General features: G+C 59.6%; 58 protein-coding genes (2 of these 58 running past the window's edge). 26 read left to right on the top strand and 32 right to left on the bottom strand.

What is annotated here, in order from left to right; all coding sequences use genetic code 11:
• From V0R60_RS12015 to V0R60_RS11995, 5 genes are all read left to right on the top strand, one after another.
• Window positions 1–955, top strand: the 3' portion of a protein-coding gene (locus tag V0R60_RS12015) for a phospholipase C/P1 nuclease family protein (protein ID WP_136477717.1). 362 nt of this gene lie to the left of the window's left edge; the window shows 955 of its 1,317 coding nt (coding positions 363–1,317); its start codon lies off the left edge, out of view; its stop codon occupies window positions 953–955.
• Window positions 956–1,005: 50 nt separating this feature from the next.
• Entirely contained in the window at window positions 1,006–2,961 is a 1,956-nt protein-coding gene (locus tag V0R60_RS12010; RefSeq protein WP_330079782.1) for a DUF1302 domain-containing protein, read from the top strand.
• Between the two features lie 50 nt (window positions 2,962–3,011).
• Entirely contained in the window at window positions 3,012–4,385 is a 1,374-nt protein-coding gene (locus tag V0R60_RS12005; protein ID WP_136477715.1) for a DUF1329 domain-containing protein, read from the top strand.
• A gap of 391 nt (window positions 4,386–4,776) precedes the next feature.
• Window positions 4,777–6,216, top strand: coding sequence for an alanine/glycine:cation symporter family protein (locus V0R60_RS12000; protein WP_136477714.1), 1,440 nt, complete (start codon window positions 4,777–4,779; stop codon window positions 6,214–6,216).
• Between the two features lie 28 nt (window positions 6,217–6,244).
• Window positions 6,245–7,141 (top strand): LysR substrate-binding domain-containing protein, encoded by an 897-nt coding sequence (locus tag V0R60_RS11995; RefSeq protein WP_330079781.1) that lies wholly within the window; start codon window positions 6,245–6,247, stop codon window positions 7,139–7,141.
• On the opposite strand, the gene V0R60_RS11990 is transcribed toward V0R60_RS11995, so the two are convergent.
• Entirely contained in the window at window positions 7,142–8,539 is a 1,398-nt protein-coding gene (locus V0R60_RS11990) for an amino acid permease (protein WP_330079780.1), read from the bottom strand.
• A 202-nt stretch (window positions 8,540–8,741) separates the two neighbouring features.
• Between V0R60_RS11990 and V0R60_RS11985 the strand changes: the two genes are divergently transcribed.
• Window positions 8,742–9,545, top strand: a complete 804-nt coding sequence (locus V0R60_RS11985; protein WP_136477711.1) for a phytanoyl-CoA dioxygenase family protein — start codon at window positions 8,742–8,744, stop codon at window positions 9,543–9,545.
• Window positions 9,546–9,611: 66 nt separating this feature from the next.
• Here the strand turns inward: V0R60_RS11985 and V0R60_RS11980 are convergent, their stop codons facing one another.
• On the bottom strand, window positions 9,612–9,839 hold the full coding sequence (locus tag V0R60_RS11980; RefSeq protein WP_136477710.1) for a YdcH family protein: 228 nt from the start codon (window positions 9,837–9,839) through the stop codon (window positions 9,612–9,614).
• Window positions 9,840–9,954: 115 nt separating this feature from the next.
• Here V0R60_RS11980 and V0R60_RS11975 point away from each other — a divergent pair, with 115 nt between their 5' ends.
• The 5 genes from V0R60_RS11975 to V0R60_RS11955 all read left to right on the top strand — a co-directional run bounded on the left by V0R60_RS11975 (window position 9,955) and on the right by V0R60_RS11955 (window position 14,645).
• Window positions 9,955–10,320, top strand: coding sequence for a 5-carboxymethyl-2-hydroxymuconate Delta-isomerase (locus V0R60_RS11975; protein ID WP_136477709.1), 366 nt, complete (start codon window positions 9,955–9,957; stop codon window positions 10,318–10,320).
• 172 nt (window positions 10,321–10,492) lie between these two features.
• Window positions 10,493–12,121 carry a phosphoethanolamine transferase gene (locus V0R60_RS11970; RefSeq protein WP_330079779.1) on the top strand — a complete coding sequence of 543 codons (1,629 nt, stop codon included), beginning with the start codon at window positions 10,493–10,495 and terminating at the stop codon, window positions 12,119–12,121.
• Between the two features lie 96 nt (window positions 12,122–12,217).
• Window positions 12,218–13,351: a ribonuclease D gene (gene rnd / locus V0R60_RS11965; protein ID WP_330079778.1), complete on the top strand. Its 1,134-nt coding sequence runs from the start codon at window positions 12,218–12,220 to the stop codon at window positions 13,349–13,351.
• Window positions 13,348–13,641, top strand: coding sequence for a YcgL domain-containing protein (locus V0R60_RS11960; RefSeq protein ID WP_136477706.1), 294 nt, complete (start codon window positions 13,348–13,350; stop codon window positions 13,639–13,641). Before rnd ends, V0R60_RS11960 begins: the two co-directional genes overlap by 4 nt.
• Before the next feature lie 71 nt (window positions 13,642–13,712).
• Window positions 13,713–14,645: a D-2-hydroxyacid dehydrogenase gene (locus V0R60_RS11955; protein WP_136477705.1), complete on the top strand. Its 933-nt coding sequence runs from the start codon at window positions 13,713–13,715 to the stop codon at window positions 14,643–14,645.
• Between the two features lie 75 nt (window positions 14,646–14,720).
• Here the strand turns inward: V0R60_RS11955 and V0R60_RS11950 are convergent, their stop codons facing one another.
• Window positions 14,721–15,314: a nitroreductase family protein gene (locus V0R60_RS11950; RefSeq protein WP_330079777.1), complete on the bottom strand. Its 594-nt coding sequence runs from the start codon at window positions 15,312–15,314 to the stop codon at window positions 14,721–14,723.
• Window positions 15,315–15,471: 157 nt separating this feature from the next.
• Here V0R60_RS11950 and V0R60_RS11945 point away from each other — a divergent pair, with 157 nt between their 5' ends.
• Together V0R60_RS11945 and V0R60_RS11940 are read left to right on the top strand one after the other, a co-directional pair.
• Window positions 15,472–15,921: a YcgN family cysteine cluster protein gene (locus V0R60_RS11945; RefSeq protein ID WP_136477703.1), complete on the top strand. Its 450-nt coding sequence runs from the start codon at window positions 15,472–15,474 to the stop codon at window positions 15,919–15,921.
• Window positions 15,922–15,976: 55 nt separating this feature from the next.
• Window positions 15,977–17,191: a hypothetical protein gene (locus tag V0R60_RS11940; RefSeq protein WP_203476429.1), complete on the top strand. Its 1,215-nt coding sequence runs from the start codon at window positions 15,977–15,979 to the stop codon at window positions 17,189–17,191.
• Here V0R60_RS11940 and V0R60_RS11935 read toward each other — a convergent pair.
• The 3 genes from V0R60_RS11935 to V0R60_RS11925 all read right to left on the bottom strand — a co-directional run bounded on the left by V0R60_RS11935 (window position 17,188) and on the right by V0R60_RS11925 (window position 18,521).
• Window positions 17,188–17,547 carry a YgaP family membrane protein gene (locus V0R60_RS11935; RefSeq protein WP_203475882.1) on the bottom strand — a complete coding sequence of 120 codons (360 nt, stop codon included), beginning with the start codon at window positions 17,545–17,547 and terminating at the stop codon, window positions 17,188–17,190. The two genes, V0R60_RS11940 and V0R60_RS11935, sit on opposite strands and share 4 nt — an antisense overlap.
• A gap of 66 nt (window positions 17,548–17,613) precedes the next feature.
• On the bottom strand, window positions 17,614–18,084 hold the full coding sequence (locus V0R60_RS11930) for an RNA methyltransferase (protein WP_136477701.1): 471 nt from the start codon (window positions 18,082–18,084) through the stop codon (window positions 17,614–17,616).
• A 65-nt stretch (window positions 18,085–18,149) separates the two neighbouring features.
• Entirely contained in the window at window positions 18,150–18,521 is a 372-nt protein-coding gene (locus tag V0R60_RS11925) for a YajD family HNH nuclease (RefSeq protein ID WP_136477700.1), read from the bottom strand.
• Between the two features lie 126 nt (window positions 18,522–18,647).
• Here V0R60_RS11925 and V0R60_RS11920 point away from each other — a divergent pair, with 126 nt between their 5' ends.
• The gene (locus tag V0R60_RS11920; protein ID WP_136477699.1) at window positions 18,648–18,926 is read left to right on the top strand and encodes a hypothetical protein; all 279 of its coding nucleotides are present in this window, start codon (window positions 18,648–18,650) and stop codon (window positions 18,924–18,926) included.
• 33 nt (window positions 18,927–18,959) lie between these two features.
• On the opposite strand, the gene V0R60_RS11915 is transcribed toward V0R60_RS11920, so the two are convergent.
• On the bottom strand, window positions 18,960–21,011 hold the full coding sequence (locus V0R60_RS11915; RefSeq protein ID WP_330079776.1) for a S9 family peptidase: 2,052 nt from the start codon (window positions 21,009–21,011) through the stop codon (window positions 18,960–18,962).
• A gap of 84 nt (window positions 21,012–21,095) precedes the next feature.
• Between V0R60_RS11915 and V0R60_RS11910 the strand changes: the two genes are divergently transcribed.
• From V0R60_RS11910 to V0R60_RS11900, 3 genes are read left to right on the top strand one after another with little or no spacing between them, the layout of a single operon-like run.
• Window positions 21,096–21,584: an MFS transporter gene (locus V0R60_RS11910; RefSeq protein ID WP_330079775.1), complete on the top strand. Its 489-nt coding sequence runs from the start codon at window positions 21,096–21,098 to the stop codon at window positions 21,582–21,584.
• 23 nt (window positions 21,585–21,607) lie between these two features.
• Window positions 21,608–22,381: a class II glutamine amidotransferase gene (locus V0R60_RS11905; RefSeq protein WP_136477696.1), complete on the top strand. Its 774-nt coding sequence runs from the start codon at window positions 21,608–21,610 to the stop codon at window positions 22,379–22,381.
• A gap of 10 nt (window positions 22,382–22,391) precedes the next feature.
• Window positions 22,392–22,913, top strand: coding sequence for a DUF2937 family protein (locus tag V0R60_RS11900; RefSeq protein ID WP_136477695.1), 522 nt, complete (start codon window positions 22,392–22,394; stop codon window positions 22,911–22,913).
• Here V0R60_RS11900 and V0R60_RS11895 read toward each other — a convergent pair.
• Window positions 22,910–23,821 (bottom strand): LysR family transcriptional regulator, encoded by a 912-nt coding sequence (locus tag V0R60_RS11895; protein ID WP_136477694.1) that lies wholly within the window; start codon window positions 23,819–23,821, stop codon window positions 22,910–22,912. The two genes, V0R60_RS11900 and V0R60_RS11895, sit on opposite strands and share 4 nt — an antisense overlap.
• Window positions 23,822–23,962: 141 nt before the next feature.
• On the opposite strand from V0R60_RS11895, the gene V0R60_RS11890 reads away from it, so the two are divergent.
• The 4 genes from V0R60_RS11890 to V0R60_RS11875 are packed head-to-tail and all read left to right on the top strand — an operon-like array spanning window position 23,963 to window position 27,642.
• Window positions 23,963–25,249, top strand: coding sequence for an MFS transporter (locus tag V0R60_RS11890; protein ID WP_330079774.1), 1,287 nt, complete (start codon window positions 23,963–23,965; stop codon window positions 25,247–25,249).
• Between the two features lie 25 nt (window positions 25,250–25,274).
• Window positions 25,275–26,027 (top strand): 5-oxoprolinase subunit PxpA, encoded by a 753-nt coding sequence (locus V0R60_RS11885; RefSeq protein WP_330079773.1) that lies wholly within the window; start codon window positions 25,275–25,277, stop codon window positions 26,025–26,027.
• Entirely contained in the window at window positions 26,024–26,728 is a 705-nt protein-coding gene (gene pxpB / locus V0R60_RS11880) for a 5-oxoprolinase subunit PxpB (RefSeq protein ID WP_330079772.1), read from the top strand. The genes V0R60_RS11885 and pxpB overlap by 4 nt, the downstream gene beginning before the upstream one ends.
• On the top strand, window positions 26,725–27,642 hold the full coding sequence (locus tag V0R60_RS11875; protein WP_330079771.1) for a 5-oxoprolinase subunit C family protein: 918 nt from the start codon (window positions 26,725–26,727) through the stop codon (window positions 27,640–27,642). Before pxpB ends, V0R60_RS11875 begins: the two co-directional genes overlap by 4 nt.
• A gap of 54 nt (window positions 27,643–27,696) precedes the next feature.
• Here V0R60_RS11875 and V0R60_RS11870 read toward each other — a convergent pair whose 3' ends face one another.
• The 3 genes from V0R60_RS11870 to V0R60_RS11860 form a co-directional block, all read right to left on the bottom strand.
• Window positions 27,697–28,875: a vWA domain-containing protein gene (locus V0R60_RS11870; protein ID WP_136477689.1), complete on the bottom strand. Its 1,179-nt coding sequence runs from the start codon at window positions 28,873–28,875 to the stop codon at window positions 27,697–27,699.
• Between the two features lie 17 nt (window positions 28,876–28,892).
• Entirely contained in the window at window positions 28,893–29,738 is an 846-nt protein-coding gene (locus V0R60_RS11865) for an AAA family ATPase (protein ID WP_136477688.1), read from the bottom strand.
• Window positions 29,739–29,863: 125 nt separating this feature from the next.
• Window positions 29,864–30,949 (bottom strand): AsmA family protein, encoded by a 1,086-nt coding sequence (locus tag V0R60_RS11860; RefSeq protein ID WP_330079770.1) that lies wholly within the window; start codon window positions 30,947–30,949, stop codon window positions 29,864–29,866.
• Between the two features lie 129 nt (window positions 30,950–31,078).
• On the opposite strand from V0R60_RS11860, the gene cysK reads away from it, so the two are divergent.
• The 4 genes from cysK to V0R60_RS11840 all read left to right on the top strand — a co-directional run bounded on the left by cysK (window position 31,079) and on the right by V0R60_RS11840 (window position 34,440).
• The gene (cysK, locus tag V0R60_RS11855) at window positions 31,079–32,053 is read left to right on the top strand and encodes a cysteine synthase A (protein WP_330079769.1); all 975 of its coding nucleotides are present in this window, start codon (window positions 31,079–31,081) and stop codon (window positions 32,051–32,053) included.
• Between the two features lie 161 nt (window positions 32,054–32,214).
• Window positions 32,215–33,150: an aspartyl/asparaginyl beta-hydroxylase domain-containing protein gene (locus V0R60_RS11850; protein WP_203475870.1), complete on the top strand. Its 936-nt coding sequence runs from the start codon at window positions 32,215–32,217 to the stop codon at window positions 33,148–33,150.
• Between the two features lie 132 nt (window positions 33,151–33,282).
• On the top strand, window positions 33,283–33,444 hold the full coding sequence (locus tag V0R60_RS11845) for a hypothetical protein (RefSeq protein WP_203475869.1): 162 nt from the start codon (window positions 33,283–33,285) through the stop codon (window positions 33,442–33,444).
• A 105-nt stretch (window positions 33,445–33,549) separates the two neighbouring features.
• Window positions 33,550–34,440 (top strand): DMT family transporter, encoded by an 891-nt coding sequence (locus V0R60_RS11840; RefSeq protein WP_330079768.1) that lies wholly within the window; start codon window positions 33,550–33,552, stop codon window positions 34,438–34,440.
• Between the two features lie 41 nt (window positions 34,441–34,481).
• Here the strand turns inward: V0R60_RS11840 and V0R60_RS11835 are convergent, their stop codons facing one another.
• From V0R60_RS11835 to V0R60_RS11735, 21 genes are all read right to left on the bottom strand, one after another.
• A complete protein-coding gene (locus V0R60_RS11835) occupies window positions 34,482–35,711 on the bottom strand; it encodes a hypothetical protein (protein ID WP_330079767.1) in 1,230 nt (409 codons plus the stop codon).
• A 469-nt stretch (window positions 35,712–36,180) separates the two neighbouring features.
• Window positions 36,181–37,140 (bottom strand): PDR/VanB family oxidoreductase, encoded by a 960-nt coding sequence (locus V0R60_RS11830; protein WP_136477682.1) that lies wholly within the window; start codon window positions 37,138–37,140, stop codon window positions 36,181–36,183.
• A 3-nt stretch (window positions 37,141–37,143) separates the two neighbouring features.
• Complete coding sequence (locus V0R60_RS11825) at window positions 37,144–37,581, bottom strand: Rid family hydrolase (protein ID WP_330079766.1); 438 nt, start codon at window positions 37,579–37,581, stop codon at window positions 37,144–37,146.
• On the bottom strand, window positions 37,578–38,612 hold the full coding sequence (locus tag V0R60_RS11820) for an aromatic ring-hydroxylating dioxygenase subunit alpha (RefSeq protein ID WP_330079765.1): 1,035 nt from the start codon (window positions 38,610–38,612) through the stop codon (window positions 37,578–37,580). The genes V0R60_RS11825 and V0R60_RS11820 overlap by 4 nt, the downstream gene beginning before the upstream one ends.
• A 21-nt stretch (window positions 38,613–38,633) precedes the next feature.
• A complete protein-coding gene (locus V0R60_RS11815; protein ID WP_136477679.1) occupies window positions 38,634–38,861 on the bottom strand; it encodes a recombinase-like helix-turn-helix domain-containing protein in 228 nt (75 codons plus the stop codon).
• 1 nt (window position 38,862) lies between these two features.
• On the bottom strand, window positions 38,863–39,180 hold the full coding sequence (locus V0R60_RS11810; RefSeq protein ID WP_136477678.1) for a hypothetical protein: 318 nt from the start codon (window positions 39,178–39,180) through the stop codon (window positions 38,863–38,865).
• A gap of 10 nt (window positions 39,181–39,190) precedes the next feature.
• Window positions 39,191–40,333, bottom strand: a complete 1,143-nt coding sequence (locus tag V0R60_RS11805; protein WP_330079764.1) for an FAD-dependent monooxygenase — start codon at window positions 40,331–40,333, stop codon at window positions 39,191–39,193.
• A 13-nt stretch (window positions 40,334–40,346) separates the two neighbouring features.
• Complete coding sequence (locus V0R60_RS11800; protein WP_330079763.1) at window positions 40,347–41,312, bottom strand: VOC family protein; 966 nt, start codon at window positions 41,310–41,312, stop codon at window positions 40,347–40,349.
• Complete coding sequence (locus tag V0R60_RS11795; RefSeq protein WP_330079762.1) at window positions 41,309–42,799, bottom strand: aldehyde dehydrogenase; 1,491 nt, start codon at window positions 42,797–42,799, stop codon at window positions 41,309–41,311. The genes V0R60_RS11800 and V0R60_RS11795 overlap by 4 nt, the downstream gene beginning before the upstream one ends.
• Window positions 42,800–42,809: 10 nt before the next feature.
• Window positions 42,810–43,613: an aspartate dehydrogenase gene (locus V0R60_RS11790; protein ID WP_330079761.1), complete on the bottom strand. Its 804-nt coding sequence runs from the start codon at window positions 43,611–43,613 to the stop codon at window positions 42,810–42,812.
• Between the two features lie 10 nt (window positions 43,614–43,623).
• Window positions 43,624–45,306 (bottom strand): thiamine pyrophosphate-binding protein, encoded by a 1,683-nt coding sequence (locus V0R60_RS11785; protein WP_136477673.1) that lies wholly within the window; start codon window positions 45,304–45,306, stop codon window positions 43,624–43,626.
• Window positions 45,299–46,099, bottom strand: a complete 801-nt coding sequence (locus V0R60_RS11780) for an SDR family oxidoreductase (protein ID WP_136477672.1) — start codon at window positions 46,097–46,099, stop codon at window positions 45,299–45,301. The genes V0R60_RS11785 and V0R60_RS11780 overlap by 8 nt, the downstream gene beginning before the upstream one ends.
• Before the next feature lies 1 nt (window position 46,100).
• The gene (locus V0R60_RS11775; RefSeq protein ID WP_330079760.1) at window positions 46,101–46,925 is read right to left on the bottom strand and encodes an IclR family transcriptional regulator; all 825 of its coding nucleotides are present in this window, start codon (window positions 46,923–46,925) and stop codon (window positions 46,101–46,103) included.
• Window positions 46,922–47,791: an alpha/beta fold hydrolase gene (locus V0R60_RS11770; RefSeq protein ID WP_330079759.1), complete on the bottom strand. Its 870-nt coding sequence runs from the start codon at window positions 47,789–47,791 to the stop codon at window positions 46,922–46,924. Before V0R60_RS11770 ends, V0R60_RS11775 begins: the two co-directional genes overlap by 4 nt.
• A gap of 4 nt (window positions 47,792–47,795) precedes the next feature.
• Window positions 47,796–48,335, bottom strand: a complete 540-nt coding sequence (locus V0R60_RS11765) for a cupin domain-containing protein (RefSeq protein ID WP_330079758.1) — start codon at window positions 48,333–48,335, stop codon at window positions 47,796–47,798.
• Window positions 48,336–48,349: 14 nt separating this feature from the next.
• Window positions 48,350–49,114, bottom strand: a complete 765-nt coding sequence (locus V0R60_RS11760; protein WP_136479006.1) for an SDR family oxidoreductase — start codon at window positions 49,112–49,114, stop codon at window positions 48,350–48,352.
• Entirely contained in the window at window positions 49,114–49,890 is a 777-nt protein-coding gene (locus tag V0R60_RS11755) for an ABC transporter permease (RefSeq protein WP_136477668.1), read from the bottom strand. Before V0R60_RS11755 ends, V0R60_RS11760 begins: the two co-directional genes overlap by 1 nt.
• Window positions 49,891–49,919: 29 nt before the next feature.
• Window positions 49,920–50,918 (bottom strand): ABC transporter substrate-binding protein, encoded by a 999-nt coding sequence (locus V0R60_RS11750; RefSeq protein WP_136477667.1) that lies wholly within the window; start codon window positions 50,916–50,918, stop codon window positions 49,920–49,922.
• 39 nt (window positions 50,919–50,957) lie between these two features.
• The gene (locus V0R60_RS11745) at window positions 50,958–51,794 is read right to left on the bottom strand and encodes an ABC transporter ATP-binding protein (RefSeq protein WP_256658393.1); all 837 of its coding nucleotides are present in this window, start codon (window positions 51,792–51,794) and stop codon (window positions 50,958–50,960) included.
• 325 nt (window positions 51,795–52,119) lie between these two features.
• Window positions 52,120–53,007 (bottom strand): DMT family transporter, encoded by an 888-nt coding sequence (locus tag V0R60_RS11740; protein WP_330079757.1) that lies wholly within the window; start codon window positions 53,005–53,007, stop codon window positions 52,120–52,122.
• 162 nt (window positions 53,008–53,169) lie between these two features.
• On the bottom strand, window positions 53,170–53,412 hold the full coding sequence (locus V0R60_RS11735; RefSeq protein ID WP_136479005.1) for a pyocin S6 family toxin immunity protein: 243 nt from the start codon (window positions 53,410–53,412) through the stop codon (window positions 53,170–53,172).
• 240 nt (window positions 53,413–53,652) lie between these two features.
• Here V0R60_RS11735 and aceK point away from each other — a divergent pair, with 240 nt between their 5' ends.
• Window positions 53,653–55,128, top strand: partial view of a bifunctional isocitrate dehydrogenase kinase/phosphatase gene (gene aceK / locus V0R60_RS11730; protein ID WP_136477664.1) — the 5' portion only. It continues 246 nt past the right edge of the window; only the first 1,476 of its 1,722 coding nucleotides appear in the window; the start codon lies at window positions 53,653–53,655; its stop codon lies beyond the right edge, outside the window.

Genomic DNA, 55,128 nt, shown 5'->3' with positions numbered 1-55,128 from the left:
CCAGCCCCAGCGTGCCCACCTCAAGGCCGAACAGGTGATGGTCGAGCAGACGCTGTCGCCATGGAACCAGCAGCGGTTCATGGTTGTGCAAGACGGTGAAAAAGTTTCGCCATTGGCGGTGCTTGCCACCGCTGCCGACGAGCCGGACTACGGTCACGACATCAACCTGTTCAGCGACAACAAGGGTGATGTCGCCGCCCTTTACGGCTTTGGCCCGCAGCCATTTGGCGATGAGCGCTTCCAGTACAGCTCGCAGGCTCCCTTTCACATGGGCTTCTTTCACGAGAATCCAGTGGTGTATGCCGCAGCCGGCTTTCTTGAGCGCAGTTGGCCCGATTGGCGCGCCTATCAATATCTGGGCCTGGCTCGGCTGGCTTTCGCTACCGGTCATCATTATTGGGGCTATCGCTTTCTTGGATGGGGTGTCCATCACGTCCAGGACCTGACTCAGCCTTATCACGCCAAGCCACTGCCCGGGGTGGGGCTGGCCAGTATGTTGCTGATGGAAGGCAAAGCCTTGGTTGGTTTTGATGGCGACAAGCATGCCTCTATCGAGCGCGTCGCTACACGTCACATGGAGGTGGAGAAGTATCAGGCCGCCTGGCTCTCCCAACTGCTGCGCAGCGCCCATCAAGTGCATCCGATGCTTCAGGCCTATGCCGATACCGCGCAAGACGCTGGATACCCTCCGTACTCGGTGGACTATTTGCGCCAGGTGGTCAGCGCGCAGTCCGCCGCCGCCGGGGCAGCGTTTGACCAGGTCATCGGCCAGTGGCTGGCCACGACGCCCGTTACCAGCAGCTTCAGTGCCGGCAACCACGTGACGCGCGAAGACTACGACCATCCGCAGCTCAATCAGCAACTGTTCCAGTTGCTCGGGAATTTTGGCGCACACAGTCGAATTTACGTTCGCGCCGGGCTGACGCCGCCAGCAGTAGCCAACACAGGGCAATAGCCGCTGTGCAGACACAAAAACAACAAGATCAACAAAGGGAGAAGCACACCATGGGGATGCGATTACGCCAGTCTGGCGCTGTGATGTCCGGGGTAGGGTTGGCAGGGCTGTTGCAACTGTTCGCGCTTGAGGGCGCACAGGCTGTCGAGTTCAAGGTGCTGGATAACCAGGTCACCGGCTCGCTCGACACGACCTTGTCGTATGGCCGCTTGTGGCGGGTGCAGGGGCGGGACAAGACCAACGATGACGTCAACACCAACGACGGCAATCGCAACTTCGATACCGGGCTGGTTTCCGAGGTCTACAAGATCACTTCGGAGCTTGAAGCCAACTATCAAAACTATGGTGTGTTCCTGCGCGGTAGCGCGTTCTATGACACCCAACTGATGGACAAACGCAACGACTATTACGGCAACAACAAACCGTCGCAACCAAGCCAGAACTACCCCAACGACGACCGCTTCACCGACGAAACTCGCGACATCGCCGGTAGCCACATTGAAATGCTCGACGCCTATGTCTATGGCAGTTGGGACGTGGCACAGATGCCAGTGACCGCCCGCCTGGGGCGCCAGGTGTTCAACTGGGGCGAGGGCATTTTCTACCGCGGCGGAATCAACACTACCAACCCGGTGGACGCGGCCAGGTTCCGCCTGCCGGGGGCTGAGGTCAAGGAAGTGCTGATTCCGGTGGAGGCGCTGAGTTTCAACATCGGCCTTACCGACAACCTGACCATGGAAAGTTTCTACCAGACCAACTGGAAAGAAACCCGCATCGACCCGGTCGGCACTTTCTACTCGCAGACCGACCTGTTCGCCGATGGCGGCAACACAGCCTACAACGACTTCACTGGCACAGCGCTGGATACACCTGTGCCAGGCTTTGGCAACGTGATCGGCATGTACGAGGCGCTGGGCAACAACCCGATGTTCAACCAGTTGCTGGGCAGCACCGGCCTGTACGCCAACGGCGTGACCCCGGCGTTTGGCAACACCTTGAAAGTCGCCAGCATCGGCAAGGACTTCAACGCCCGCAACGACGGTCAATTCGGTTTCGCCTTCCGCTACATTGCCGAGGAACTCAACAGCACTGAGTTTGGCCTGTACATGGTCAACTACCACGCCAAGGAACCCACCATTTCCGCTGACCTTGGTGGCTACCAGGGTATCGACATGGCCGCGCTGACCAACCTGCTGTCCGGACTGGCTGGCAGCCAGGCTGCGGCGCTGGCCCATGGCCTGGCCACCGCGGATGTGATGGGCAATATCCAGGCGCATCGGCGTTACGCCGAAGACATTCGCATGTATGGCTTCAGCTTCAACACCACCATTGGCCAGGCATCGGTGTTTGGTGAGTTGGCTTATCGGCCCAACCTGCCCATCGGTGTCGCGGCCACCAACGACTTGATCGGCGACTTGGCCAATGGCGCCGCGGCTGCTGCAGCGGGCCAGACCATCAACATTGGCGGGCAGATGGTTCAGCTCGACAGCCAGATCAACAACGCCGAGCGGGTCGAAGCCTTCAATACCTCGCTGGGCACTATCTACAACTTCGGCCCGGGTATGTCGTTCGACTCGGTTTTCGGCATCTTCGAGTTGTCCTCCGAGCACTTGCGCGGCAGTAGCCTGCACTACACCGCCTATGACGGCAGCAGCCGGTACTACGCCGGCTCCGGCAACTATTCGTATGTGTCCGGCGGTGATCGTGGCGATCAGGTCAACCGTAACTCCTACAGCTACACGGCGATGGTCAATGGCACCTGGAACGACGTGTACGCCGGGGTCAACCTCTCGCCTTACGTCGTCTACAAAGATGACTTCAAAGGCAACAGCTATCAGGCCGGCAACAACATTGAAGGTCGCAAGGCCTACACCCTGGGCATCAAGGCCACCTACCAGAACAAGCTGGAAGCCGAGTTGCAATACACCGAGTTCTACGGTGGTGGCCAGAACAACGGCATTCGTGACCGTGACAACGTTGGCTTCAACCTCAAGTACTTCCTGTGAGTGCCCAGACCCCAAGGCCTTCGGCCCGGTTTTTAATTCGGAGAACGTCCATGCTTCACACACCACGACTGCTCAAGACCACCCTGGCTTTGGTCCTGAGCCTGGCGGCCGGCGGGGCGCTGGCGGCAGTTTCGGCGCAGCAGGCCGAGCAACTTAAAACGACCCTGACGCCGCTTGGCGCAGAACGCGCAGGCAACGCTGCCGGCACCATTCCGGCCTGGGATGGCGGTATCACTCAGGCTCCCCAAGGTTATGTGCCAGGCAAGCATCACCTGGACCCGTTTGCCGCCGACAAGCCGCTGTTCACCATTACCAAGGCCAACCTGGAACAGTACAAGGATCAGTTGAGCGAGGGTCAGATTGCGCTGTTCAACAGCTACCCCGACACCTTCCAGATGCCGGTGTACACCAGCCGCCGTTCCGGCTCGGCGCCGCAATGGCTGTACGACAACACCTTCAAGAACGCCACCTCGGCGAAGTTGTTGGAGGGCGGCAATGGTTTTAGCGATGCTTATGGCGGCGTACCGTTCCCGATCCCCAAGGATGGTGTCGAGGCGCTGTGGAACCACATCACTCGCTACCGCGGCATCTACGTGGTGCGGCGCGCTTCCGAAGCGCCGGTGCAGCGTAATGGCAGCTTCGCGCTGGTCACTTCGCAACAGGAAGGGATGTTCAAGTACTACCGTCCGGGTGGGCAGTTCGCCGACCTCAACAACATCCTGTTCTATTACCTGACCTTCGTGAAAAGCCCCGCCCGTCTGGCAGGTGGCGCGACCCTGGTCCACGAGACCCTGGACCAGATCAAGGACCCGCGTCAGGCCTGGATCTACGACGCCGGGCAACGACGCGTGCGACGCGCACCGAGCCTGGCGTACGACACGCCGATTGCATCCTCCGACGGCCTGCGTACAGCGGACGACACGGACTTGTTCAACGGCTCGCCTGACCGTTACAACTGGAAGTTGGTGGGTAAGAAAGAGATCTACATCCCTTACAACAACTACAAAGTCTCAAGCCCGGATGTGAAGTACGCCGACCTGCTCAAGCAGGGGCATCTCAATCCGCAATACACCCGTTATGAGCTGCACCGGGTGTGGGTGGTGGAAGGCACGCTGAAATCGACCGCGCGGCACATTTATTCCAAGCGCGTGCTATTTCTCGACGAGGACAGCTGGGGCGCGGCGCTGGTGGATCAGTATGACGGTCGTGGGCAGCTGTGGCGGGTGTCGATGGGCTACCTGAAGAACTTCTACGACCTGCCCACCACCTGGAGTTCGCTGGACGTGTTCCACGATTTGCAAGCTCGTCGCTACTACGTGCAAAACCTGGATAACGAGGAAGCAGAGACTGTGGACTTCAATCAGCCGGTGCCTGAAGACGCCTACTTCATGCCGTCGGCATTGCGTCAGCGTGGAACCCGTTAACGCTTTGATCTGAACCGGGAAGACCGGACGCTGCACCGCCTGCGATGGATTCCTGACAGCGTGCGTTTGATCAAGACGCACCGGCGGTGAGTTCATCGCAGGTACCGCTGGCCACCACCTGGGGCAAGGTGATGGCAAAACCTGCTAATATGCCCCCTTTCAACAGCAAACCAGCCTATCGTCTTACGTAGGCTGGTCGCTTCGAAGTCAGACCTCCTACGCACTTCGTCGCCCCCTGCGGTGATGTCGAAGCGTCTCGCTGAAACCATGGGCATCCCCATCGTTACAGGCCATTCACATTGAAACTGGCACGGGTCGTTTTCCGGCGCCGGTCGCTTTACAGACAGAGCACGGTCCTTACGGGGCCCTGCGCTTTATTTGGGAACATACGATGACAGCCGTGATCAACACGCTCAATACCTTCTTCTGGGGGTATGTCCTGATCTATGGCCTGCTGGCCGCAGGTATCTACTTCACTGTCCGCTTGGGCTTTATCCAGTTTCGCCATTTGCCGGAGTTCTTCCGTTCGGTACTGCGTGCACCGGCCAATGACCCAAGCGGTATTACGCCGTTTCAGGCGTTGTGCACCAGCCTGGCTTCCCGGGTAGGTACCGGTAACCTTGCGGGTGTGGCCGTAGCCATTACCCTGGGCGGGCCGGGTGCGGTGTTCTGGATGTGGGTGGTAGCTTCGTTGGGCATGGCCACCGCCTATGCGGAAAGCACCCTGGCGCAGTTGTATAAAGTGCGCAACAGCAACGGTGAGTATCGCGGTGGTCCGGCGTTCTATATTGCCAAGGGGTTGAATGCCCCTTGGGCTGCGGTGATCTTCTCGGTGTGCCTGATTATCGCGTTCGGCCTGGTGTTTGGTGCGGTACAAGCCAACTCCATTGCCGATGCGACCCTTGGTGCCTTTGGGGTTCCCAAACTGACCACCGGTGTAGCGGTGGCGCTGCTGGCGGGCCTGGTGATATTTGGCGGGATCAAGAAAATCGCCCGTATCGCCGAATGGATCGTGCCATTCATGGCCGGTGCGTACCTGTTGGTGGCGGTGTACGTGATCGTCACCAATCTGGGCGAAGTGCCGGGTGTATTGATGCTGATCGTCAAGAGTGCCTTTGGCCTGGAGTCGGCAGTCGGCGGTGTCGCCGGGGCCATGCTCAACGGTGTCAAACGTGGCTTGTTCTCCAACGAAGCGGGCATGGGCTCGGCGCCGAACATTGCTGCGGTGGCAACGCCCAACCCGCACCATCCTTCCTCGCAGGGCTTTGTACAGGCCTTGGGCGTGTTCATCGATACCCTGCTGATCTGTACCGCCACGGCGATCATGATTCTGCTTTCCGGCGTAGTTCCTGGCCCTGAAATGACCGGTACACCGCTCACTCAGGCGGCCATGAACGTGCACATAGGTTCTGCCGGGCAGTACTTCATTGCGGTTGCGATTTTCTTCTTTGCCTTCACCTCGATCATCGGTAACTACACCTACGCCGAAAACGCCATGGTCTACCTCAAGCTGAACACTCGCCTGGGCCTGACGGTGTTGCGCTGTGCGGCATTGCTGATGGTGGTGTGGGGCGCCTATGAAAGTGTTGCCACGGTGTTTGATGCTGCCGATGCGGCGATGGGCCTGATGGCGACCATCAACCTGATTGCCATTTGCTTGCTGTCGGGTGTGGTGGTCAAGTTGACGCGTGACTACTTTGCCCAGAAGGCTGTGGGCACGCCGGAGTTCAACGCCAAGGATTACCCAGAACTATCGGGTAAGATCGACGCAGAAATCTGGGGCGCGGCCAATGGTACCGAGCAGCCGGTCGAGGCCTTGAAAGACCGCTAACGGTTAAAACACAGCTAAGGGCATTGCGATGATCGGCTTCACCTTTCGCCAGTTGGAGTATTTCGTCGCTGCGGCTGAGCAGGGCAGTGTCAGTGCTGCGGCACGGGCCAAGCATATCTCTCAGCCGTCGGTGTCGTTGGCGTTGTCGCAGTTGGAGGCCACGCTGGGTGAGAAGCTTTTCCATCGCCAGGTAAGCCGTGGCCTGGAACTGACGCCAGCGGGGCGCAAGCTGCTTGAGCAGGCGCGAGACATGCTCAGCCTTGCCGCCTCGATCAGCGGCAAGGGCATAGAGCAGGATGTGGTGCGCGGATCGTTGAGTCTGATCTGCTTTCAGGACCTTGGCCCCTACTATGCGCCGCGCCTGCTCAGCGGTTTTCGTCGACGTTATCCGGACGTCACCATAACGTTGCTGGAAGCTGACCTGGCCGAGGTAAACCGTCGCCTGGCCGATGGCAAGGCCGAGCTGGCGCTGACCTACGATGTCGGGCTGGATTCACCGATAGAGAAACGCGTGCTGGCGCAATTGACGCCCTACGCCTTGCTGCCCGCCGACCATCCACTGGCGTTGCAGGAGCGGGTATCCCTGGTGGATCTGGCCAATGAATGCCTGATCCTCGAAGACATCTCGCGAACCCGTGAGTACTTTCTCTCGCTGTTCTGGGCCCACGACCTGCAACCGGGATCGTTGCAATTGACCCAGACATTCGAAATGCAGCGCGGTCTGGTCGCGCACGGTTATGGCGTGGCGTTGTCGTGCACCCGGCCGGTGGCAGATTGTAGCTACGACGGTCAGCCATTGGCTTGCCGGCCGCTGCTCGAGAGCGTCAGCCCGCAGCCCGTGGTGTTGGCCCAGTCCAGTGCCATGCGCCCTTCGTTGGCGGCACAAGCGTTCCTCGACTGGGCCAGCCAGCAGTTTGTGGATTGATCAGCGGGTGAATGAGTCAGCCAGTGCAGGCACCGGTTGGCGTGCCACGAACAGCCAGTAACCCAGCGACAGCAACGCCAGCCAGCCGATACCCACATACAGCGCCATGCGGGTGTCAGGGAACCAGGCCAGGACGCCGAAAATGAACAGCATGAAGACCGCCGCGCAGGCCGGACCCACTGGCCACAGGGGCACGGGGAAACGTAATGCGGCGACTTCCTCGGCGTTCATGCCGCGGCGCATCACCATCTGCGACAGCAGAATCATCAACCACACCCAGACGATCGAAAAGGTGACCACCGCCGCGAGGATCAGGAACAGGTTTTCCGGTGCCAGGTAATTGAGCACCACGCCAAGCAACAGCGCGACGGCCATCACCACCACAGTCATCCACGGCACGCCAAAGCGCGACAGTTGCGCAAAGCTTGCCGGCGCCTGACCGTTCTGAGCCATGCCATACATCATGCGCCCGGCGCTGAAGATGTCGCTGTTGATCGCCGAAATCGCCGCCGAGATCACCACGATATTGAGCAAGGTGGCTGCTGAGCCAATACCCAGGCCACTGAAAATCTGTACGAACGGGCTGCCTTCGCTGCCGATCCGTGTCCATGGGTAAATTGACATCAGCACGAACAGGGTGAGCACGTAAAACAGCAAGATACGCAGGGGCACCGAGTTGATCGCCTTGGGAATGACCCGTTGCGGGTCCTTGGCTTCGCCAGCGGTAATACCGATCATTTCGACCCCGCCGAAAGCAAACATGACCACTGTGAACGAAGCGATCATGCCGCTGATGCCATTGGGGAAAAAGCCGCCATGGCTCCACAGGTTACTGATCGTTGCCAGTTGTTCACCGGAACCGCCCAGTTGGATACCAAACATCAGCACTGCTGCCCCGGCAAGGATCATCGAGACAATCGCGGTAACCTTCAGCAGTGACAGCCAGAACTCCATTTCCCCGAAGACCTTCACGCTGCACAGATTAAGGGCGCCGATGAACAACACGATACCCAGCACCCAGATCCAGCGGGGCGTCTCCGGAAACCAGAAGCTCATGTACACCCCGAAGGCGGTGACGTCGGCCAGGCACACCACCAACATGGAAAAGGCATAGCTCCAGCCGGTCAGAAAACCTGGGAAGCGTCCCAGATATTGACTGGCGTATTGACCGAAGGAGCCGGAAATCGGGTTGCGTACTGCCATCTCGCCCAGGGCGCGCATCATCATGTAGATGGCCGCGCCACCGATCAGGTACGCCAGCAGTACGGAAGGCCCAGCCAATTTGATCGCCGCCGCGGAGCCATAAAAAAGCCCGGTGCCGATAGCAGAACCGAGCGCCATGAAACGAATGTGGCGGGTACTCAGACCGCGCCGCATAGCGGAGCTGTTTTCGTTCATCCCAGGTAACTCCTCATTGTTCTTATTCTTGGATAGCAAGGCGCCTCAGGACACAGGCAAGGCTATTAACCGGTCAAATACGGGGGCTGACAACAGCTGCGCCATACAGATTGCCTATAGTGGCGAATAGGTAATCTGTGGTTTACCGCGCGGGCGACGCCACCCAATACTTTTGTCATTACAACAAGAGAGGTGGCCCCCGATGAATGCCGATATCGAACAGTTTCAGCGCGACGGTGCAATCGTGTTACGTGGCGTTTTCCGCGATTGGATAGAGCGCCTGCGTGAAGGCTTCGAACAGAACCTGGCTGCGCCCAGTGCCTTTGCTATCGAGAACGTTGGCAGTGGTGAAGGCGGGCGATTCTTCGAGGATTACTGCAACTGGCAGCGCATTCCGGCGTTCACGGATTTTGTCTTGAATTCACCGGCAGCGGCGATTGCCGGTGAGCTGATGCAGTCCCAGGCAGTGCAGGTGTTTCATGACCATATTCTGGTCAAGGAACCGGGCACCTCCAAGCCGACACCCTGGCATCAGGACCTGCCGTACTATTGCGTCGATGGCTTGCAGACCGCCAGCTACTGGATTCCCCTCGATCCAGTGACGCGTCACAACACCCTGAGCGTGGTGCTGGGCTCACATCAATGGCCCAAGCCGGTTCGACCCAAAAGTTGGGCCAGCAACAAGGACTTCTATGGCGCCCAGGACGCCGAGACGGGCCAGAGCCTGTTCATGGACATGCCTGATGTGGAAAACGGCGAGTATGAAATCATCTCGCCAGAACTGGAGCCGGGCGACGCGGTGGTGTTCGATTTTCGCACCGTGCATGGTGCTGCCGGTAACATTGGCGGCAATCGGCGCCGAGCGTTTTCGACGCGCTTCATGGGGGATGATGTGCGTTATGTACAGCGCCCAGGTCGAACTTCGCCGCCGTTTCCCGGTATCGATCTGCAAAACGGCGATCGCATGCGCGAGGACTGGTTCCCGGTAGTCTGGTCAAAACGTTGAGCCTGATGGCTAAAAACGAAGAGCCCCGCAGTGAGTCTGCGGGGCTTTTTTCTGTTGCCCTGGTGGTTACTGCTTCACATGGGCGACGATCTCGTCTTTGATCATCAAGCGTTTTTTCCGCAGTTGCGTAATCTGGTCGTCGGAGGCGCTACTGCTTTCTGCCTTGACCACTTCACCATCGATGGCATTGTATTTTTCGTGCAGCTCGCTGAGCCTTGCGTCGGTTTTTTTCTTGGCGTCGAACGCGTCCCTGGTCATGTTCAGGTCTGCGAGCAAATCGTGCTTGACCGGCATTTCTTCACCTCTCGGGGTTTGGGGTGGAAGTCATGAACTATCAGGATAGTCGTGTTTGTAGGGTTTCGTGATTGAGGTAGTCTGTTGCAACATTTCTGACTTCAGGACCTGCCCAATGCCTCATCTGCATGTGGAATACAGCGACAACCTGCGTGATCTGGATGTTGATCGATTACTGCTGCGCCTGAACCATACGCTGGTGGGGAGTGGTCAGTTTGCCGACGAACTGGATATCAAGAGCCGGGCAGTGGCGCTGGCCAGCTACCGGGTAGGTACGGCCTTGAGCGAGCGGGCGTTCGCGCATATCAAGCTTTCGATTCTCAGCGGCCGCTCGCCAGAGGTGAAGCGGCAGCTGTCGACGGCTCTGCTGGAGGTGCTTAAAGAGGCCGTTCCGGCAGTGGCAGGTGTGGATATACAGTTGTGCGTCGAAGTCCTGGATATAGACCGTGACTCTTATTCAAAAACGCACGTGCCTGCTTAATGCGTCAGGCATAACTAATGTGAAAAAATTGTAATTATCAAAAAGGCGCTCACCGACTAAATGTTAGCGTCTTTTTCACAAAAAATTGATCCCGTTGTCCTTAACGTTCGCTTGGTCTAAAGGCCGTGCCGCAATGGCACTCATTACCGAACAATAGCCAAGCGAGCGTAACGTGAAGATCAAACCACTGCGGGCCGAATGGGTCACTCTGCTCGCTAGTCTGTACCTGCTGATCGCCTTCAATTCGGTGCTCTGGCAGTATCTTTCCAGTGTAATTGAACCCGGTGTTTCCGGTGTTTTCCTGCGCCTCGCCTTCGCGGTGCTGATCTTCTGCGTGTTTAATTTGCTGTTGACCTTTGTAGCCTTCAAGGGGGTATTGAAGCCGGTATTGATCATCTTGCTTTTCGTTGGCGCTGGCGCGGCGTATTTCATGAATCAGTACGGTGTTCTGATTGATGTTGGCATGTTGCGTAATACCGTTGAAACCAATGTTGCGGAAGTGCGCGATCTGCTTTCGATCAAGCTTGGCTTGTATATATTGTTGTTGGCAGTTGTACCGGCTTTGCTGTTGTATAAAACACCTGTCAATTATCGCGTGTGGTATCGCGAACTATTCGCCAAGTTGATTTCCAGCGTGGCGTGTATTGCCTTGATCGGTATGGTGGCGCTGCTCAACTACCAAGGCCTGGCCTCACTGTTTCGCAACCATCATGAGATTCGCCTGATGGTTGTGCCGAGCAATGTGGTTGGTGCTTCCATGGGCTATGTAAAGGAGCGTATCGGCACTGCGGCCAAGCCCTTTGCCAAGATCGGCGAAGACGCCAAGCGTGATCCGTTGTGGAAGCATGAGCGCAAGTCTCTGACAGTGCTGGTGGTTGGTGAAAGCGCTCGGGCGCAGAACTTCGAGTTGCTCGGCTATGACCGTGAAACTACCCCGCAACTGAGTAAAGAGGCCGGGCTGATCGTCTTCAGTGATGTTCATTCCTGTGGAACCGAGACGGCAGTATCAGTGCCCTGCATGTTTTCCGGGCTCAGCCGCAAGGACTACCAGGCTAGCAAGGCCAAGAATCAGGAAGGTTTGCTCGATGTGCTGCAACGCGCGGGTTTGAGTGTTCGCTGGCGTGACAACCAGTCCGGTTGCAAAGGTACCTGCGACCGTGTCCAGTTCGAAGATGTGAGTAATGCCAAGGACCCGGTGCTGTGCACCAATAGCGAATGTCACGACGAGATCCTGTTGCAAGGCTTGGCATCGATGATCGACAACCTGCAGCAGGACACAGTCTTGGTATTGCACCAGATGGGCAGTCATGGCCCGGAATATTTCAAGCGTTACCCCATGCAATATGAGCGCTTTACGCCGGTTTGCCCGAGCAATGCGTTAAACCAGTGCAGTGAACAGAGCATTATCAATGCCTATGACAACACCCTGGTGTACACCGACCATGTATTGGCATCGCTGATCGACATCTTGCGCAGCAAGCAAGACACGGTCGACACCGCCATGCTTTATCTCTCCGACCATGGCGAGTCGCTAGGTGAGTACAACTTGTTCTTGCACGGTACTCCCTATGTACTGGCTCCGGAGCAACAGAAGCATGTGCCAATGCTGGCCTGGTTTTCCGACAGCTATGGCAAGGACTATGACGTCGATACCAACTGCCTGAACAAGACGCGTGACGAGCCCCTGAGCCAGGACAACCTGTTTCACTCGATGCTGGGGCTGTTGCACGTACGCACCGCCCTCTATGACCCGCAACTGGATATGTTTGCCAGCTGCCGGCCGACGCTTGCACAGCACTAAAACAACCCGCGGGCCAGGCAGGGATAGCGGTCGAGCGGTCTCCCGGCAATGGCCTGCGCCGTATATACTGCGCGCCATTGTTTGTGGGAGAGCCTTGTGGCCATCGAAATACACTGGATTTGCGACGACGCCAGCCTGGCCGAACATTGCCAGCAGTGGCGCAAGCTACCCTTCGTGGCAGTCGACACCGAGTTCATGCGGGTCGACACCTTTTATCCGATTGCCGGGTTGATCCAGGTCGGCGACGGGGCGCGTGCCTTTCTGATTGATCCGTTGCGGGTCAACAACTGGCAGCCGCTGGCCCAATTGCTTGAAGACACTCAAGTCATCAAGGTTCTGCATGCCTGCAGTGAAGATCTTGAAGTGCTTTCGCGCCTGACCGGCAGCCTGCCGGCACCGCTGTTTGATACCCAATTGGCTGCGGGTTACCTGAACCTGGGCTTTTCCATGGGCTACTCGCGTCTGGTCCAGGAAGTCCTTGGCATAGAGCTGCCCAAGGGCGAAACCCGTTCTGACTGGTTGCAGCGTCCGCTGTCGGAAACCCAGGTCAGCTACGCCGCTGAAGATGCGGTGCACCTGGCCGAGCTGTACGAACGTCTGCGTCCGCAGTTGTCGGACGAGAAAAACGCCTGGGTACTCGAAGACGGTGCCGAGCTGGTAGCGCAGTTGCGTCGGGAAATCGACCCCAACGAGCTGTACCGCGACGCCAAGCTTGCCTGGAAACTCTCTCGTGCTCAGTTGGCCGTGTTACGCGATCTGTGCGCCTGGCGCGAGCGTGAAGCACGGGCCCGCGATCTGCCGCGTAATCGCATCCTGCGTGAAAACGCTCTGTGGCCGATGGCCAAGACCCAGCCCGACTCATTGTCGGCACTGGCGAAGATCGAGGACATGCACCCGCGTACCATTCGTCAGGATGGCGAGTTTTTGCTCGATCTGATCAAGAAGGCTGCAAGCCTGCCCCCCGAGCAATGGCCCCCGGCGGTACCCGAGCCACTGCCAATCGAGGCTTCGGCATTACTCAAGAAGCTGCGTGCCATTGGCCAGGCCGAGGGTGAACGCCTGAACATTGCGCCGGAACTGATGCTGCGCAAGAAAGTCCTCGAGTTGCTGCTCAAGAGCGGCTACCCCTCAGGTCCTTATCAACTTCCCGATTCGTTGCGCGGCTGGCGCCGTGAGCGGATGGGGCAAGCGCTGCTCGACTGTCTGGCCAGCGCTGGAGATCCGCAATGAAACGTATCTGCTCGATCTACAAGAGCCCACGCAAGAACGAAATGTACCTCTATTTGCTCAAGGCCGACGGCCTGGAGCGCGTTCCAGAAGCTTTGTTGCCGTTCTTTGGCAAGCCGGTGCATGCCTTCGACCTGGTACTCACCCCAGAGCGCCAATTGGCCCGTGAAGACATCACCAAGGTCCTGGAAAACCTGGAGCAGCAGGGGTATCACCTGCAGATGCCACCCGTCGAAGATGAGTACATCGAACACCTGCCCGAAGAGTTGTTGCGTCGCAACGACCCGATTTGAGTCCAGCCGCTGTAATGCCGCCAAGCCACCGGGCCTGGCGGCCTTCGTTGTTTCTGCCAAGGTTGTAAACCATGCGTGTTTTGATCGCTGAACAGGATCATGCCCTTTACGCTCGCTTGCTGCGCGAAGCGGCACCGGCGCTTGAGGTCTTGACCAGTGGCAACTCGGCCGAACTGGCCGATTATGCCGCTCAATGCCCCGTGTGGCTGGGGCAGCCGGATCTACTGGCTACTCTGTTGCGCCAGGGCCATCAGCCGCAATGGCTGCAATCGACCTGGGCCGGGATCACGCCGCTGCTGGCTGACGGCCTGCAACGTGAGTACCGCCTGACCCGTGCAGTCGGCATCTTTGGCCAGGTGATGGCCGAGTATGTCCTGACCTACATGCTCGGCCATGAGCGGGAAGTCTTGGCGCGGCTGGTCAGTCAGGTCGAGCGTAAATGGGATGATCGGCCTGGGCGCAGCCTGGAAGGGCGGCGGGTGCTGATCGTTGGCACGGGCGACATCGGGCAGCGGGTGGCCGAGTTCCTCCTGCCGTTTGGCGTCAAACTTTATGGTATCGCCAGCCAGGCTAGAGAGCAGGCACCGTTCATTGAAGTGGCAGCCATGAGCGAGCTGGGGCGTCTGGTCGGCGAGGTCGATTATGTCGTCAACCTGTTGCCCGACACCCCGGCTACCCATGACCTGTACGATGCCGCGCTATTTGCGCGCTTCAACCCCGAGGCGTTGTTCATCAATGCTGGACGTGGCGTGGCGGTGGTCGATGGCGACCTTGTCGATGCCTTGAAGCTCGGCCATCTGGCCGGTGCAGTGATTGATGTTTGCCGCCAGGAGCCGCTGCCGGCACGTCATCCGTTCTGGACTGCCTGGGGGCTGCTGTTGACCGGCCACAGCTCGGCACCGACTTCGCCAACGGCGATGGTGCGTTTGTTTGTCGAGAACCTTCGGGCGTATCAGGCGGGTGAGGGGTTGCGCGGGGAAGTGGATTTCGTGCGCGGCTATTGACCGCATCGGCGAGCAAGTCCGCTCCCACAGCCGTGTTGCTAAAACCTGTGGGAGCGGGCTTGCCCCGCGCTAAGCTTACAGGCTGAAATCACCCTCGGCCGCCAGTTCGCTCAGCGGACGGCGCGGGCTTGGCACTTCACGGGCTTGCAGGGCTTCAGCCAGGCTGGCCTTGTCGCCCAGCTTGCCGATCGCCACGGCAGCGTGCAGGGCATAGCCTTCGGGGATTTTCAGTTCCTTGCGGGTCAGCTCCTGGTCAAAACCGGCCATGCCGTGGGTGTGCCAACCACTGATGCTGGCCTGGAGTGCCAGATGCCCCCAGGCGGAGCCGGTATCGAAGGTGTGCCACAGCGCTGGAGTTTCTTCGCTGGCGCCGGGAGCCGTGAAGGTGGTCTTGGACATCACGATCACCAAGGCCGAGGCATGTTGTGCCCAACTGCGATTGAACGGGTTGAGCAGGCTCAGGTAGCGCTCCCAGTTTGGCGTGTCGCGACGGGCATAGAGAAAGCGCCAGGGCTGCGAGTTATAGGCCGAAGGCGCCCAGCGTGCAGCCTCAAGGAAGCTCAGTAGGGTGGTTTCGCTGATCGGTTCGCCCGTGAAGGCGCGTGGCGACCAGCGCTTGATGAACTGATCGTCGATGGCATGTTCGGCAACACGAGGGTTGGCACTCATTGCAAGTTCCTGAAAGTGAGGAAAAGGTGGGGAGCAACTGCCGGCCAAACTACTGTGTCGAACCAACCCTGACAAGCGGTCTGGTGTTGACGCAAGACACGCCCTAGACTGGCGCCGCCGTACTGCGACGCCTCTATTGAAACAGGACCCCCGTTACATGAATGCCAGCGCCGAATCCTTCTGGAAGCGTAAAACCCTTGAACAGCTCGACCGCCAGGAATGGGAGTCGCTGTGTGATGGCTGTGGCCTGTGCTGTTTGCAAAAGCTTGAAGATGAGGACGACAGTAGCGTCTATTACACGCGTATCGCCTGCAAACTGCTGGATCTGCAATCCTGTCAGTGCAGCGATTATCCGAACCGGCTCAAGCTGGTGCCCGATTGCATTCAACTGACGCCGGGCAAGGCCGACCAGTTCAAATGGTTGCCGACCACCTGTGGTTATCGGCTGATCAGCGAAGGCAAGGACCTGCCAAGCTGGCATCACCTGGTTTGTGGTGATCGTGACCAGGTGCATAAACAACGTATTTCCCAGTCCGGACGCATGCTGAGCGAAAACAGCGTGGACGAGGACGACTGGGAAGATTATCTGATTTTCCGCGCCGGCTGAGCCGCCCAGGCTTAGCGGGTATCGCGTCAGTGGAACAAGGAGTTTCGGTATGCGGGTGCGTTGCCATTGGCTGTTGGTACTGACGGTACTTGCCAGTTCGCCAGCCTGGGCGAAGAAGGTCAATCTCGATTATCACGTTCGATTGCTCCCTCAAAGCGAGCAGGCCGAAGTGCGCCTGACCCTGGGGGACGGTGAGGCAGTGCGCAGCCTGGATTTCGATTTGGGCAAGGAGGGCGCCTACAGCGACTTCAAGGCCGACGGCCAGTGGTTGATGCAAGGTGATGGCTTGCGCGGGAAATGGCAGCCGTCAGCCGGCAAGAGCGAGCTGACCTACCGCGTGCGTCTGGCGCATCACCTCGGTAATGGCAACTACGAATCACGCATGACGGCCGACTGGGCGCTGTTTCGTGGCGACGATCTGGTCCCGCCGGCACGGCTCGACCAGCAGGACGGCACCGAACTGGTGTCGCGTCTGAGCTTTGACTTGCCTACTGGCTGGAGAAGTGTCGAGACGCCATGGCCACGCATCGGCAAGCAGCGTTTTCGCATCGACAATGTTTCACGTCTGTTTGATCGCCCCACCGGCTGGATGATCGCCGGCAAGGTCGGCACGCGGCGTGCGCGTCTTGGCGAAACCGAAGTCAGTGTGGCCGCTCCCCAGGGCCAGGGCATGCGACGCCTGGATAACCTCACCCTGCTGACGTTTGTGTGGCCACAACTAACGGCAGTGTTCCCGCGCAACCCGCCAAAATTGTTGCTGGTCGGTGCACGCGATCAGCTTTGGCGCGGTACACGTGCCGGGCACAACTCGATCTACCTGCACAGCAGTCGGCCACTGGTCAACGAAAACGGCTCAAGCCCATTGTTGCGCGAAGTGGTGCATGTGTTCGCGCAGATCAACGACCGCCAGGGCAGTGACTGGATTGGTGAAAGTATCAATGAGTATTACGCCATTGAGTTGCTGCGTCGGGCGGGCGGTATCGCCGACGATCGTTACCAGGCCCTGCAAGGTGGCCTGGAGCGGCGCAGCGCCAAGGTCACCAGCCTCAAAGGCGATCAGGTGGACGGTGCAGTGACTGCGCGCGGGGTGCTGCTGTTGCAGGCACTGGACCGGGAAATCCGCGTACACACCCACAATCAGCGCTCGCTGGATGACGTCGCGCGGGCGCTGATGCGTTTAAACAGTGTCAGCACCCAAGAGTTCATTCACCTTAGCGAAAGCGTGCTGGGGCGTGAATCCGAGGTGCTGTCGAGCAAGCTGTTGCGTTAGCTTTTCGGGTTTTTCAATGAATCGTTGCCGGTGACCGTGGCGCTGTGGGTCGCCGCTTCGGCACTGGCTTTTAGGGCTTCAAGCTCGGCGCCGCTGCGTTCGATCTTTGCGCGGATGTTGTCGAGGTCATTGCGGCCGCGCTCCAGCAGGCTCTTGACCGAACTGTGGCCGGTAATGCCACGCGCCAAGGCCACGCCGCCGATCGCCATTTGAATCAAGCCGAACAACCCGCCGCGGCGCAACCCCTTGCCAACCATCACGACACCGCCGGCCACGGAGCCTGCGCGCTCCCAGCCAGTCACGTTGGATGCGGGTTTGTCTTGCAGGACACGGATCGGCGTCTTGTTATCGGACATGGTCATTCTCCAGTGGGGGCGATGATAATCAAATGACCATCGCAGGCGCCGGGCTGTTCATTCGAATTACTTGAATTTTGGTCCGGAACGGGTGTTCAGGCCCTTGGCGAGCCGGTCGTACAACACCACATTGACCGTGGCGGCGAGGTTCATGCAGCCATTGGTCGGGATGTAGATGGTTTCTTCGCACCAGGCACGAACACTCGGATCGAGCGAGCCGTCCTCCGGGCCGAAAATATAGATCGCCCGGTCCGGGTGGGTGTATTCGGGTAGTGGGCGAGCCCCTTCGATCAGCTCGACCGCCACGGGTGTACAGCCCAGGGGAATGATTTTTTGCAAATCGTCGATGCCGATCAACGGGATGTCGTAGTGCACACGCTTGGTGTCGGTGACGAAATCTCGGGCACGCTCGTAGCGTTTACCGGTGTAGAACACCGAGTTGACGCCGTAGCAACCCGCTGCGCGCATCACCGAACCGACGTTCTCTGCTGACTTGGGGTTGAACAGACCAATGCAGCTGTACCGTTTGTTCGCCACGTGCCGGGGCCCTTCGCAAAAAAGAACGCGATTATACGGGCTTGCCGGCAATGTAGGGGGGCGGTTCAGTCTTTTTTCAGCAGGCCGGCCAGTCCCGCGAACGGGTTATGAGTGGCTTTGGCGATGCTTGGGCTGCTGGTAGAGCCTTCGCTGAAGTACTGCTGGTCGGTGTAGCGCGAGTGCTCGTTGTCGTGGCAGTACAGGCACAGCAGTTCCCAGTTGGAGCCGTCCTGTGGGTTGTTATCGTGGTTGTGGTCACGATGGTGCACGGTCAGTTCGCTCAGGCGCTTGCCGGCGAACTCGCGGGCGCAACGGCCGCAGACGTGCGGGTACATTCTCAGGGCTTTGTCGCGATAGCCCATTTCCTTGTCGCGCTTGGCGTCGGCAAGGATGCGGTCGAGCCGTGCGGTTGCAGCGGCGGAGGATGGCGAACTCATGGGATTACCTTTTCTCGGGCTTGTTACGGTTATGCCTTGAAGTTTAGCGTGTGCACGGGGGATTCGGACAGGCAAACCGCTTCGCTTGGGAGTAGCCTGTAAGAAGTTGCTACGAGGAGTCTGCGCATGCGCTTTTTGACCATCGCTGTCCTGTTCTTTGCCAGCCTGCAACTCGCAACGGCGGCCGAGTTGCAACCGCGACCGATAGCACCGGTACCTGGCGCGCCGGGAACGCCGACGCCAACACCCTACCCGCAGATCACCCCAAGCGCGGTACCCAGGGCAGGAGATGCACGGCCGGGCGCGCCGCTGCTACCGGCTATCAAAGTGCCTGTCCCGCCCAGGGACCAGCCGTTGCCAGGCCTGACGCCCCAAGACAGCAAGGCCAAGGGGAAGTCGGACTAGCACAGCCCGGCAAGGCTGCGCCAGCCCCTGGGGTCACACCAGGCCCAGGACCTTGAAGACAAAAGCGTATTCCAGCGCCACATCGCGCAGCCCCTGATAACGCCCGCTCATGCCGCCGTGACCGGCGTCCATTTCAGTCTTGAGCAGCAACAGGTTGTTGTCTGTCTTGGTGACGCGCAACTTGGCTACCCACTTGGCCGCTTCCCAATACTGCACGCGGCTGTCGTTGTAGCCCGCCACCACCAGCAGGGCAGGGTAGGCCTGGGCCTTGACGTTCTCGTACGGCGCGTAAGCCTTGATGCGTTCGTACACGTCGGGCTCTTCAGGATTGCCCCATTCGTCGTACTCGGTGATGGTCAGCGGCAGCTCGGGGTCGAGCATGGTGTTGAGCACGTCGACAAACGGTACTTCGGCGATTGCCGCCTTGAAGAGCGCCGGGCGTTGATTGAGCACCGCGCCAATCAGCAGGCCGCCAGCGCTGCCGCCACTGATGGCGAGTTGGTCCGCGCGGGTAACGCCTTGGCTAATCAGGTGTTCAGCACAGGCGATGAAATCGCTGAAGGTATTGTGCTTGTGTTCCTGCTTACCTGCCCGATACCAGGCTTCACCCAGCTCACCGCCGCCGCGCACATGGGCAATGGCAAAGGCCACGCCGCGGTCGAGCAGGCTCAGGCGGGCGTGGGAAAACCACGGGTCAAGGCTTTCGCCGTAGGCGCCATAGCCATACAGGTACAGGGGCACGGGCTTGCCCACGTCACTACGGCGTTGCACCAGGCTGATCGGCACTTGGGTGCCGTCAGCGGCGGTCGCCCAGAGGCGTTGGCTAACGTAGGCATCGGCGTCGAAGGGGCCCAGTACCGGGGTTTCCTTGAGTACCACCTGAGCACCCGTGGCCAGCTCCAGTTGACGTACCTGGGCCGGGCGGTTCAGGGCCTGATAGCGCAGGCGGATGCGCGAGCTGGCAAACTCCAGGGTGTCCTGCACGTACAGGCTATAGGCGGCATCGGGCAACTCGACCCGGTAAGGCGCCAGGCCTTGCGGGTGCACCTCGATAATCGGCAAGCCGCCTTCGCGCAAGCTCAGGGTCAGGGCGCTGGCGTTCAGGCTCAGGCCTTCGAGCATCCCCGTGTCGCGGTGCGCTACCAACAGTTGCCACTGATCGCGGACAGGCACTTGATCGCTCGCAGCCTGGTATAGGGCGAAGTTGATGCCGTCCTGGTTGGTGCGGATAAACCAGCGCCACTGGCCCTCGAGTTGACCGTGGTCGGGAAAGTACTCGTGACCTTCGACCCGTGGTGCCAGGCAGGTAAAGGCATCCTCCGGCCGTTCGGCGTCCAGTACCCAGGCTTCACTGGTGGTCTTGCTGTTGAGCAGCAGGATCAATTGGCGTTCGGAGCTGGCCCGGTAGCAGTGCAGGAAGAAGCGTCCGTCATCTTCTTCGTACACCACCTGGCAGCCTTCGCGCCCAAGACGATGCCGCAGCAGTTTATGCGGGCGGTGGGTGTCGTCCAGTTCGGCAAAGAACAGCGTCTGGCTGTCGTTGGCCCAGGTCATGCTGCCGTCGCAGTCCTCGAACGGCAGTTGCTCGATAGCGCCGCTGATCAGGTCCTTGACATACAGGGTGTAGATCTCATCGCCCGTGGTATCGAGACTGTAGGCCAGGCGCTGATGATCGGGGCTGACGTTGAAGGCGCCAAGGGACAGAAACCCGCCGTTGGCCAGTTGGTTGGGGTCCAGTAGCAGTTCTTCGTGGTTTTCATCGACTGTGTTGGAGTCATCGGCCGGACGCGGGCAACGGTAATGACGTGGGTACTCTTCGCCAGCAGTGGTGCGGCTGTAATAAAGCCAGGGGCCCCAGGGGGAAGGCAGCGACAAGTCGGTTTCCAGGATCCGGCCTTTGATTTCTTCGAACAATTGTTCGCGCAGGATCGCCTGGTCGGCCAGTTGAGCTTGCTGGTAGGCGTTCTCGGCGTTCAGGTAATCGATGACTTCTGTGCTGTCGCGTTCCTGAAGCCAGGCGTACGGATCAGCGCCTTCGGCCTTGCGGGCAATCGGGGCGTGGGAGGCTGTGGCGTCTGCGGACATGCGGGGATCTCTTGGCTGGGGGGCGCCTGCGCGCTGAAATGTGTTTATCATAAGCGTCTATTTGCCTAGCTTGCCACGGACACCATGACCGAGAACGACTATCTGCTCGCCTGGGGCCTTTACGCCCTGGCCGCCCTGGGTTGCCTGGCGGTGGGCTTTCGCCTTACCCGCTGGATGTGGCGTTGGCTGCGCGAACCCCTGCGGGTATTGATGGCAGTGCTGCTGCTGACCCCGACCATCATTGACCCGGTCAAGGAAAAATTTGCCCCGGCCATTGCCATTACTGCCCTCGACCTGCTGTTCAAGGTTGGCAACAACGTCTTGCGTGCCGCGGCTGACCTGGCGATGTACGGCATGATCGCTTTCGCGCTGTACGGGGTATTCGTGGTGGTGCGTTGGCCGCTGGAAAAGCGCGCCAGAGCCCGACGTGAGCAAGCTGAGGCAGCCGCCAAGCGCGATGCCGAGGAAGCTACACCCAGTGAGGCATTCGCCGCCGACAATCGCGACCGTTATCGCAATCCGCCTGAAGCACCACTGGGCGGCAACCGTTCGCGGGTTGAGCCGCGCTTGTAGGATTTGCCCCGGAGCAGCCAAGCATGTGTGAACTATTGGGCATGAGCGCCAACGTGCCGACCGATATCGTTTTCAGCTTTACCGGGCTGATGCAGCGCGGTGGCCGCACCGGTCCACATCGCGACGGCTGGGGTATCGGTTTCTACGAAGGCCGTGGCCTGCGCCTGTTCCAGGACCCGGCGGCAAGTTGCGAATCGGAAGTGGCCAATCTGGTCCAGCGTTATCCGATCAAGAGCGAGGTGGTGATTGGCCACATTCGCCAGGCCAATGTCGGCAAGGTGTGCCTGTCCAATACCCACCCCTTTGTGCGAGAGCTATGGGGTCGCAATTGGTGCTTTGCCCATAACGGCCAGTTGGGTCAGTTTCAGGGCTCGACCAGTTTCTACCGACCGATTGGCGATACCGACAGCGAAGCAGCGTTCTGCGACTTGCTCAACCGCATACGCGAAGCCTTCCCGGAACCGGTCGAGGTCGAAATGCTTCTGCCGGTGCTGGTCGAAGCCTGCGCCGAGTACCGTGGCAAGGGGGTGTTCAATTGCCTGCTCAGTGATGGCGACTGGCTGTTTTGCTTCTGCTCGACCAAGCTTGTGCATATCACCCGTCGCGCCCCGTTCGGGCCGGCGCGGCTCAAGGACGTCGACATGATTGTCGACTTTCAGGCCGAAACCACCCCCAATGACGTGGTGACGGTGATTGCTACCGAGGCGTTGACCGAGAACGAGACCTGGCAGCGCTATGAACCCGGTCAATGGGCATTGTGGCGCCAAGGCGAGTGCCTGGCCCAGGGACAACGCTAAGGGATAGTCCATGTTCAGAAGTTACCTGCGGTTGATACTGTTCACCTTCGGTTTGCTGGTGGGTGTGCAGGTTCCTGGTTTGATCAACGACTATAGCCAGCGAGTTGACGCGCACCTGCTTGAGTCTCGCGAAGGCCTCAAGGGCTTCCAGGCAACGGCGCAGCGTTTCTTCAATGGCGATTTGCAGGCGTTGGTTCGCCACTACCGCAGCAGTGACGATCCGGTGTTCAACAGCGATGCCAACAGCATCGAAAGCCTGTTGATCCGCAATCGCGTGTTCGAGCACGAATGGCAGATGCTGCAGAGCGGCTGGCTGGAGCGAACCTGGCACGTGCTGGTCAACGCCGATAGCCAGTTGCGTGAAGAAACCCTCAAAGGCTACAGCTACCAGATTCTCCTCGCACCCGAAGCGCTGGCCTGGGGGCTGAGCTGCGCCTTGGTGCTGGCGCTGTTGGTGGAGAGTCTGTTGTTGCTGGTCGGCTGGGTAGCACTTGGCGGGCGGCGCAAGCCGGTTGCCGAGAGCTGGCGCTAAACCAGTTTGATACGCTCGGGGCCGGCATTGGCGGCGTAACGTTCAAGCACATTGCGACACAGCGCTACCACTTCATCTACCAGCTCGACCCCGGTTTGCCAGGCCACCACCAGCTCCAGGCTTGGCGGTTGTTGCACCAGCGCCAGTTGGGTCAGTTCACCACGCGCCAATTCCTCGCTGACCAGCGCCGGGGGGAGGGCGCCGATACCGAAGCCGTCACGTAGCAAGCGGGTAATGGCTGCCACCGAATTCACGCAGTTCAAGCGCGGTGCACTGACACCTTCGGCCTGAAGCAGGCTAAGCACTTCTTGATGCGGTCGGGAGTTTTTCGAGAAGGTCACGATACGCTCGCGAGCAAGCTCGGCCAGCGAAGAAAAATCGCGGTTGTAGATGGACTGGGTGGCAACGATCCAGCCCATGGGATAGCGCGCCAGGTCCAGGCTACGGATCGATTCCTGACGCAGCAGGTCGGTTTGCAGAATGACATCGAGGAAGCCTTTTTGCAGTTGTTCGCGCAAGTTGAGTGCGGTATCGGCGACCAGCTCGATTTCGACCTGTGGGTAGCGCTCCATCAGTTCCGACACCAGCGGGCTCATCCAGGTATGGATCACCGTATCCATGACGCCCAGGCGCACACGGCCGACCTTCGCCCGATCGCTGTCCAGCGATTGCTTGAGCGCCTTGGCGGTGTCGAGCATCTGTTCGGCGTATTCAAGCACCTTGCTGCCTTCAGGCGTAAGGCTGACCCCACGCGAATCGCGCAGCAGCAACTTGACCCCAAGGTCCGCCTCCAGCGCGGCAATACGGCTGGAGATCGAGGCCTGGGTGGTGAAGAGCTTCTCGGCGGTCAGGCGAAAGCTCTTGAGCCGGGCCACCCAGACAAAGGTTTCGAGGAACTTGAGGTTCATGTGTGCTCACTGATCAATTTTTTCTTATGCCAGACCGCTGGTTTTTCTCATTGGACGTAACGGCGCCAGGGTCAAAAAATATCGGCATGGTTGCGACGTAGATCGCCGCCTTTAAAACAATACCAACAAGCTGAGGCAACCATGAACCCATCGGGCGTGCAGCAACAGACCAAATCCAGATCCGTGGCGGGACCTTTCGACTGGTACCGCAACATCAACAAGCAGGAACGCCGCACCTTCTGGAGCTGCAAGATCGGTTACGGCCTGGATGGCATGGACACGCAGATGCTCAGCTTTGTCGTTCCTACCCTGATTGCACTGTGGGGGATCACCACGGCCGAAGCCGGTTTGATTCACACCAGCACCCTGATCGCTTCGGCCCTCGGTGGTTGGATCGCCGGTATTCTGTCCGACCGTATCGGCCGGGTGCGCACCCTGCAACTGACCGTGCTGTGGTTCGCCTTCTTCACTTTCCTCTGTGGTTTCGCCCAGAACTACGAACAGCTGTTGATCGCTCGCACCCTGATGGGCTTCGGTTTTGGTGGTGAGTGGACCGCCGGCGCCGTGTTGATCGGTGAAGTCATTCGCGCCAAGGACCGCGGTAAAGCGGTGGGCATGGTGCAGTCGGGCTGGGCTATTGGCTGGGGCCTGACCGCGATTCTCTACGCGGTTCTGTTCACCCTGCTGCCACCGGAAGATGCCTGGCGGGCCCTGTTCCTGTTGGGGATCGTGCCTGCGGTGTTCGTGATTTTCGTACGACGCCTGGTCAAGGACCCGGAAGTCTACCGCCAGGCCAAGGCGGCGGAAAAAACCGAGGCACCGTCGCATTTCTATGAGATTTTCGCTCCCGGCATGCTTTTCACCACCCTTCGCGCTTCGCTGCTGACCACGGGTGCCTTGGGTGGGTACTACGCCATCACCTCATGGCTGCCGACCTTCCTCAAGAACGAACGCGGCCTGAGCGTACTCGGCACGGGCGGCTACCTGGCCATGGTGATCTTCGGTTCGTACGTAGGCTATGTGATCAGCGCCTACCTGACAGACCTCCTGGGGCGTAAAAAGAACTTCATTCTGTTCGCCGTGGGCTCATTCGTTATCGTGCTGCTCTACACCCAGATGCAGGTCAGCGATGGCGTCATGCTTTGGCTTGGCTTTCCTCTGGGCTTCTTTGCCTCGGGTATTTTCAGTGGCATGGGGGCGTTTCTCACTGAACTCTTCCCCACGCGTATCCGTGGCTCGGGCCAGGGCTTTTGCTACAACATTGGACGCGCCCTGGCAGCGTTCTTCCCGCTGCTGATCGGTATGCTCAGCCAGAAGGTGCCGCTGGGCCTGGGTATCGGCGCATTTGCCGCGGTGTCCTACGGAGTGGTAATTCTGGCAGCGTTGAGCCTGCCGGAAACGCGCGGCAAAGAACTTGAAGCCCATTAAGGCCAAGCCTGAAGGAGTTACAGACGTGAGCCGCCTACTACTGAATTGCGATATGGGTGAAAGTTTCGGCAGTTGGACCATGGGCCTGGATGCCCAGGTCATGCCCTTTGTCGACTGTGCCAATATCGCCTGCGGTTTCCATGCCGGTGATCCGGGCATCATGCGCAAAACGGTGGCCTTGGCTGTTGCCAGCAACGTAGGCATTGGTGCCCATCCGGCCTATCAGGACCTTGCAGGCTTCGGTCGTCGTTCCATGGCCTGCAGTGCTGAAGAAATCCGTGACCTGCTGCATTACCAGATCGGTGCGCTCGATGGCATCTGTCGCACCCAGGGCACGCGCGTTGCTTATGTGAAGCCCCACGGTGCGCTGTATAACGACATGATGGCCGACCCGCTCAAGCTGCGCGCCGTGCTGGAGGCGGTGAGCAGCTACGGTCGGGATTTACCGTTGATGCTCATGGCCACGGCTGACAACAGTGCTGCCCAGGCCTTGGGCGATGAGTATGGCGTCACGTTGTGGTTCGAGGCCTTTGCCGACCGTGGCTACGATGCCGCCGGGCACTTGCTGTCGCGGCGCTTGCCGGGCGCTGTGCATCATGACCCGGCGCTGATTGTCGATCAGGCCTTGCGCCTGGCTCGAGGCGAGCCGCTGATCGCCGTGGACGGCAGCGAACTGCGCCTGCACGCGCATACGCTGTGCGTGCATGGCGACAACGAAAGTTCGGTGGCGGCGGTGCAGCAGATTCGTGAAGCGCTCGATAGCCTGGTGAACTCATGAAGCAGCGCATTGAAACGGCGGCCATTGACTGCCTGATGGTGCGATTGTTCGAAGCTATCGATGAGACCAACATGCCCTGGATGCTGGCAGCGAGTCAGCGCTTGCGGGCTGTATTCGGCGCACAGCTGATCGATCTGGTGCCGTCCTATACAACCGTGATGGTGCATTTCGACCTCATGCAACTGTCGCCGCAGCAGGCCCGAATCCTGATTCGCGAAGCGCTGGAAAACCTGCAACCCGACAATGGCAGCGGTGGCAGCCTGCACGAAATTCCAGTGTGGTACGACCTCAGTGTCGGGCCGGAGTTGAGCTTGTTGGCGGCGCGCTGCAATACCTCGGTGGCCGACATCGTGCGTCGTCACAGTGAGCGCGAGTATCAGGTGTTCGCCTTGGGCTTCGCCCCGGGGTTTGCGTTCATGGGCCTGGTTGAAGAGGCGCTGGCGGCGCCGCGCTTGTCCACCCCACGCAAGCGCGTGGCGGCAGGCAGCGTGGGGATCGCCGAGCGCCAGACCGCTGCTTACCCTGCGGTGTCGCCTGGAGGCTGGAACCTGATCGGCCGCACCCCGAGCACACTCTTTGACCGTCAGCGGCAAGGCTACAGCCTGCTGCAGCCGGGCGATCGGGTGCGATTCGTGGCGGTGGATCGCGGCACCTTTATCAACCTGGGCGGCGACGATACCCCGCAGGAGATGTCGGCATGAGCCGCTTGTCGATCGAAGCCAGTACCGCGCTGTGCCTGTTGCAGGACGCCGGACGCTTTGGTGTGCGTCATCTGGGCGTGACCCAAGGCGGGGCGCTGGATTGGGTGTCGATGCGTTGGGCCAACTGGCTGTTGGGCAATGCTGCCGATGCTGCGGTAGTGGAAGTTACCTTGGGTGGTTTCAGCCTGGTGGCTGAGCAGGATTGCCACCTGGCACTTGCAGGGGCAGATCTGGATGCGCGCATTGATGGCCAGCCGCTCAAGCCCTGGTCCAGCTTCACCTTGGCGCGAGGTCAGCGTCTGCGCCTGAACCAGCCCTTGCAGGGCGCGCGCGCCTACCTCGCCGCACCGGGTGGGTTCGACGCTGTACAGGTCCTGGGCAGTTCTGCCAGCGTGGTGCGTGAGGCGCTGGGCGGTCTTGATGGTCTGGGCTCACCGTTGGCCAAGGGGCAGCAATTGAGTTACAGCAGCCAGCCCTGTGGCGGGCGAGAGGTGCCGCTGGCATTGCGCCCGCAGTTCAGCAACAACAGCCTGGACTTGCTGCTGGGCGCCCAGATTGGCGACTTCAGCGGCATGAGTCTGTTCGACGTCTTCAACCGTGACTGGACCCTGGACAACCGCGCCGACCGCATGGGCATGCGCTTGCTTGGCCCTGCCTTGCAGTATCAAGGGGCGCCGATGATTTCCGAAGGTATTGCGCTGGGCGCCGTTCAAGTACCGCCGGATGGCCAGCCGATTGTGTTGCTCAATGATCGCCAGACCATTGGTGGCTATCCGCGCTTGGGCGCGTTGACGCCGTTGGCACTGGCACGTCTGGCGCAGATGCTGCCGGGGAACGTAGTGAGATTCCGGCCAGTGGTGCAGGAGACGGCTTGGCAGGAACAGCGCACGTTTATCGAGAAATTTGGAAGTTGATGGATCGCTAGGCAAGCCCGCTCCGTCAGGAGCGGGCTTGCCCGGCGAAAATCATTACTTGGACAAGAACCGCATTCCCTCTTCCAGCCCTCTCAAGGTCAATGGGAACATCCGGTCTTCAACCAATTCGCGAACGATGTTGGTCGAGGTGGTGTAGCCCCAGGTGTCCTTGGGATATGGATTGATCCAGATGAGTTTCTTGTACTTTTCCATGAAACGCTGCATCCACACATAGCCGGCTTCTTCGTTCCAATGCTCGACGCTACCGCCTGGCTGGGTGATTTCGTAGGGCGCCATCGCCGCATCGCCGACGAACACTACTTTGTAGTCAGCGCCGTACTTGTGTAGCAGGTCCATGGTGGAGGTGCGTTCGGAGGTGCGACGCATGTTGTTCTTCCACACCGATTCGTAAACGAAGTTGTGGAAGTAGTAATATTCCAAGTGCTTGAATTCGGTCTTGCAGGCCGAAAACAGCTCTTCGCAGATTTTCACGTGAGCATCCATCGAACCGCCGATATCGAACAGTAGCAGCAACTTGACGCTGTTACGGCGTTCCGGACGCATCTGGATATTGAGCAAGCCCGCATCGCGCGCGGTGTGGTCGATGGTGCCGTCGATGTCCAGTTCTTCGGCTGCACCCTGGCGCGCAAACTTGCGCAAGCGGCGCAGTGCCAGCTTGATGTTGCGCGTGCCCAGTTCGACCTGATCGTCGAGGTTCTTGTACTCGCGCTGATCCCAGACCTTGACCGCCTTGCCTTGACGCTTGCCAGCATCGCCGACCCGAATGCCTTCGGGGTTGTACCCACCTGAGCCAAACGGACTGGTACCGCCGGTGCCGATCCACTTGTTGCCGCCGGCATGGCGTTCCTTCTGCTCTTCAAGACGCTTCTTGAACTCTTCGATGAGCTTGTCCAGCCCGCCCAGGGACTGGATCTGGGCGCGTTCTTCGTCGGTCAGCGAGCGTTCGAACTCCTTGCGCAACCAATCTTCCGGAATCAGTGCTTCCAGATGCTGGTTAAGGTTTTCAAGGCCCTTGAAGTAGGCAGAGAACGCGCGGTCGAACTTGTCGAAATGACGCTCGTCCTTGACCAGGATCGCCCGCGACAGGAAGTAGAACTCGTCCATGTCGGCGAAGGTGACCCGCTGTTTGAGCGCATTGATCAGATCGAGCAGCTCGCGGACCGACACCGGCACCTTGGCTGCGCGCATTTCATTGAACAGATTGAGCAACATGGCTATTGCCCCCTGGCTCAGCGGTTACCGCGACGGCTCATGAAGGCCAGGCGCTCGAGCAGTTGCACATCCTGTTCGTTTTTAACCAGGGCACCGGCCAATGGCGGGATAGCCTTGGTCGGATCGCGTTCACGCAACACGGCTTCGCCAATGTTGTCGGCCATCAGCAGCTTCAACCAGTCAACCAGTTCGGAGGTGGACGGCTTTTTCTTCAGGCCCGGCACCTTGCGCACGTCGAAGAACACGTCCAGCGCTTCGCTGACCAGGTCCTTCTTGATGTTCGGGTAATGGACATCGACGATCTGCTGCAGGGTGTCGCGGTCGGGGAAGGCGATGTAATGGAAGAAGCAGCGGCGCAGGAAGGCGTCGGGCAGCTCTTTTTCGTTGTTCGAGGTAATGATGATGATCGGACGGTGCTTGGCCTTGATCGTTTCGTCGGTCTCGTAAACGTAGAACTCCATCTTATCCAGTTCTTGCAACAGGTCGTTGGGGAACTCGATGTCGGCCTTGTCGATTTCGTCGATCAGCAGAATGACCCGCTCCTCGGCTTCGAAGGCTTCCCAGAGCTTGCCCTTTTTCAGGTAGTTGCGTACGTCGTGTACCTTGTCGACACCTAATTGCGAGTCGCGCAGGCGGCTTACCGCGTCGTACTCATAGAGCCCCTGGTGGGCCTTGGTGGTCGATTTGATGTGCCAGGTGATCAGTTTGGCGCCAAAGGACTCGGCCAACTGTTCGGCGAGCATGGTCTTGCCGGTACCGGGTTCACCCTTGACCAGCAGTGGCCGCTCCAGGGTGATTGCCGCGTTGACTGCCAGTTTCAGGTCGTTTGTGGCGACGTATGTGCTGGTGCCTTCGAACTTCATGAACCGATCCTCTAACGTAGCGCCGGGGTGCATGGCCCCTGGCAGAAAAATTGTCATGCACGACTATAACGCGGGCTCTGGTCGACTGGGAACGCAGACGGTCCATTCAGTCTCTGAATAGCCCGTCACTTGTTGACTTGGTCAGACTGGGGAGGCGCTTGCTCGTAGCGTGCATTAAAGGCCTGGACAAAGCCGTTGCGCAGAATCTGCAGGAACGCTTCAAAGGCGCTGATATCACTTTTATGCACGCTGCCGCTCAGTTCTACACGGGTAGCGAATTGGTTCTTGCGCTGGTTTTTCAGTACCGTTTCGGTGCCGCCTACCAATGCTTCCCAGATCGAGCGGAAAAAGCCTTTGTCTTCGTTTTTTACATCCTGCTGCCAGTTGAACACGTCGACGTCGCGCAACAGGGGCTTGATGTAACCGGTAAGGCGGCCATTTTGCGCTTCAGCCTCGATGACCAGGTCGCCGTGTCCGGCATTGAAATCGAACTTGCCGTAGGCACTGGCAAAGTCGTTGAGCTTGCGCAGTTGGATGCCCGTGGCACGCAGGCGAAACTGGAAGTCGTCGAAGTCACTGAACGGGTCGAACGTGGCACTGCTTTGCACCTGTGCATCGCCCAGCAGCCGGGCCTTGCCATTGAAGCGCGCATCGCGCCGGCCCTTGAGGTCTTCGACGTTGGTCAGGTTACGGATGCTGGCATCCAGGTGGGTGGCCTTCAAATCGACCGGAGGCTTGGAATTGAAGTTGTTGAAGGTCAGGGTGCCGTTATCGATACGCACCTCGTTCAACGTAATGGGCAGCAGTTTTTCCAGTTGCTGACGCCAGTCGGTCCCGCGCCCGGTCTGCGATGTTTGCCGGGAACCGCCGTCGACGAAATTTAGCTCGGGACGCAGGAACATCACCTCGGCGACGACCGCATGCTCGTACCATAGCGAGCGCCAGCTGACCGAGAGGTCGATCATGGGTGCCTGCAGGAAGGGCACAGGCACCTTGCCGGTGGTCTTGACGATGGTCAGGCCGTTGATCTTGTAGGCGCCGCGCCACCAGGCAAGATCAACGTCGGTGACGTGCCCGCGGTAGTCGCCCATGTCGGCAAGTTTGTCGTTGAGGTAATTGCGTACCAGCACTGGCAGGCTCAAATGCAGGACCAGCAACAGCAGGACAAGGCTCAATAGTCCCCATAGGGGCCAACGGTAGTGGGGTTTCATCGACGATGGTTCCGGTCAGGGGTATTGATCGGTTGACTGCGGGCAGCCCCAGGGGTTCGCAGTGATGGACGCACCGGCCTGGCAGGCTTACCCTTGGAGTTTTCCCTTCGGTGCAAAAAGGACCCCGCGATGAGCCGTATCTTTGCTGACAACGCGCACTCCATCGGCAACACGCCGCTGGTGCAGATCAATCGCATCGCCCCGCGCGGCGTGACCATCCTGGCCAAAACGGAAGGGCGCAATCCAGGCTATTCGGTCAAATGCCGGATCGGCGCAAACATGATCTGGGACGCTGAAAGCAGCGGTAAGCTCAAGACTGGCATGACTATCGTCGAGCCAACCTCGGGCAACACCGGAATTGGTCTGGCCTTCGTGGCTGCGGCGCGCGGTTACAAACTGATGCTGACTATGCCGGCCTCGATGAGTATCGAGCGCCGCAAGGTTCTCAAGGCGCTGGGGGCTGAACTGGTGCTGACCGAGCCGGCCAAAGGTATGAAAGGCGCTATCGAGAAGGCTGCAGAGATCGTTGCCAGCGACCCGGCGACCTATTTCCTGCCTGGCCAGTTCGAAAACCCGGCCAATCCGGCAATTCACGAAAAAACCACCGGCCCGGAAATCTGGAACGATACCGACGGTGCGGTCGATGTGCTGGTTTCCGGGGTTGGTACCGGCGGCACCATTACCGGGATTTCGCGCTATATCAAGCAGACTCAGGGCAAAGCCATTATTTCGGTAGCGGTTGAACCGATGGTCTCGCCCGTGATCACCCAGGCCCTGGCCGGCGAAGAAATCAAGCCCAGCCCGCACAAGATCCAGGGCATTGGCGCAGGTTTCGTACCGAAGAACCTTGATCTGGCCATGGTCGACCTGGTTGAGTTGGTCAGCGATGAGGAGTCCAAGGCCATGGCCCTGCGCCTGATGCAGGAAGAGGGCATCCTGTGCGGAATTTCCTCGGGCGCAGCCATGGCCGCCGCCGTGCGCCTCGCGGAAAAGCCCGAGATGCAAGGCAAGACCATCGTCGTTATCCTCCCCGACTCCGGAGAGCGCTACCTGTCGAGCATGCTTTTCAGTGATCTGTTCACCGATCAGGAAACCCAGCAATAAGCCCGTCCACGCTGACCCGGCGCAATTAATTGCGCCGGCGTTTATTGCACAATCCTTAACAGTGAATGCTGGCAGTGGTTGTTTTTACCAGGACCGGATCAGTTTATGATGCCCGATTAATCTGGCAGCGATGATCAGATCGAAATTCCAAGGAGTGTTGCATGACCTTTTCCTTTGTCGCCAAGGCAGGTGTGTTGCTGCTGTTTTTCGGCAGCACATTGTATGTTCACCTGCGCGGCAAGGCGCGTTTGCCAATGTTGCGCCAGTTCGTCAACCATTCGGCGCTGTTCGCTCCTTATAACGCCTTGATGTATCTGTTTTCCGGGGTGCCTTCCAAGCCTTACCTGGACCGTACGCGCTTTCCCGAACTCGATGTGCTCAAGGATAACTGGGAAGTGATCCGCGAAGAGGCCATGCACCTGTTCGACGAGGGTTACATCCGCGCCGCCGAAAAAGATAACGACGCAGGCTTTGGTTCCTTCTTCAAGAAGGGCTGGAAGCGCTTTTACCTGAAGTGGTACGACAAAGCCCTGCCGTCTGCTGAAGCGCTGTGCCCGAAGACCGTCGAACTGGTCAACAGCATCCCCAACGTCAAGGGCGCGATGTTTGCCCTGCTGCCGGGTGGCAGCCACCTGAACCCGCACCGTGACCCGTTTGCCGGTTCGTTGCGCTATCACCTGGGCCTGTCGACGCCCAACTCCGACAATTGCCGGATCTACGTCGATGGCCAGGCCTATGCCTGGCGCGATGGTGAAGACGTGATGTTCGATGAAACCTACGTGCATTGGGTGAAGAACGAAACCGAGACCACCCGGGTAATTCTGTTTTGCGATGTCGAGCGTCCGCTCAACAGCCCGCTGATGACCCGCATCAACCGCAAGGTAAGCGCCTTCCTTGGCCGCGCTACCGCACCGCAGAACACAGACGACGAGCGCGTGGGTGGGATCAACCAGGCCTATGCCTGGAGCAAGCGCTTCAGCAACGTGATCAGCGCTCGGGTCAAACAGTTCAAGCGTGCCAACCCCAAGGCTTACCGCGTGTTGCGCCCGGTGTTGGCAGTGGTGGTTGCCTACCTGTTGTATCGCTGGTTGTTCTGATGTCTTGCACGGTGTGAGCCCTGGCCTGATCGCTGGCAGGGCTCACGCCTGGCATATGTAAACCAGCCTGCTTGCCAGACGGAAATAGGCTGGTCTATAGTCTGCCAACTTCATCTCACCGAAGACCTGCTCATGCCAGCTTCCTCCCTCAGCACCGTATTCGCTACCGCGCCCAACGCGGTGGTAGTCGTGCGTGGGCGTCAGCAGCCGGCCATGATCAGTCACTACCCACCACCTGTCAGTCGCGTGGTTGTGTGCGTTCTCGCACCACCAGGCGTGGTCGTGCTGGGCTAAGCGGCCAAGCGCTGCATCCCCCACACCTGCACCCTACTGATTACGGTCGGCTGCCCGCATCGGGCAGCACCGTTCGGCTTATTTGCCCGAATACAGGTGGCATTCATGTTTGCTCTCTCGAAAGAATCCGTGGCCTCGGCGGCCACCACCAGTGTGTTCGTCCTGCTCTGGAGTAGCGGGGCGATTGTCTCCAAGTTGGGCCTGGCCCATGCCAGTCCCTTTGCCTTCTTGCTCATGCGCTCGGCGCTGGCGTTATGTGGTTTGTTGATGCTCGCACCGATGCTCGGGCTGCGCTGGCCGCGAGGGCGCTTGGCAGTGCTACAGGCGCTGGCGACCGGCGCAGTACTGCTCGGCGCGTATCAAATTTTCTACTTGCTGGCGCTCAATACCCACGTGACACCCGGCATCATGGCGACAGTGATGGGCGTGCAGCCGATCCTCACTGTGGTACTGATGGAGCGTCAGCGTTCCTGGAGCCGGCTGTTCGGCCTGGGGTTGGGCTTGAGCGGCTTGATCATGGTGGTCTACCAGGGCATCGGTCTGGGTGGTATTTCTCTGCTCGGCATGCTCTTCGCCTTGCTGGCATTGGCAAGCATGACCTTAGGTTCGATCATGCAGAAGCGCATTACCCATAATCCAATGGGGACCCTGCCTTTACAGTACGTTGCCGGACTACTGATGTGCGCACTGTTCGCCCCCCTGCAACCCTTGCATGTCGAGATGACTGGCAGCTTTGTCGGCGCCTTGCTGTGGATGGGATTGGTGGTTTCGCTGCTGGCGACGTTGCTGCTGTACCGGCTGATTGCCCGTGGCAACCTGGTCAACGTGACCAGTCTGTTCTACCTGGTGCCCGCTGTGACTGCAGTGATGGACTACCTGATCTTCGGTAACCGCCTGGCGGCGCTGAGCCTGTTGGGCATGGGGCTGATCGTGATCGGTTTGCTGTTTGTGTTCCGTAAGCCAGCGCCAGCTGTTACGTCGCTGCGCACCGACTAGTGTTGCCAGCCGCCCGGCGCCTTGGCCGGGCGGTTTGCGCTTCAGAAGTAGTAGCCAATGTTGATGTTGGTGCGGTAATACCAGTCGTTGCTGCCGATGGAGCTGGTGCTGGTCCAGCCGGTGCCATTTTCCGCGCCACCGAAGGGGTTGGCGTTCTTTGCCCAGGTCAGGTCGAGCCAGGCCATGACTGGCATGGCCAGGAACTGCGCACCGACGGTGAACATCTGCGAGTCGTCCCAGCCGCTTTTGTCTTTCATCATTCGGCTGTAGTCGTTGTACAGCTTGATCTTCTTCAACTGCCCCAGGCTTGGCGTAAAGATGTCGTAGCCGATGTTGACCGACGCGAGGGTTGCCTTGGACGCGATCAGGAAGGCCGGCGTCAGGCCGTTGCCGCCCATCAACACAGAATCGTCACTGACACCGTCTGGATTTTTCGGGTCATATTCGTAGCGGATGGCCTGGCTGGTGACTGTCCATGGGCCAGCGTTGACGATAGCGTGGACGCCACCTGCCCAGTAGTCGCCATTGTCGTCGGTGGTGGCGTTGTAGAGTTGCGCGGCGGCTAGCGAGGCGCCGATTTCAGTTTTCCAGCCATCCCCGGTAAAGGTACGGGCGACCCTGGCGTTGACCTGATTACGCTTTTCGTTGTCTTGGCGCGATTGGGTGAATGGCACGGCGTTGTCGTTCAGATCGGAGTAGCGACCGACTTCCGGTGAGTAGCGAATGCCGCTAGGCAGCATGCGCGGAAAGTAGCCTAGCTGCAGATCCCAGTCCTTGTCCTTGTAGCTGTATTTGAGACCCGTGCCGGCACTCACGCCGTAGCCCATGAAAAACGGAATGTGATAGCTCCAGCCAAACTGTGGGTAAGGTTCCAGGCCAAAGGGTTTGAACGGCGCACCAACTTGAAGGTTGGCATTAGGGGTAAACCGATAACCCACGTAGCCGCGGTCGATAGAGCGTTTGCCGTCGTCCTGAAACCAGTAGCCGATATCACTGAACAATTGCTTGTGGGTGGCCTGGACATCGATACGGAAGGTATCGAAAAGAAAACGGCCATTGTTCTCTGTGGTGTCCCAATGTTCATCCCGGTAGTTCACCCGCAGGGCACCGCCGATATCCAATGAGCTTTGTCCGTCGTCACTGCGCCAGGCAATGTGTGGGAACGGCTTTTTTACCGCAGGTGGCTGATCGGGTGCGGCCGGACCGGGTTCGGAGGCGAAACTTGCACAACTACTGAGGATCAGGCCCAGGCTTACCACGTACTTGTTCATATCATGCCCTGCAAGGTTGAGCCATTTCTGTGGGCAACAGCTGTCCGTTGCCTTGAACAAGGCGTTAAACGAGAAACAGCGTTGGTGCACAGTTGGCTGGCGGTGTTGGGTTTTTATTGTTTTATCGGCGGTACGTTGTTTTATGCTTGAACGCGATAGAGAAATAGCAGGAACTGTGCCAGTGCGGGAAAATACTGGGAAGTTTGATAAAAGCTATATAAAACAATTATTTATATTTGAAACGATTGAATTTGTATCGTCGGTGGAACAGGGTGGGAATTAGGTAACAGGCGTGTGCAGTTGCAGTGCGGTTTAATTGCACAGCGCGCGTTAGTGGCGCATGGTTTGTTTTATGAGTGGATAATTAGCTGGCTATTTTAATCCCCCTGAGTACGCGATATACCCGGCACAGGGGCAAAAAAAACCGGCACATCGGTGCCGGTCAATCGTGCGCGTAAAGCTTCAGCGATTACAAATCGAGGACCATGCGCCGACTCTTGCAGCCCGATACACAGACCATCATCGATTTGTTTGCCGCACGTTCAGCCTTGGTCAGCACCCCGTCGCGGTGGTCGATATCACCTTCCAGCACGCGGGTTTCGCATGACCCGCATACCCCTTCGCGGCAGCTGTATTCAATGTCGCATCCCGCTTCGAGAAGCACATCGAGCAGGTTCAGCCCCGGTTCGATGTTCAAGGTTTTGCCGGACTTTTTCAGTTCGACGCTGTAGCTGTCCTGGGCATCTTCGGCCGGCGGCAATTCGGCAGCGGCGAAGCGTTCGATATGGGCGTGAGGATAGCCAAGGCTTTCGCAGGTACTTTCGAAGGCATCGAGCATCGGTGTCGGGCCGCAGCAGTAGAAGTGCGTGTCACAAGGCTGGCCGGCCAGGTAGCGGGCCAGATCCGGCACCGTACCTTTCTCGTCGTTGAAGTGATAAATCACCTTGGCATCGAGGCCGCTCAGTTGTTCCAGCAGCGCCGCTTCCTTGCGTGAGCGGGCGCAGTAGATCAGCTCGGCAGATTTGCCCAACGCCAGCAACTGGCGAAACATGCAGTAGATCGGGGTGATGCCGATGCCCCCTGCCACCAGCACGTTGTGGCTGGCGTGCGGGTCGAGGGCAAAATTGTTGCGTGGCTGCGAAATGCTCAGTTGTGAGCCGACGCGCAGTTGCTCGTGCACGAAGGCCGAACCGCCACGGCTGTTGCGATCGCGCAAAATGCCGACTACGTAGCGGCCCTGGTCCGTTGGCGAATTTAACAGCGAGTAACTGCGCACCAGGCCGTTGGGCAGGTGCAGGTCGATGTGCGAGCCGGCTTCGAATGGTGCGAACACGGTATCGCCCCAAGGGCGCAGTTCGACGCTGATGATACCTTCGGCTTCATGGCGCAGGGTATGCACCAGCGCTGTAACAGTAGAGGAGTTGGACATCATTCACCTCGTTGGCGCAGTGCGCATGTCAATGTCGAGCCGGGCGCTGGCTTCGATTTCAACCACCAGTTCCGGAAATACCAGGGCGCTCACTTCGACCAGGGTGGAGGTGGGGTAGCAAGCAAAACCCGCGAAGAAGTCGCGGCGTGCACGACCGACTTCGTCTTTGTCGGCGATTCGGGTGAGGTACAGGGTCAGCCGGTAGATATTGCCGATATGCCCGCCCGCGGCTTCCACCAAAGCCCGCACCTTGTGCAGCACCACCAGGGTCTGCGCATAGGCATCCAGTGGCGCTCCGGCTTCGGCTGCATGACGCGTGGCGGGATGCCCGGTCATGCCGGACATCACCAGTTCATTGCCGAGCAGCAGGGCGTTGGACCAACTGGCCGTGGCCAGCTCGCTCACAGACTGTGCCTGAATACGCTGCACGGCCTGGCTCATGACAGCTGCTTCGCTTCGATCAGCGCCAGTTGCTCCTTGGCCTGTCCCTTGAGGTAGCGGCGCAGGCGTACCACACCCAGGTCATGCTGGTAGAGGTTTTCGCGCTGATTGGCATCGGCTTCCATGAATTCCAGCAACACCCGATCCTGTTCCAGTACGGCCCAGTGGCGTGCTTCCAGGCGGTTCTTGTAGAGGAAACGCCAGGTGTCACGCTGCCAGCCGGTCAATGGCCGGGCGCGCCAGTGGAACACTGCGCACAGACTGCGACTGCTTGGGGTATAGCTGCCGATGATGGTGAAGTTGCCACCTGGGCCACCGGTTTTCGGATACGGAATTTCCAGACGCAGCCAATGACAACCGTTGTCGAGGAATTCGGTCCAGTCGAAGTTGACCCCACGCTGGCCTTCCTTCTCGAAGACGAAACCCTGGTCAGTGTCGCGGGTGACGAATTTGGCGGTGGCTTCGCCTTCGCTCATCGAGTGCGACATTTTGTGCAAATAGGTGCCGTGCATCGGGTCCATGACGTTGTCGAGCACATAGCGGTAGTCGCCTTTCCATTCGGTGTAGCAGAGGAAGCTACTCCACTCTGGCGAGGTCAACTGCTCAGGCAGCACCAGCGCGGGTGGGGTTTGCAGATGCGGATCGGTGGCGTTGAACAGGAAGATCGCTCCGGCCGCTTCATGGGTATGGAACATACGGGTAGGTCGGCTGCCTTCGAGTTTGCAACCGGGACTGCCGGGGACCTTGGTCACGGTACCGTCGCAGCGCACTTCAACGCCGTGGTACGGGCACTGCAGACGGTCACCCAGCACCGGGCCCTGGGAAAGCGGCGCGCCGCGGTGCGGACAGTGGTCTTCGAGAGCGTGCACGCTGCCATCGTTATCGCGCCACAAGGCGATCTTGTAGCCCAGGCGCCGTACCGATACCGGCTTTTCGCCGAGTAACTCCGACGGTAGGACCGGGAACCAGAGGTCTTTGAGGCCATTGGCCAGGTGATTCTCAACAGGGTCGACGGTGAATTGCATATTCATCTTGTTCTTACCTCCGGCGGGTCATGCGCCCAGCCGTGCCATCAGGGTTTTGTAGGAGTCTTCGGTCCATTCGCCACTGGTCAGCGGGCAGGGTGGACCGGCCAGATTGAGGTGCGCGAGCAGCTCAGGCAGTTGCGTCACGCCATTGCCGTAGGCGCGCTCGATGGAGTCGCCAAGCAGCTCCTCGAACTGGGTGTTGGGCCGTTTGCGCGCCTGGTGTGGGTCCAGGTAACGTTCGGTGTTGCTCATGTCATTGACCTCCATTGCGGACCCGTTCGCGGATCATTTCGCGGACCGGGACAAAGTCGTACGTTGGATAGCATTCGGTGCGGAAAACGCCCCAGGCGGCGCGCTCCAGCTCTACATTGACCTTACTCAGCAAGCTCGGCGGCAAGCGCAGGGTGACGATCTGGCCCAGGCCCATGGCCACGGTCCAGGACACCACTTCGACGCCTTGCGGCGGGAAGCTTTCCCACCAGCCCATGGCTTTCATATGCGCCTGGATCTGCTCCAGGTTCTTCGACTGGTCGTGCTTGAGCAGCACGGTCAGCAGCATCGATTCGTTCATCGGCCAAGACTCATGCGGCATGGGTGGTCGGCACGGTCCAGGCGTCGTAACCGTAGACCCAGTCGGCATTGCCACCCGCCTTGAGCCATTGGTTGCCACGCGAACCGATCTGGATCTGACTGGTACGCTCAAGACGCGCCTGTTGATAGCCCTGCAAGGCCCTGGCTATCTGGGACGCATCGGTCACACCATGAAGATGACGGGCCAGGACCACGGCATCCTCGATGGCCTGACCAGCTCCCTGCGCCATGAATGGCATCATCGGATGGCAGGCGTCACCTAGCAGGGTAATTGCTCCTTGCGACCAGTACGGCAGGGGATCGCGCTCATACAGTGCGGTCTTGAGCACTTCGCCGCAGGCATCGAGCAGAGCGCGGGCATCGGGGTGGAAGTCCTGATAGTGACTGCGCAATTCGGCGGCATCGCCAGCAGTGGTCCATGACTCCAGATGCCAACTGTCCTGGGCTGTGGTGGCGAAAATGAAGATGTCACGGCCTTGGTTCAGCGGGAACGTGACAATCTGGCTTTGTGGGTTTGGTCCCCACCATTTGGTGAAAGCCTGGATGTTCGGTACGTGGGCCACACGGCTGGCCGGGACCACGGCTCGATAGGCAACCACGCCGGTGAAACGCGGTTGTTCCTTGCCAAACAGTGCATTACGCACCACCGAATGAATACCATCCGCCCCGATCAATAGGTCGGCGCGATGCTGGCTGCCATCCTTGAAGTGCAGCTCGACGCCGCTGGCATCTTGCTGCACCTGCTCGGCGCGCTTGCCGAACTGTACGTTTTGCAGTGGGAACACCTCAGCCAGCGCCGCGAGCAGGTCGGCACGGTGGATGGTCAGTTGCGGCGCGCCGTATTGGCTTTCGGCAGCGTCGGCCATCTCCAAGCGCGAAGTTTCCTCGCCGCTGTCCCACAGGCGGCTGATGCGGTGCGTGGGGCGTGCGGCCGGAACACGTACCGCCGCGCCAATGCCCAGGCCATCAAGGGCTCGGACGGCGTTGGGGGTCAGGTTGATATCGGCACCGACCCGGAGAAAAGCCTTGGACTGCTCGAAGACGGTGACCTGATGACCGGCCTGACGCAGGGCAATTGCGGCGGTGAGGCCGCCGATTCCGGCACCGTTGATAGCGATGTTCAACGAAGACATGGGCGACTCCTGTTCAAGGTTTCGGTTTGTCGGTAAGGAACTTGCCCTGCGGCGCTTCGACATGCTGCTGGCGTCGGGTGTTGCCATCGATGCCACCGGCGATCGCCCACTCGGCAAATACAGTCGGTCCCGGCTCGAATTCGCGGGGTTGCCACTCAGCGGTCAATTGGTCTTCATCGGCGTAGTACTCGACCAGCGCGCCAGCCGGGTTCTTGAAGTACCAGAAGAACGCCGAGGAAACCGGGTGACGACCCGGGCCGATCTCGGTAGCCCAGCCGCTGCGTGAGATGTGCATGCCGCCACCGAACACTTCGTGCAGGTCGCGCACGGTGAACGCCACATGGTTCAGTCCTGCCCGTGGCGCTGGCAGTTGCAGCATGAACAGGTCGTGGTGACCGCCTTCCTCGGCGGTACGCAGGAAGGCGCCACGGTTGGGATAACGGTCCGAGGCCTGAAAGCCGAAACGGTCGTGGTAGAAGGCTTCGCAGGTATTCACGTCTTTGACGAAGAACACCACGTGGCCCACTTCGATAGGCGTGGCACGCTCGTAGACCGGCGCCGGCTTGTTGATTCGGCCTTTGCTCTGCCAGGTGTTGTGGCCGCTGCATTCGATGTCCAGGGCACGTTTGCGCGTAACCTGCAGGCGAATCGCCAAGCCGTTGGGGTCGGTGCAGCCGATGCGCCCGTTGCCTTCGACAAAGCCCGGGTCATTGGCGATGCGCTGGCTGTAAACGGCCAGGTCAGCTTCGCTTTCCACACCCCAAACCACTTCCCGCACGGTGGAGCCCGGTTCGATGGCGGGCGGTAGGTCGGCCTTATTGATATCTGCCAACACCACCCGGCAGCCGTTGAGCGTTTCGAAGACCACCTGGTCGGCTGCTTCGCTGACTTTTGTCAGCCCCCAATCGCTGAAAAAACGCACGCAGGTGTCGAGGTCCTCGACGCCATAGGTGACTTCATCGATACCTAAAACACTCATGACGTTGCCTCCGCTGCGGCCCAGGCCAGGGGTTGTTCGTTCATGCCCCAATAGAGGCTCTTTTGTTCCATGTATTGCAGGATTCCCAAGCGACCTTTTTCGCGGCCCAGGCCGCTGTCACGCCAACCGCCGAAGGGGGTGGAAATGGAGAATTGCTTGTAGGTGTTGATCCACACGGTGCCCGCCTGAATCTTGCGACCCAGGGCCCAGGCGCGTTTGTAGTCGCGGCTCCAGATCCCGGCGGCGAGGGCGTACAGGCTGTCGTTGGCTTGCTCGATCAATTGCTCTTCGTTGTCGAAGGGCATCGCCACCAGCACCGGGCCGAAGATTTCTTCCTGGCAGGTCTGCTGGTCATTGCTCAGTCCTTCGAGAATCGTCGGTGGATAGAAATAGCCCTGATCGTAGATGCCTCCTGCGGGACGCTGGCCGCCCAGCAGCAGGCGCCCGCCTTCAGCCAGGCCAAGGGCAACATAGCGCTCTACCGACTCGCGATGGTCGGCGCTGATCAATGGCCCCATCTGGGTGGCTTCATCCACCGGATCACCCAAGCGCAAACGCGCAGCGCCTTCGACCAGGCGCTGCATGAACGGTGCATACAGGGTACGGGCGACGAACAATCGTGAACCGGCGATGCAGGCCTCGCCCGATGAGCTGAAGATGCCATACAGCACCCCGGCCACGGCATGGTCCAGATCGGCATCATCGAGGACGATGGTCGGCGATTTGCCACCCAGTTCCAGCGACACCGGCATCATTTTTTCGGCGGCAATATGGGCGATGTGCTTGCCGGTTCGGGTACCGCCGGTGAACGACACACGCTTGATCAGCGGGTGCTGAGTCAAGGCGTCGCCAAGTACTGAGCCTTTACCCGGCAATACACTGACCAGGCCCTTGGGCAAGCCTGCGTCGTCGCAGATCCGGGCCAGTTGCAGGGCCAGCAGCGGGGTGATTTCCGCAGGCTTGATGACCACCGCGTTGCCCGCCGCCAGCGCCGGGGCAACCTTCTGTGCCTCGCTGGCGATCGGCGAGTTCCAGGGGGTGATCGCGGCGACCACGCCCATGGGTTCGTAGACGCTCATGCTGACAAAATCGCCGCGCGATGGGGTGATGGTTTCTTCCAACGTTTCGCAGGCCGCAGCAAAAAACTGGAAGGTACCGGCAGCGCTGGCCACCAGCGCGCGGGTTTCGTTGATCGGTTTGCCGTTGTCCTGGCGCTGCAGTTGGGCCAGCTCTTCACTGCGCTGGCGGATCAGTTCGGCAATGCGGTACAGCACAGCAGCACGTTCATGGGGTTTGCGCTGTGCCCAGCCGCTGTGCAGGAAGGCCTGGTGAGCGCCTTGCACAGCTTGCTCGACGTCTTCGAGGCTGGCGGCGTTGAGCCACGCCACGGGTTCACCCGTTGCAGGATAGCGGGTCGCATAGCGCTCACCGCCACCCAGACGCCAGGTGCCGGCAATGCAAATGGGTAGAGTCTGTTCCAGCGTCATCGATATTCCCCTAGATGGAAATGGCATGAGCGTGATTGCCCAGGGCACGGACCACGCTGTACACCGTCAGCGCCGACGTCTTCGGGTTGGCTTGCAGTGGCTTGCCGCGCAGGCTCATCTCGAAACCGCCAAAGGCGCCGCGAGCCTCGAAGTGATGGACGTTTTCCTCGCTCAGCGGATCGGCGATCAGCGTCACGTGGGTGCGGTCCAGGCCCAGCCCGGCTAGCGACAGAGTGGCGGCGACGTTGGCGTTCTTGGGATACAAGCGCGCCGCTTCACGGGCGCTGCCCTGGAAGATCACCGTGGCTTGATCGATGGTTTCCAGGTCGCAAATCTGTTCGGCTGGGGTGTTCTTCCATGCCTTGGCCGGCTTGCGACCGGTGTAGTCGACCGAATCCAGGCCGCCGACCTTGGCCGCCGACAGCGCATCGATACCACCGATGGCGCCGGGCAGCAGTTCTATGCGGGTATTGCCGCGGGCCGCAGCCGCTTCCAGGCGTTCGACCAGACCCACCTGCGAAAGCGCACCCACCGAGACAATCAGGCAGGCGACCCCTCGCTCCAGTGCCGGCAACACGTGCTCTTCAATGGCCATATGCCCGGCGCACTCGACCAACAGGTCCGGATGAGCGTCGGCGGGCAGCGCGGTGAGCACCAGCGGAGGGTTTTTGAATGCCGCCAGGCGCTGTTGCACCAGCGCTTCAGAGCCCGCCGAGGCGATCACATGCTCGACGCGCATTTGCGTGTCGTTCTCCAGTAGCTCCAGTACGGCAACGCCAATGGCGCCGCAGCCGATCATGGTGATATTGAGCATGTGCTGGTCCTCAGGCCGTGGCTTTTTGGGCTTTGGTTTCGCTGTTCGGCGGGCCGGCGAACTGGGTGGCGAAACCGCCGACGCTGAGCATGTCGACCTCCAGCAGGAACGGCCCTCCCTGGCTCAGGGCGTTGTCGAGTACCGGCCCAAAGTCTTTCAGGTCGCTGACCAGGCCATGGCGCAGGCCAATGGACTCGGCAAGCTTGGTGTAGTCCGGGGTGTGCAACTCGACATAGGCGTGGCGGGCGCCGTAGATGGCGTCCTGAATGTTGCGAATCACGCCGTAGCGCTGATCGTTCATCAGCAGGATTACCACGTTGGCTTTTTCCTGCACCAAGGTGGCCAGTTCACCCAGATTGAGGATGAAGCCACCGTCACCGGCCAGGGCAAACACTTTGCGTTGCGGGTCGGTTTCTGCCGCGGCAACGGCGGCGCCGATGCCCATGGCCAGCCCCTGGCCGATTCCACCGCCCAAGGCATGTACGCCTGCCAGCGGGTGGTACAGATTGAGCAAGCGGTTGCCCCAGATGCTGTTGGACAGGGTCACGTCGCGTACCCAGGAGAAGTTGCGACCGGTGAGCGCCTGCAACTGTTCGACCATAGCCGAATAAGGGCCAAGGTCTGCTACCAGTTGCGTGCGCGATTGAGCGCGTACCGCCTTGAGTTCATCAATGAACGTCGGGTCGATGTTCAAGCGTCCTTGCAGACGATCAGCCAGCCCCTCAAGCGCCAGGGCGGAGTCTCCGCAAATGAACAGTTCGCTTGAGTAGCTGCGACCTTCGATGGCTGGGTTGGCGTCGATGCGCAGGGTAGTGCGGGGCAGCTTCAAGGCGTATTTGAAGGTTTCGTTGCTGCGCAGGCGCGAGCCGGCCACTACCAGGGCGTCGCACGTCTGCAGGAAGCCTTCCACCAGTTTGTTCTGCGAGAAGGCACCCAGGCAGCGCTCGTCGTCCTCGTTGACTACGCCGCGGCCTTGGGTCGAGGTGATTACACCGACACCCATGTCGAGCAAGCGCTTTACCTGCGCGCCTGCATGACGGGCGCCGCCGCCGAGCCACAGCAGGGGACGCGTTGCAGTAGCCAGGCGTTCGGCGACCAGGTCCAGTGCTTCAGGCGCAGGCACCGCGGGCGGAACCGGCAGCGGCGAAAGATCGGTGGGCATCGGGATAAAGGTCGACTGGATGTCGATTGGAATTTCCACGCTGACCGGACCGGTAGGCGCCGTCAGGGCGGTTTGGACGGCCAGTTTCAGGGTACTCAGCGCGGTTTCTACACTACGTACGCGAAAGGCTGCCTTGGACACGGCCTTGAGCATGGTCAGTTGGTCGCGGGCTTCGTGGATATAGGCGAAGTCCTGGTCCAGATACGGGGTTTCGATCTGGCCGGTGATATGCAGCAGCGGCGTGCCGGCGGTGAGTGCTTCGACCAGGGCGCCGGCGGCATTGCCGGCGGCGGTACCGGTTGAGGTCAGGCATACACCGAGGCTGCCGGTGGTACGGGCGTAGGCGTCGGCCATGTTGGTGGCTCCGGCTTCACCACGGGCCATGACAAAGCGGATGTTGCCACGTACGGCAAAGGCATCGAGGATTGGCATGTTGTGAATCGAGATCACCCCGAAGGCAGCTTTGACCTCGCATTGCTCAAGGAAGGCAGTGATGGCAGCGCCAACGGTGACAGTGTTTTCATTACGCATGGCGGGACAGGCCTCCAGAAACATCGATATGGCTGCCAGTGGTGTAAGCCGACAGGGGCGAAGCCAGGAACAGGATGGCCTGGGCTGCTTCTTTGGGCAGACCCAGACGACCCAGGGGAATGTGTTTGCGTTGTGCCAGTTGTGCGGTCCATTGCGACCAGTCGAGCTCGCGTTCTTCGCGGGCTTCGAAGCGCCGCCGCCACTGGCCGGACTCAACCAGGCCAATGAGAATGCCGTTGACCCGAATGCTCTTTTCGGCGAATTCGGTGGCCATCGATCGCACCAGATTCTTCAGCCCGGCACGTGCTGCCGAGGTAGCGACCATGTGCGGCTCCGGCTGGCTGGCCAGCAGTGAATTGACGCAGACGATCGAGGCGTCGCGCTGCGCTTGCAACTGTGGCAGGAAGGCGCGAACCGGATAGATCACCGAGAAGAATTTAAGCTGCAGCTCTTCGCTCCAGGCCTCATCGGTGGTGTCGGCGAAGGTAGACACCCGACCTTGTCCGGCGTTGTTGATCAATACCTGCGCCGGGCCGAGCGCGGCCAGGCTGGCGGCGGCGAAGGCCTTGACCGATTCGGCATCAAGCACATCGCAAACCTGGGCCAGCAGACGCGCTTGGGGAAAACGTTCGCGCAGGCGCGCTTGAGCGCTGTTCAGACGGTCCTGGTCGCGGCCGCAGAAAGCCACCGCGGCGCCGGCTTCGAGCAGTTGCTCGACACAGGCCAGGCCAATCCCGGAAGAGCCGCCGGTAACAATTGCGGTACGCCCTTGCAGTTGATAAAGGTTGCTCATTTCAATCCCTTATCAGCGCAGTGACACGGCCACCGGCATGGGGCGTGTAGTTGAGCAGGCGTGAGAGCTCATCGGCGCTGCCGCGCACGTGGCCAAGCAGGCCATCGAAGTTGATGTGGCCAACCTGCGCGGTAGGGATGGTTACCCCCATGGCGGCAACGACTTTGCCACTGTGATCACGCACCGGCGCGGCGATGGTCGAGATCGACGACTCAAAAAAACCTTCACCGCTGACAAAGCCGCGCTGACGGTCGCTCTGTACCAGGTCGAACAGCTCCAGCACGGTTTTCGGCGTGCACGGCGAGTGCTGCTCGAGGTGTTCTTCCGGGTACAGATCGCGCAGTTCGGCCAGGCTCAAGTCTTCCAGCAGGATGCGGCCGAGCACCGTGGCGTGGGCGGGCAGGCGAGTACCGACGTTGACCGCGCTGGAGAACACCGACGGCGGCGAGACCTTGGCCACATAGACAATCGAACGACCGTCACGCACCACCAGGTTGCTTGGATAGTTAAGGTGGTCGCACAAGCGTGCCAGCAGCGGCTGACCCAACTCGGTCAGTTCCAGCGAGGCGAGGTATTCGAAGCCCAGGCGCAGTACCGACATGCCCAGGCGATATTCGTTGCCACTACGGGTCACGAAACCCATGGTTTCCAAGGTGGTCAGCAGGCGGAAGATGGTCGAGCGCGGCAGTTCCAGGCGGCGCGCCAGCTCCGGTGCCGTCAGGGTACGGTTTTGCCGGCTGAACTCGCAGAGCAGCAACAGGCCGCGCTCAAGGCCGGGGACGATGTATTTATCCTGGTTGTCTTTCAACAGATCCGAATCATTCATAGCGCAGTACCTGTCAGTGAGACGTCGAGTGCCTGGGCAAGCAGGGTTGCCACGGCCTCGGGTTGTTCGATCGGGCTGGCGTGGCCGGCCGCGGCGATCAGATGAAACGGAGCGCCCAGGGTGTCGGCCAGGGCTTTGCAGTCGGTTGCGGTGGTGATGCTGTCGGCGGCCCCGCAGTGCACTTCGCAAGGCACAGAGTGGTTCGCGTAGCGCAGCAGGTGGTCGCCGCACAACAGTTCGATGGCCTGGCGATAGCCTTGTGGCAGCAGGCGCGCCATATTCCATTGCACCCAGGCGCGCGCATCGCTGTTGGCCGCTGCCGAAAGCATGTGTGCGCTGCGTTGCTCGGCGAGCTTGGCGATGCCCAGTTGCTCCAACGCTTGCAAGCGCTTGCTGCGCACTTCATCGGCCTGTGCTGCGCGGGCGGGCTCGCCGTAGCCCTGCGCCGGGCTGAGCAGCACCAGGCGGCTGACCCGTTCGGGGGCATTGCAGGCAAACGCTGCAGCGGTGAGGGCGCCGAGGGAGTGACCGACCAGCACACAGCGTTCGATGTCCATCGCATCGAGCAACTGGCGCAGGCGCCGGGCATAGTCCGGTGCCTTGGGTGCCGGGTCAGGCAATGGGCTGGATTGCCCATAACCTGGTGCGTCCCAGGCGATCACCCGTGCTTTGCCACTCAATTGCACGGCCACCTGCAGCCAGGACGCGGCCCCTGAGCCGATGCCATGCAAAAGAACGATGGCCGGACCCTGTCCTGCTTCACGTATCGCTTGCGTGCGCTCGTCCAGTTGCACCAGGCGCAGCGTGAAGCGTTGCTCCAGCTGGGCGGGCAACGCGAGGGTCGGATTGTCGGTGGCGTGCAACATAGCCTTACCCGCGCTTGATCGAGGCCAGCGGGTGCGCTGGCGGATAGGTTGGCGTTACCGGCTTTTTCGCCCCGAGCATCACGCACATCAGCGCATCTTCATCACCGATGTTGATCTCTTCGCGGTATACCCCTGGCGGTACCGAAATCAGGTCGCGGTCGGTGAGGATGGTTTCGTAGCGCTCGCCATCTTTCTCGATGATCACTTTCAACTTGCCGCGCAGGACGAAGAACACTTCCTCGACGTCGGTATGAATGTGCGGTGGACCTTCATGGCCGGCCGGGATGACCATGGTCGAAAAGGTAAAGTTCTCCGAGGCAATAGTGTTCATGTCGGTGTTGACCCCGGTGCCACCGGTGCCCACGTAGCGCATTTGGGCACGACGGAACTTGGGATCGAAGTCGGCCTGGAACTTCAACGCATCCCAGTCGTACTTGCGGGTTTCGTAGCGGGCGATGCGGGTTTGCATCCAGCCTGCCAGATCGGTGCCTGCAGGTTGTTCCCAGGTCTTTGGTGCGTCGTTTTGAACGGAAAGGTCGGTCATGGATTTCTCCTTGGTCAGGGCATGACGAACCCGCCGTTGACCGGCAGGGTTTGTCCAGTGATGAAGCGAGACAGATCGGACAGGGCGAACAGCACGGCGCCACTGACGTCTTCTGGCAGTTGCGGGCGTTGAATGGCCCGTTGTTCGGTGTACAGCCGGTGGCGCGCCTCGGGTACGTAAGCGGTGGCCTCCACCAGCACCAGGCCAGGGGCAATGGCGTTGACGGTGATGTTGTCGCTGCCAAGTTCACGGGCAAGGCTGCGGGTCATGGCGATGATCGCACCCTTGCTGGCGACATAAGCCAGCAGGTTCGGCGCTCCCCACAACGGCGTGTCGGAGGCCAGGTTGATCACCGCACCTTTGCCGCTGGCACGCAGGGCTGGCAGGCAGGCGCAGGTCATTAACCAGGTACCGCGTACATTCACCTGCATCACCTGGTCCCAGGTTTCGATGTCCAGTTGCTCGCAGGTCTTGCCACCGGAGTTGGTAATTGATGCGTTATTGACCAGGCCGTCCAAGCCGCCGAGTTCGGCAGTGGCCTGGGCGACGCAAGCAGTGATCGAATCGGGGTTGCCCAAGTCGAGGGTGACGCCGCTGACCTGCAAGCCTTGCTCGCGCAACTCGCAGGCAGCCTGCTGCACGCGCTCGATGAGGATGTCGGCGATCACCACCCGCGCACCCGCCTGGCCGATGGCCTGAGCGAAGGCGTAACCGAGGCCGCGAGCACCGCCGGTGACGAGCACGCGACGGCCTTCAAGCATGGTGTTGAATGGGCTCATCATTGGGTACTCAGCATGGCTTTGGGCAGGTAGTGGAGGACACGCTTCTCGGCCCAGACCACGGCGCCATAGGCCAGCACGCCAATCAGGGTAAGCATGACAATGGCGACGAAAACCCCGGCGGTGTTGCCCTGGCCTTCAGCGTCTACCAGCAGGAAACCCAAGCCCTGGTTGCCGCCAACCAGCTCACCGACGGTGACGCCGATCACCGCCAGGGTCGAAGCAATGCGCAGGCCGGAGAACAGCGCGGCCATGGCCGAAGGGAATTCCACCAGGCGGAAGATCTGCCAGCGGCTGGCGCTCATGGTGCGTACCAGGTTGATCATGTCCGGGTCCACGGTGCGGATTGCCGACAGCACGTTGATCATTACCGGGAAGAACACGATCAGAATGGCGATGAGAATCTTCGGATAGATGGTGTAGCCCAGCCACATTACGAACAGCGGGGCGAAGGCCACCTTCGGCGCGATCTGCAACGCCAGGATGTAGGGCGAGAGCATGGCTTCGGCCGATGGCGACAGGCCCAGCGATACACCGATGGCAACGCCGAGCAAAGCGCCGAGGCCAAAGCCTACGATGATTTCGAAGGCCGTGATCAGGGTGTGTTCGAGCAGCGCGCTGGACTGCCACATGACCACGCTTTCTTGCACTACGCGAGTCAGTTGCGGCATGACGAACTCGGGCATGCCGAGCAGGCCAGGACCCCATTGCCAGGTCAGCAGGAACAGGATCAGCAAGGCAATGCTGCCGAGCACGGAGGTGTTGAGATTTCTCATCGGGCTAATACCTTTTTATACATCCAGGCTTATTGCGCGGCCGTGGTGGTTTCGATGAACTGGTTGCTGTAGAGCTCGTCGAGCTTGGGTTCTCTGGCGACGATGCCTTCGCTGACATAGAACTTGCGTACCGTGTCCAGTCGTGCGGGATCGATCCGGCCGAGCACGGGCTGATTGGCGTAGACATGCTCGACGTAGAGGCGGAAAGTTTTCTCCAGCGCCGCTTCCTTGCCGGCGTAGGCCGGGACGGCTTTGGCGAACGTCGCAGCCGCAGCTTTCGGGTTCTGGATGATGTCGTGCATGCCCTGCAGGGTGGCCTGGACAACGCCTGCGACAATCTTTGGCTGATGCTTGATGGCGTCATCGGAAGCCAGGATGGCCTGGGCCATGCTTTCGAAAATCTGTTCCTGAGGAATCAGGTTGATCTTCAGTCCGGCCTCTTCGGCATTGACCACCCAGTCCGGCACACCGGCCATGGCCTGCGCCTTGTTCGCCGAGAACAACTGCCAGACGCCCGACGGGCCGGCGGCCTGGATGTCGACGTCGGTTTTGCTCAAGCCAGCTTTGCGCAAGGACGCGAGGAGGGCGTAGTAGGTCGTGTCGGAGTACGACATCACGGTCAGGGTCTTGCCCTTGAGGTCCTTGACCGACTGAATGTTCTCACCGGCATTAGTGGCGATCATGGTCACACCGCCGGCACCGAGCACGGCCACGGCGCGTACCGGAATACCGTTGGCACGAACCACAATCGGGGTGTCACCGATGGCGCCACCGAGCATGGCATTGCCGGCGCCGATCTGTTTGGCGACATCCACGCCGCCCTTGGCGGCGATAAAGGTCAGGTCCAGGTCCCTGGCACTGTAATAGCCCTTTTCCTTGGCAATGATCCATGGCGCAAAGGCCGGGGAGTTGGGCGGCGCGGGCAGCAGGTAAGTAACCTTGGTCGGCTCTGCCTGGGCAGACACTGCCAGACCAAGCCCCAGGGTAATGAGCGAAGTCTGCGCAAGGCGTTGCAGGGACTTGAACATGCGTACTCCTTAATCGGTTGATGGGCCGTGAGGCGTTGATCAATGCAGTTCGGTGTCTTCGCCGACTTTCAGCAGTTCCATCAGGCGGCCAGCCAGGGGGCCGATCTCCGGCAGCTTGCGGCGTTCAAGCGGGTTGTCGCGAAACGGCAGGTCGACATCGATTTCTTCGATGATGGTGCCGGGGCGGGCACTCATGACCAGCAGACGGTCGGACATGGCAATTGCCTCGACCAGGTCATGCGTGATGAACAGCGCAGTTTTTTTCTCTTCGTAGAGCATCTTTGCCAGATCCTGCTGGAGGATCATTTTGGTTTGCGCATCGAGGGCCGAAAACGGCTCATCGAGGAACAATACTTGTGGATCGACCGCCAGGGTTCGGGCCAGCGCTGCACGTTGGCGCATGCCGCCCGACAGCTGGAAGGGATAGTGGTCGGCAAAACCTTGCAGATGGCAGCGGTTGAGCAGATCTTCGGCAATGGTCTGGCGTTGGGACGCGGGCATGCCCTGGATTTCCAGGCCCAACTCGACGTTACGGCGAATGCTGCGCCACGGCATCAGCAAATCTTTTTGCAACATGAAGGCGACTTTGCGCACCGGTCCAACCACGGCTTCGCCACCGACGAAGACTTCGCCTTCGCTGGGGCGGTAAAGGCCCGAGCCCATGTTGAGGATGGTGCTTTTGCCACAGCCGGACGGACCGATGATCGATACCACCTCACCGCGACGAATCTTGAAATTCACCTCGCGAATGGCGAAGGGCGCCTCGGACTTGCCTTTGGCTGGGAAACATTTGCCGACATTGCGAAATTCGATTTCGGTCGGCTCCAGGTCTTCCCTGGAGCGTGGCGAATTCCATTGAGGGGCGATTGCGTACATCTCTTTCACAGCCATTGGGGAAGCTCTCTGGTCTGTTTTATAGGTGATACGCGGTTTAGTGCATGAACAATGCCAAGTGACTTGTTGTCGTGGTTTATTTAAAAAATCGTTATTTATTAATTACTTACTCAAAGTAAGTGAAAAGTAATTTGTTTTATATATGAAACAAGGTTTTCTATATGGCACGAAATTGCACAGCAATTGCGCTGGGCGATTGCTGATGCAATAAGAAAGGGCTTTTTCGGTAACGGATTTTAGCTAATGGTTTCGTAGGTGAAACCACGGCGAAGAGGCCGAATAGACGGCCTCTGCGCGAGTGATATATTCAGTGAGCCTTGGCGGGCTTGAGCACCAGCCACAAGGCCAACGCGATCAACACACCGCCATACAGGTGCGCCATCGACAAGGGTTCATCCAGCAGCCAGGCGCCCCACAGCACCCCGAACGCCGGGATCATGAAGGTGACGGTGGTAGCCTTGACCGGCCCGATTTCGCTGAGCAGGCGGAAGTAAAGAATGTAGGCGAACGCAGTACACAGCAGGCCCAGGCCCAGCAACGACAGCCACACCTGCCAACCGCCCCAGCTCGCCGGAGGCTCGGTCATCACGTTGTAGGCGAACAGCGGTAACAGCAACAAAGTCGCGCCCATCATGCTGCCCAGCGCCGACAGGCGACTGTCCAGGCCACCCTGATGGTCGAGCCAGCGCCGGGCGAGAAACCCGGCAAAGCCGTAGCACGTGGTTGCTGCCAAGCACGAAAGAGCGCCTTGCATCAGCTTGTAGTCGAACTCCACCGGCCCAGCGCCGCTGAGAATACCGACCCCGAACAGGCCCAGGAAAATACCGCTGAGCTTGGCCAGGGTCATTGGCTCGCGGAAGAACAATGCGCCAATCAACACGCCCATCAACGGTGTTGTCGCGTTGAAAATTGCCGAATAACCGGCTGGCAGCACCTGGGCGGCAACCGAGTACAGGGTCGCCGGTATCCCCGAGTTGACCATGCCCAGTACCAGGCAGGCGCCAAGCTTGCCGTTGAAATTCCAGCGCACGCGCAGCAGGGCGAGTATCACCACCAGGCCCAGGCAAGCGATCGATACCCGGAAAAACGCCGTAGGCAGCGTGCCGAGCACTGGGGCAATGATGCGCATGAACAGAAAGCTTGCACCCCAGACAGCGGCGAGTATCAGCAGGCGGGTGATGGCAATGGGGCTCATGGGCTCTCCAGGTCCTTTGAGGCGGGGCGCGAGTTTACGCCAGAACCCGAGTTTGGCTCTCTCCCTTTCTTGCGCTGGAATTCTTGAGGCGGTGAGATTGGCCGATACGTCTGTGTCGCCGGGCTTCATTATGCCCTTTTCAGGGATAAAGCCCGTCGATAACTACGCCATCACACTTATGCAGACATCAAGGTCTCGCGGTATGGTTTTATCAAGTATCGCCTCGATCTGCGTAATTTGTGTTGGAGTTAGATCTACGACACCATCTTTTACACCCGCTTGAAGGGACGCCCAGCCAACCACTTCAAGCACGGCTTGGGTGAATTCTGGTTCTACGTCGAGTTCAAACTGCACGAATTCATTTTCGTGGCCATCAGGAAAAAAGCCTTCGATACATAAAATCATAATCACGCCTAACGCTTATTTTGGCCTTGTTCTTCCCGGTACTATAACGTGGAGCGTTAGCGGCTGGCTGTGGGGCGATTCCCAAATTCAAAAAGTTCAATGAAGGACGCTCAGCTAGTAGTTGCTGTACTGAAACTTGTGGGTCGGCGAGTTTGGCCGATACACCCGTATCGTCGGGCTTTCCCTGCCCACGGCGACTGGCTAAGCTCAAGCTTTGACACTCCTGCAGAGGTTCGATGTATGCCCCAGCACTGGCCGGCCGCCGATATCGCGCGGATGATCCTCGATGGCTTCGACGATTACCGTGAGCATTTTCGCCAGATCACCGTCGGTGCCCGCGCTCGCTTCGAGCAAGCGCAGTGGCAGCAGATCCAGAGTGCTTCGGCGGCGCGTATCAATCTCTATGAGGAAAAGGTCAGCGAGGTCAGTGACTGGCTGCACAAGGCGTTTGCCGCTGAAGTGTTGCTGGATGTCGCCCAGTGGCCGCTGGTCAAAAGTGCTTATATAGGCTTGATCGATCCGCGCCTGGACGATGAGCTCTCGGAAACCTGGTACAACTCGATTTTCTGCAGTCTGTTCAGCCATGACCTGATCAGCGACGGCTGCATGTTCATTCACACCACCCGGCCATCATTGCGCAGCCACGAACGGGCCGCGCAAACGCGCATCTATCATCCGCAAGGCAGCTTGAGCAGTGTACTGGCGCAAGTCTTTGACGATTACTGCTTCGACGTGGCGTATGGCGACCTCCAAGGTGACCTGGCGCGTTTGGAAGGACAGTTGCGCGAGAATTTGCCGGATTGGGTGTGCAAGGACCCGGCGCTGGCGGTGGAACTGTTTTCTCCGGTGTTGTATCGCAACAAAGGCGCCTACCTGGTCGGGCGCCTGTACACGCAGGATGAGCAGTGGCCGCTGGTGATTCCTTTGTTGCACCGCGAGGGTCATGGCATCGAAATCGATGCGCTGATCACCGACGAAGCAGAAGTGTCGATCATCTTTTCCTTTACCCGTTCGTATTTCATGGTGGATGTTCCGGTGCCTGCCGACTTTGTCGGCTTCCTAAAACGCATCCTGCCGGGCAAGCATGTTGCCGAACTCTATACCTCTATCGGCTTCTACAAGCACGGCAAGTCGGAGTTCTATCGTGCGCTGATCAATCACCTGGCCAATACCGATGACCGCTTCATCATGGCGCCGGGTGTGCGTGGCATGGTGATGAGCGTGTTCACGCTGCCGGGCTTCAATACCGTGTTCAAGATCATCAAGGACCGCTTTTCGCCGTCCAAAAGTGTCGACCGGGCGACGGTGATCGAGAAATACCGGCTGGTGAAAAGTGTCGATCGGGTCGGGCGTATGGCCGATACCCAGGAGTTTTCCGATTTCCGTTTCCCGTTGAGCAAGTTTGAGCCTGAGTGCCTGGCGGAACTTTTGGAGGTGGCGCCCTCCACGGTGCAAGTCGAAGGTGACACCGTGCTAGTTAGGCACTGTTGGACGGAACGGCGTATGACACCGCTCAATCTTTATCTGGAGAATGCCAATGACGCCCAAGTGCGCGAGGCGTTGGAAGATTATGGTCTGGCGATCAAGCAACTGGCGGCAGCGAATATTTTTCCCGGCGATATGTTGCTGAAGAATTTTGGCGTTACTCGGCATGGTCGCGTGGTGTTCTATGACTATGACGAGATTTGCTTTCTGACTGAGGTTAATTTTCGATAC

This window comes from Pseudomonas auratipiscis (assembly GCF_036324085.1).
Classification (GTDB): domain Bacteria; phylum Pseudomonadota; class Gammaproteobacteria; order Pseudomonadales; family Pseudomonadaceae; genus Aquipseudomonas; species Aquipseudomonas auratipiscis.
This window is presented reverse-complemented; position numbering and strand designations above follow the sequence as displayed.

What these genes read in the sequence shown, in the direction of transcription:
- V0R60_RS12010 (WP_330079782.1), top strand. Translation starts at nt 1,006, where the DNA reads ATGGGGATGCGATTACGCCAGTCTGGCGCTGTGATGTCCGGGGTAGGG.
- V0R60_RS12005 (WP_136477715.1), top strand. Translation starts at nt 3,012, where the DNA reads ATGCTTCACACACCACGACTGCTCAAGACCACCCTGGCTTTGGTCCTG.
- V0R60_RS12000 (WP_136477714.1), top strand. Translation starts at nt 4,777, where the DNA reads ATGACAGCCGTGATCAACACGCTCAATACCTTCTTCTGGGGGTATGTC.
- V0R60_RS11995 (WP_330079781.1), top strand. Translation starts at nt 6,245, where the DNA reads ATGATCGGCTTCACCTTTCGCCAGTTGGAGTATTTCGTCGCTGCGGCT.
- V0R60_RS11990 (WP_330079780.1), bottom strand. Translation starts at nt 8,539, where the DNA reads ATGAACGAAAACAGCTCCGCTATGCGGCGCGGTCTGAGTACCCGCCAC.
- V0R60_RS11985 (WP_136477711.1), top strand. Translation starts at nt 8,742, where the DNA reads ATGAATGCCGATATCGAACAGTTTCAGCGCGACGGTGCAATCGTGTTA.
- V0R60_RS11980 (WP_136477710.1), bottom strand. Translation starts at nt 9,839, where the DNA reads ATGCCGGTCAAGCACGATTTGCTCGCAGACCTGAACATGACCAGGGAC.
- V0R60_RS11975 (WP_136477709.1), top strand. Translation starts at nt 9,955, where the DNA reads ATGCCTCATCTGCATGTGGAATACAGCGACAACCTGCGTGATCTGGAT.
- V0R60_RS11960 (WP_136477706.1), top strand. Translation starts at nt 13,348, where the DNA reads ATGAAACGTATCTGCTCGATCTACAAGAGCCCACGCAAGAACGAAATG.
- V0R60_RS11955 (WP_136477705.1), top strand. Translation starts at nt 13,713, where the DNA reads ATGCGTGTTTTGATCGCTGAACAGGATCATGCCCTTTACGCTCGCTTG.
- V0R60_RS11950 (WP_330079777.1), bottom strand. Translation starts at nt 15,314, where the DNA reads ATGAGTGCCAACCCTCGTGTTGCCGAACATGCCATCGACGATCAGTTC.
- V0R60_RS11945 (WP_136477703.1), top strand. Translation starts at nt 15,472, where the DNA reads ATGAATGCCAGCGCCGAATCCTTCTGGAAGCGTAAAACCCTTGAACAG.
- V0R60_RS11935 (WP_203475882.1), bottom strand. Translation starts at nt 17,547, where the DNA reads ATGTCCGATAACAAGACGCCGATCCGTGTCCTGCAAGACAAACCCGCA.
- V0R60_RS11925 (WP_136477700.1), bottom strand. Translation starts at nt 18,521, where the DNA reads ATGAGTTCGCCATCCTCCGCCGCTGCAACCGCACGGCTCGACCGCATC.
- V0R60_RS11920 (WP_136477699.1), top strand. Translation starts at nt 18,648, where the DNA reads ATGCGCTTTTTGACCATCGCTGTCCTGTTCTTTGCCAGCCTGCAACTC.
- V0R60_RS11915 (WP_330079776.1), bottom strand. Translation starts at nt 21,011, where the DNA reads ATGTCCGCAGACGCCACAGCCTCCCACGCCCCGATTGCCCGCAAGGCC.
- V0R60_RS11910 (WP_330079775.1), top strand. Translation starts at nt 21,096, where the DNA reads ATGACCGAGAACGACTATCTGCTCGCCTGGGGCCTTTACGCCCTGGCC.
- V0R60_RS11905 (WP_136477696.1), top strand. Translation starts at nt 21,608, where the DNA reads ATGTGTGAACTATTGGGCATGAGCGCCAACGTGCCGACCGATATCGTT.
- V0R60_RS11900 (WP_136477695.1), top strand. Translation starts at nt 22,392, where the DNA reads ATGTTCAGAAGTTACCTGCGGTTGATACTGTTCACCTTCGGTTTGCTG.
- V0R60_RS11895 (WP_136477694.1), bottom strand. Translation starts at nt 23,821, where the DNA reads ATGAACCTCAAGTTCCTCGAAACCTTTGTCTGGGTGGCCCGGCTCAAG.
- V0R60_RS11890 (WP_330079774.1), top strand. Translation starts at nt 23,963, where the DNA reads ATGAACCCATCGGGCGTGCAGCAACAGACCAAATCCAGATCCGTGGCG.
- pxpB (WP_330079772.1), top strand. Translation starts at nt 26,024, where the DNA reads ATGAAGCAGCGCATTGAAACGGCGGCCATTGACTGCCTGATGGTGCGA.
- V0R60_RS11875 (WP_330079771.1), top strand. Translation starts at nt 26,725, where the DNA reads ATGAGCCGCTTGTCGATCGAAGCCAGTACCGCGCTGTGCCTGTTGCAG.
- V0R60_RS11870 (WP_136477689.1), bottom strand. Translation starts at nt 28,875, where the DNA reads ATGTTGCTCAATCTGTTCAATGAAATGCGCGCAGCCAAGGTGCCGGTG.
- V0R60_RS11865 (WP_136477688.1), bottom strand. Translation starts at nt 29,738, where the DNA reads ATGAAGTTCGAAGGCACCAGCACATACGTCGCCACAAACGACCTGAAA.
- V0R60_RS11860 (WP_330079770.1), bottom strand. Translation starts at nt 30,949, where the DNA reads ATGAAACCCCACTACCGTTGGCCCCTATGGGGACTATTGAGCCTTGTC.
- cysK (WP_330079769.1), top strand. Translation starts at nt 31,079, where the DNA reads ATGAGCCGTATCTTTGCTGACAACGCGCACTCCATCGGCAACACGCCG.
- V0R60_RS11850 (WP_203475870.1), top strand. Translation starts at nt 32,215, where the DNA reads ATGACCTTTTCCTTTGTCGCCAAGGCAGGTGTGTTGCTGCTGTTTTTC.
- V0R60_RS11845 (WP_203475869.1), top strand. Translation starts at nt 33,283, where the DNA reads ATGCCAGCTTCCTCCCTCAGCACCGTATTCGCTACCGCGCCCAACGCG.
- V0R60_RS11840 (WP_330079768.1), top strand. Translation starts at nt 33,550, where the DNA reads ATGTTTGCTCTCTCGAAAGAATCCGTGGCCTCGGCGGCCACCACCAGT.
- V0R60_RS11835 (WP_330079767.1), bottom strand. Translation starts at nt 35,711, where the DNA reads ATGAACAAGTACGTGGTAAGCCTGGGCCTGATCCTCAGTAGTTGTGCA.
- V0R60_RS11830 (WP_136477682.1), bottom strand. Translation starts at nt 37,140, where the DNA reads ATGTCCAACTCCTCTACTGTTACAGCGCTGGTGCATACCCTGCGCCAT.
- V0R60_RS11825 (WP_330079766.1), bottom strand. Translation starts at nt 37,581, where the DNA reads ATGAGCCAGGCCGTGCAGCGTATTCAGGCACAGTCTGTGAGCGAGCTG.
- V0R60_RS11820 (WP_330079765.1), bottom strand. Translation starts at nt 38,612, where the DNA reads ATGAATATGCAATTCACCGTCGACCCTGTTGAGAATCACCTGGCCAAT.
- V0R60_RS11815 (WP_136477679.1), bottom strand. Translation starts at nt 38,861, where the DNA reads ATGAGCAACACCGAACGTTACCTGGACCCACACCAGGCGCGCAAACGG.
- V0R60_RS11810 (WP_136477678.1), bottom strand. Translation starts at nt 39,180, where the DNA reads ATGAACGAATCGATGCTGCTGACCGTGCTGCTCAAGCACGACCAGTCG.
- V0R60_RS11805 (WP_330079764.1), bottom strand. Translation starts at nt 40,333, where the DNA reads ATGTCTTCGTTGAACATCGCTATCAACGGTGCCGGAATCGGCGGCCTC.
- V0R60_RS11800 (WP_330079763.1), bottom strand. Translation starts at nt 41,312, where the DNA reads ATGAGTGTTTTAGGTATCGATGAAGTCACCTATGGCGTCGAGGACCTC.
- V0R60_RS11795 (WP_330079762.1), bottom strand. Translation starts at nt 42,799, where the DNA reads ATGACGCTGGAACAGACTCTACCCATTTGCATTGCCGGCACCTGGCGT.
- V0R60_RS11790 (WP_330079761.1), bottom strand. Translation starts at nt 43,613, where the DNA reads ATGCTCAATATCACCATGATCGGCTGCGGCGCCATTGGCGTTGCCGTA.
- V0R60_RS11785 (WP_136477673.1), bottom strand. Translation starts at nt 45,306, where the DNA reads ATGCGTAATGAAAACACTGTCACCGTTGGCGCTGCCATCACTGCCTTC.
- V0R60_RS11780 (WP_136477672.1), bottom strand. Translation starts at nt 46,099, where the DNA reads ATGAGCAACCTTTATCAACTGCAAGGGCGTACCGCAATTGTTACCGGC.
- V0R60_RS11775 (WP_330079760.1), bottom strand. Translation starts at nt 46,925, where the DNA reads ATGAATGATTCGGATCTGTTGAAAGACAACCAGGATAAATACATCGTC.
- V0R60_RS11770 (WP_330079759.1), bottom strand. Translation starts at nt 47,791, where the DNA reads ATGTTGCACGCCACCGACAATCCGACCCTCGCGTTGCCCGCCCAGCTG.
- V0R60_RS11765 (WP_330079758.1), bottom strand. Translation starts at nt 48,335, where the DNA reads ATGACCGACCTTTCCGTTCAAAACGACGCACCAAAGACCTGGGAACAA.
- V0R60_RS11760 (WP_136479006.1), bottom strand. Translation starts at nt 49,114, where the DNA reads ATGAGCCCATTCAACACCATGCTTGAAGGCCGTCGCGTGCTCGTCACC.
- V0R60_RS11755 (WP_136477668.1), bottom strand. Translation starts at nt 49,890, where the DNA reads ATGAGAAATCTCAACACCTCCGTGCTCGGCAGCATTGCCTTGCTGATC.
- V0R60_RS11750 (WP_136477667.1), bottom strand. Translation starts at nt 50,918, where the DNA reads ATGTTCAAGTCCCTGCAACGCCTTGCGCAGACTTCGCTCATTACCCTG.
- V0R60_RS11745 (WP_256658393.1), bottom strand. Translation starts at nt 51,794, where the DNA reads ATGTACGCAATCGCCCCTCAATGGAATTCGCCACGCTCCAGGGAAGAC.
- V0R60_RS11740 (WP_330079757.1), bottom strand. Translation starts at nt 53,007, where the DNA reads ATGAGCCCCATTGCCATCACCCGCCTGCTGATACTCGCCGCTGTCTGG.
- V0R60_RS11735 (WP_136479005.1), bottom strand. Translation starts at nt 53,412, where the DNA reads ATGATTTTATGTATCGAAGGCTTTTTTCCTGATGGCCACGAAAATGAA.